This is a genomic window from Priestia sp. SB1, assembly GCF_038898415.1.
This window is the reverse complement of sequence record NZ_JBBJSS010000006.1, coordinates 166442-221883: the sequence shown is the minus strand read 5'-3', so window position 1 is coordinate 221883 and position 55442 is coordinate 166442. Positions and strand designations below refer to the sequence as shown.

General features: G+C 39.7%; 67 protein-coding genes (1 of these 67 cut by a window edge). 54 read left to right on the top strand and 13 right to left on the bottom strand.

Going from position 1 to position 55442, the window contains the following annotated elements; genetic code table 11:
• The first annotated feature begins 24 nt into the window (after positions 1 to 24).
• The 3 genes from WKH56_RS22910 to WKH56_RS22900 all read left to right on the top strand — a co-directional run bounded on the left by WKH56_RS22910 (position 25) and on the right by WKH56_RS22900 (position 2557).
• On the top strand, positions 25 to 1227 hold the full coding sequence (locus WKH56_RS22910; RefSeq protein WP_255901760.1) for an aminotransferase-like domain-containing protein: 1203 nt from the start codon (positions 25 to 27) through the stop codon (positions 1225 to 1227).
• Positions 1228 to 1232: 5 nt separating this feature from the next.
• A complete protein-coding gene (locus tag WKH56_RS22905; RefSeq protein ID WP_255901757.1) occupies positions 1233 to 1835 on the top strand; it encodes a dienelactone hydrolase family protein in 603 nt (200 codons plus the stop codon).
• 107 nt (positions 1836 to 1942) lie between these two features.
• A complete protein-coding gene (locus tag WKH56_RS22900) occupies positions 1943 to 2557 on the top strand; it encodes a GNAT family N-acetyltransferase (RefSeq protein WP_310883963.1) in 615 nt (204 codons plus the stop codon).
• A gap of 48 nt (positions 2558 to 2605) precedes the next feature.
• Here the strand turns inward: WKH56_RS22900 and WKH56_RS22895 are convergent, their stop codons facing one another.
• The 4 genes from WKH56_RS22895 to WKH56_RS22880 form a co-directional block, all read right to left on the bottom strand.
• Positions 2606 to 4552 carry an ABC transporter permease gene (locus WKH56_RS22895; RefSeq protein WP_168761037.1) on the bottom strand — a complete coding sequence of 649 codons (1947 nt, stop codon included), beginning with the start codon at positions 4550 to 4552 and terminating at the stop codon, positions 2606 to 2608.
• A complete protein-coding gene (locus WKH56_RS22890; RefSeq protein ID WP_048019567.1) occupies positions 4542 to 5303 on the bottom strand; it encodes an ABC transporter ATP-binding protein in 762 nt (253 codons plus the stop codon). Before WKH56_RS22890 ends, WKH56_RS22895 begins: the two co-directional genes overlap by 11 nt.
• A gap of 100 nt (positions 5304 to 5403) precedes the next feature.
• Positions 5404 to 6408, bottom strand: coding sequence for a sensor histidine kinase (locus WKH56_RS22885; protein WP_275210981.1), 1005 nt, complete (start codon positions 6406 to 6408; stop codon positions 5404 to 5406).
• Positions 6401 to 7093: a response regulator transcription factor gene (locus WKH56_RS22880; protein WP_033580356.1), complete on the bottom strand. Its 693-nt coding sequence runs from the start codon at positions 7091 to 7093 to the stop codon at positions 6401 to 6403. Before WKH56_RS22880 ends, WKH56_RS22885 begins: the two co-directional genes overlap by 8 nt.
• A 366-nt stretch (positions 7094 to 7459) precedes the next feature.
• Between WKH56_RS22880 and WKH56_RS22875 the strand changes: the two genes are divergently transcribed.
• Both WKH56_RS22875 and WKH56_RS22870 read left to right on the top strand, forming a co-directional pair.
• A complete protein-coding gene (locus WKH56_RS22875; protein ID WP_275210982.1) occupies positions 7460 to 8812 on the top strand; it encodes an LLM class flavin-dependent oxidoreductase in 1353 nt (450 codons plus the stop codon).
• Positions 8790 to 9974 carry an amidohydrolase gene (locus WKH56_RS22870; RefSeq protein ID WP_275210983.1) on the top strand — a complete coding sequence of 395 codons (1185 nt, stop codon included), beginning with the start codon at positions 8790 to 8792 and terminating at the stop codon, positions 9972 to 9974. Before WKH56_RS22875 ends, WKH56_RS22870 begins: the two co-directional genes overlap by 23 nt.
• Before the next feature lie 181 nt (positions 9975 to 10155).
• On the opposite strand, the gene WKH56_RS22865 is transcribed toward WKH56_RS22870, so the two are convergent.
• Positions 10156 to 10620 carry a hypothetical protein gene (locus WKH56_RS22865; protein ID WP_063247402.1) on the bottom strand — a complete coding sequence of 155 codons (465 nt, stop codon included), beginning with the start codon at positions 10618 to 10620 and terminating at the stop codon, positions 10156 to 10158.
• Between the two features lie 102 nt (positions 10621 to 10722).
• Here WKH56_RS22865 and WKH56_RS22860 point away from each other — a divergent pair, with 102 nt between their 5' ends.
• A complete protein-coding gene (locus tag WKH56_RS22860; protein ID WP_275210984.1) occupies positions 10723 to 11265 on the top strand; it encodes a GNAT family N-acetyltransferase in 543 nt (180 codons plus the stop codon).
• 103 nt (positions 11266 to 11368) lie between these two features.
• Here the strand turns inward: WKH56_RS22860 and WKH56_RS22855 are convergent, their stop codons facing one another.
• On the bottom strand, positions 11369 to 12799 hold the full coding sequence (locus WKH56_RS22855; RefSeq protein WP_243494889.1) for an MFS transporter: 1431 nt from the start codon (positions 12797 to 12799) through the stop codon (positions 11369 to 11371).
• A 492-nt stretch (positions 12800 to 13291) separates the two neighbouring features.
• On the opposite strand from WKH56_RS22855, the gene WKH56_RS22850 reads away from it, so the two are divergent.
• Complete coding sequence (locus WKH56_RS22850; RefSeq protein WP_275210985.1) at positions 13292 to 14890, top strand: FAD-dependent oxidoreductase; 1599 nt, start codon at positions 13292 to 13294, stop codon at positions 14888 to 14890.
• A complete protein-coding gene (locus tag WKH56_RS22845) occupies positions 14890 to 15219 on the top strand; it encodes a 4Fe-4S dicluster domain-containing protein (protein ID WP_217027305.1) in 330 nt (109 codons plus the stop codon). The genes WKH56_RS22850 and WKH56_RS22845 overlap by 1 nt, the downstream gene beginning before the upstream one ends.
• 29 nt (positions 15220 to 15248) lie before the next feature.
• Here the strand turns inward: WKH56_RS22845 and WKH56_RS22840 are convergent, their stop codons facing one another.
• On the bottom strand, positions 15249 to 16637 hold the full coding sequence (locus tag WKH56_RS22840) for an alpha/beta fold hydrolase (protein ID WP_275210986.1): 1389 nt from the start codon (positions 16635 to 16637) through the stop codon (positions 15249 to 15251).
• Positions 16638 to 16813: 176 nt separating this feature from the next.
• On the opposite strand from WKH56_RS22840, the gene ggt reads away from it, so the two are divergent.
• The 3 genes from ggt to WKH56_RS22825 all read left to right on the top strand — a co-directional run bounded on the left by ggt (position 16814) and on the right by WKH56_RS22825 (position 19786).
• Entirely contained in the window at positions 16814 to 18424 is a 1611-nt protein-coding gene (gene ggt / locus WKH56_RS22835; protein WP_243494887.1) for a gamma-glutamyltransferase, read from the top strand.
• A gap of 206 nt (positions 18425 to 18630) precedes the next feature.
• Positions 18631 to 19131: a CBO0543 family protein gene (locus WKH56_RS22830; RefSeq protein WP_243494886.1), complete on the top strand. Its 501-nt coding sequence runs from the start codon at positions 18631 to 18633 to the stop codon at positions 19129 to 19131.
• A 43-nt stretch (positions 19132 to 19174) separates the two neighbouring features.
• The gene (locus WKH56_RS22825) at positions 19175 to 19786 is read left to right on the top strand and encodes a CBO0543 family protein (RefSeq protein WP_034263929.1); all 612 of its coding nucleotides are present in this window, start codon (positions 19175 to 19177) and stop codon (positions 19784 to 19786) included.
• A 29-nt stretch (positions 19787 to 19815) separates the two neighbouring features.
• Here WKH56_RS22825 and WKH56_RS22820 read toward each other — a convergent pair whose 3' ends face one another.
• Positions 19816 to 20154, bottom strand: a complete 339-nt coding sequence (locus WKH56_RS22820; RefSeq protein ID WP_221832534.1) for a hypothetical protein — start codon at positions 20152 to 20154, stop codon at positions 19816 to 19818.
• A 225-nt stretch (positions 20155 to 20379) separates the two neighbouring features.
• Between WKH56_RS22820 and WKH56_RS22815 the strand changes: the two genes are divergently transcribed.
• The 5 genes from WKH56_RS22815 to WKH56_RS22795 all read left to right on the top strand — a co-directional run bounded on the left by WKH56_RS22815 (position 20380) and on the right by WKH56_RS22795 (position 23413).
• Complete coding sequence (locus WKH56_RS22815) at positions 20380 to 20562, top strand: hypothetical protein (RefSeq protein ID WP_033580308.1); 183 nt, start codon at positions 20380 to 20382, stop codon at positions 20560 to 20562.
• Positions 20563 to 20594: 32 nt separating this feature from the next.
• A complete protein-coding gene (locus WKH56_RS22810; RefSeq protein ID WP_063247395.1) occupies positions 20595 to 20795 on the top strand; it encodes a hypothetical protein in 201 nt (66 codons plus the stop codon).
• 90 nt (positions 20796 to 20885) lie between these two features.
• Positions 20886 to 21224 (top strand): zinc ribbon domain-containing protein YjdM, encoded by a 339-nt coding sequence (locus tag WKH56_RS22805; protein ID WP_029715023.1) that lies wholly within the window; start codon positions 20886 to 20888, stop codon positions 21222 to 21224.
• A gap of 200 nt (positions 21225 to 21424) precedes the next feature.
• A complete protein-coding gene (gene gltP, locus WKH56_RS22800) occupies positions 21425 to 22669 on the top strand; it encodes a glutamate-aspartate/proton symporter GltP (RefSeq protein ID WP_029715022.1) in 1245 nt (414 codons plus the stop codon).
• A 264-nt stretch (positions 22670 to 22933) separates the two neighbouring features.
• A complete protein-coding gene (locus WKH56_RS22795; protein ID WP_063247393.1) occupies positions 22934 to 23413 on the top strand; it encodes a DUF2798 domain-containing protein in 480 nt (159 codons plus the stop codon).
• A 27-nt stretch (positions 23414 to 23440) separates the two neighbouring features.
• Here WKH56_RS22795 and WKH56_RS22790 read toward each other — a convergent pair whose 3' ends face one another.
• The gene (locus WKH56_RS22790) at positions 23441 to 24307 is read right to left on the bottom strand and encodes a LysR family transcriptional regulator (protein WP_048019582.1); all 867 of its coding nucleotides are present in this window, start codon (positions 24305 to 24307) and stop codon (positions 23441 to 23443) included.
• A 109-nt stretch (positions 24308 to 24416) separates the two neighbouring features.
• Between WKH56_RS22790 and WKH56_RS22785 the strand changes: the two genes are divergently transcribed.
• The 16 genes from WKH56_RS22785 to gvpU all read left to right on the top strand — a co-directional run bounded on the left by WKH56_RS22785 (position 24417) and on the right by gvpU (position 33655).
• On the top strand, positions 24417 to 25637 hold the full coding sequence (locus WKH56_RS22785; RefSeq protein ID WP_048019583.1) for an MFS transporter: 1221 nt from the start codon (positions 24417 to 24419) through the stop codon (positions 25635 to 25637).
• Between the two features lie 108 nt (positions 25638 to 25745).
• Positions 25746 to 26231, top strand: coding sequence for a general stress protein (locus WKH56_RS22780; RefSeq protein WP_048019584.1), 486 nt, complete (start codon positions 25746 to 25748; stop codon positions 26229 to 26231).
• Between the two features lie 451 nt (positions 26232 to 26682).
• Entirely contained in the window at positions 26683 to 26943 is a 261-nt protein-coding gene (gene gvpA, locus WKH56_RS22775) for a gas vesicle structural protein GvpA (protein ID WP_013058000.1), read from the top strand.
• A 60-nt stretch (positions 26944 to 27003) separates the two neighbouring features.
• Entirely contained in the window at positions 27004 to 27489 is a 486-nt protein-coding gene (gene gvpT, locus WKH56_RS22770) for a GvpT/GvpP family gas vesicle accessory protein (protein ID WP_048019585.1), read from the top strand.
• A gap of 25 nt (positions 27490 to 27514) precedes the next feature.
• Entirely contained in the window at positions 27515 to 27988 is a 474-nt protein-coding gene (gene gvpQ, locus WKH56_RS22765; RefSeq protein WP_048019586.1) for a gas vesicle protein GvpQ, read from the top strand.
• A gap of 19 nt (positions 27989 to 28007) precedes the next feature.
• Positions 28008 to 28274: a gas vesicle structural protein GvpA gene (gvpA, locus tag WKH56_RS22760; RefSeq protein ID WP_013057997.1), complete on the top strand. Its 267-nt coding sequence runs from the start codon at positions 28008 to 28010 to the stop codon at positions 28272 to 28274.
• A 74-nt stretch (positions 28275 to 28348) separates the two neighbouring features.
• Positions 28349 to 28615 carry a gas vesicle protein GvpO gene (gvpO, locus tag WKH56_RS22755; RefSeq protein WP_033580317.1) on the top strand — a complete coding sequence of 89 codons (267 nt, stop codon included), beginning with the start codon at positions 28349 to 28351 and terminating at the stop codon, positions 28613 to 28615.
• A 28-nt stretch (positions 28616 to 28643) separates the two neighbouring features.
• On the top strand, positions 28644 to 29570 hold the full coding sequence (gvpN, locus tag WKH56_RS22750) for a gas vesicle protein GvpN (protein ID WP_310883962.1): 927 nt from the start codon (positions 28644 to 28646) through the stop codon (positions 29568 to 29570).
• Positions 29571 to 29584: 14 nt separating this feature from the next.
• Entirely contained in the window at positions 29585 to 30352 is a 768-nt protein-coding gene (locus tag WKH56_RS22745; protein WP_045294303.1) for a GvpL/GvpF family gas vesicle protein, read from the top strand.
• Between the two features lies 1 nt (position 30353).
• Positions 30354 to 30620 carry a gas vesicle protein GvpG gene (locus WKH56_RS22740; protein WP_013084016.1) on the top strand — a complete coding sequence of 89 codons (267 nt, stop codon included), beginning with the start codon at positions 30354 to 30356 and terminating at the stop codon, positions 30618 to 30620.
• Positions 30621 to 31430 carry a GvpL/GvpF family gas vesicle protein gene (locus WKH56_RS22735; RefSeq protein WP_063247392.1) on the top strand — a complete coding sequence of 270 codons (810 nt, stop codon included), beginning with the start codon at positions 30621 to 30623 and terminating at the stop codon, positions 31428 to 31430.
• A 17-nt stretch (positions 31431 to 31447) separates the two neighbouring features.
• Complete coding sequence (locus WKH56_RS22730) at positions 31448 to 31735, top strand: gas vesicle protein (RefSeq protein WP_310883961.1); 288 nt, start codon at positions 31448 to 31450, stop codon at positions 31733 to 31735.
• A complete protein-coding gene (locus WKH56_RS22725) occupies positions 31689 to 31973 on the top strand; it encodes a gas vesicle protein K (protein WP_028414529.1) in 285 nt (94 codons plus the stop codon). The genes WKH56_RS22730 and WKH56_RS22725 overlap by 47 nt, the downstream gene beginning before the upstream one ends.
• A 21-nt stretch (positions 31974 to 31994) precedes the next feature.
• A complete protein-coding gene (locus WKH56_RS22720; protein ID WP_028414528.1) occupies positions 31995 to 32297 on the top strand; it encodes a gas vesicle protein in 303 nt (100 codons plus the stop codon).
• 36 nt (positions 32298 to 32333) lie between these two features.
• On the top strand, positions 32334 to 33215 hold the full coding sequence (gvpT, locus tag WKH56_RS22715; protein ID WP_310883960.1) for a YtxH domain-containing protein: 882 nt from the start codon (positions 32334 to 32336) through the stop codon (positions 33213 to 33215).
• 23 nt (positions 33216 to 33238) lie between these two features.
• A complete protein-coding gene (gvpU, locus tag WKH56_RS22710; RefSeq protein WP_013057987.1) occupies positions 33239 to 33655 on the top strand; it encodes a gas vesicle accessory protein GvpU in 417 nt (138 codons plus the stop codon).
• 30 nt (positions 33656 to 33685) lie between these two features.
• Here gvpU and WKH56_RS22705 read toward each other — a convergent pair whose 3' ends face one another.
• A complete protein-coding gene (locus tag WKH56_RS22705; RefSeq protein ID WP_310883959.1) occupies positions 33686 to 34585 on the bottom strand; it encodes an AraC family transcriptional regulator in 900 nt (299 codons plus the stop codon).
• 108 nt (positions 34586 to 34693) lie between these two features.
• On the opposite strand from WKH56_RS22705, the gene WKH56_RS22700 reads away from it, so the two are divergent.
• On the top strand, positions 34694 to 35614 hold the full coding sequence (locus WKH56_RS22700) for a DMT family transporter (RefSeq protein ID WP_310883958.1): 921 nt from the start codon (positions 34694 to 34696) through the stop codon (positions 35612 to 35614).
• Between the two features lie 34 nt (positions 35615 to 35648).
• Here WKH56_RS22700 and WKH56_RS22695 read toward each other — a convergent pair whose 3' ends face one another.
• Positions 35649 to 35864, bottom strand: coding sequence for a hypothetical protein (locus tag WKH56_RS22695; protein WP_013057984.1), 216 nt, complete (start codon positions 35862 to 35864; stop codon positions 35649 to 35651).
• A 273-nt stretch (positions 35865 to 36137) separates the two neighbouring features.
• On the opposite strand from WKH56_RS22695, the gene WKH56_RS22690 reads away from it, so the two are divergent.
• The 3 genes from WKH56_RS22690 to WKH56_RS22680 all read left to right on the top strand — a co-directional run bounded on the left by WKH56_RS22690 (position 36138) and on the right by WKH56_RS22680 (position 38290).
• Positions 36138 to 37073, top strand: coding sequence for an aldo/keto reductase (locus WKH56_RS22690; RefSeq protein ID WP_063247389.1), 936 nt, complete (start codon positions 36138 to 36140; stop codon positions 37071 to 37073).
• A 366-nt stretch (positions 37074 to 37439) separates the two neighbouring features.
• A complete protein-coding gene (locus tag WKH56_RS22685) occupies positions 37440 to 37823 on the top strand; it encodes a MerR family transcriptional regulator (RefSeq protein ID WP_014459212.1) in 384 nt (127 codons plus the stop codon).
• Between the two features lie 20 nt (positions 37824 to 37843).
• Positions 37844 to 38290: a GNAT family N-acetyltransferase gene (locus tag WKH56_RS22680; RefSeq protein ID WP_310883957.1), complete on the top strand. Its 447-nt coding sequence runs from the start codon at positions 37844 to 37846 to the stop codon at positions 38288 to 38290.
• Positions 38291 to 38587: 297 nt separating this feature from the next.
• On the opposite strand, the gene yjcZ is transcribed toward WKH56_RS22680, so the two are convergent.
• Positions 38588 to 38737: a sporulation protein YjcZ gene (gene yjcZ / locus WKH56_RS22675; protein WP_014459214.1), complete on the bottom strand. Its 150-nt coding sequence runs from the start codon at positions 38735 to 38737 to the stop codon at positions 38588 to 38590.
• A gap of 520 nt (positions 38738 to 39257) precedes the next feature.
• Between yjcZ and WKH56_RS22670 the strand changes: the two genes are divergently transcribed.
• From WKH56_RS22670 to WKH56_RS22655, 4 genes are all read left to right on the top strand, one after another.
• The gene (locus WKH56_RS22670; RefSeq protein WP_080968612.1) at positions 39258 to 39566 is read left to right on the top strand and encodes a hypothetical protein; all 309 of its coding nucleotides are present in this window, start codon (positions 39258 to 39260) and stop codon (positions 39564 to 39566) included.
• A gap of 326 nt (positions 39567 to 39892) precedes the next feature.
• Positions 39893 to 41101 carry an NAD(P)/FAD-dependent oxidoreductase gene (locus tag WKH56_RS22665; RefSeq protein ID WP_048019593.1) on the top strand — a complete coding sequence of 403 codons (1209 nt, stop codon included), beginning with the start codon at positions 39893 to 39895 and terminating at the stop codon, positions 41099 to 41101.
• An 81-nt stretch (positions 41102 to 41182) separates the two neighbouring features.
• Positions 41183 to 41746, top strand: coding sequence for a GNAT family N-acetyltransferase (locus tag WKH56_RS22660; protein ID WP_048019594.1), 564 nt, complete (start codon positions 41183 to 41185; stop codon positions 41744 to 41746).
• An 88-nt stretch (positions 41747 to 41834) separates the two neighbouring features.
• A complete protein-coding gene (locus WKH56_RS22655; RefSeq protein ID WP_063247385.1) occupies positions 41835 to 42971 on the top strand; it encodes a sensor histidine kinase in 1137 nt (378 codons plus the stop codon).
• 57 nt (positions 42972 to 43028) lie between these two features.
• On the opposite strand, the gene WKH56_RS22650 is transcribed toward WKH56_RS22655, so the two are convergent.
• Positions 43029 to 43802, bottom strand: a complete 774-nt coding sequence (locus WKH56_RS22650; protein WP_168761028.1) for a DUF2628 domain-containing protein — start codon at positions 43800 to 43802, stop codon at positions 43029 to 43031.
• A gap of 190 nt (positions 43803 to 43992) precedes the next feature.
• Here WKH56_RS22650 and WKH56_RS22645 point away from each other — a divergent pair, with 190 nt between their 5' ends.
• The 14 genes from WKH56_RS22645 to tkt all read left to right on the top strand — a co-directional run.
• The gene (locus WKH56_RS22645) at positions 43993 to 44337 is read left to right on the top strand and encodes a YunG family protein (RefSeq protein ID WP_063247383.1); all 345 of its coding nucleotides are present in this window, start codon (positions 43993 to 43995) and stop codon (positions 44335 to 44337) included.
• Between the two features lie 14 nt (positions 44338 to 44351).
• Positions 44352 to 45230, top strand: coding sequence for a PhzF family phenazine biosynthesis protein (locus WKH56_RS22640; protein ID WP_063247382.1), 879 nt, complete (start codon positions 44352 to 44354; stop codon positions 45228 to 45230).
• A gap of 163 nt (positions 45231 to 45393) precedes the next feature.
• Positions 45394 to 46068 carry a response regulator transcription factor gene (locus WKH56_RS22635; RefSeq protein WP_048019598.1) on the top strand — a complete coding sequence of 225 codons (675 nt, stop codon included), beginning with the start codon at positions 45394 to 45396 and terminating at the stop codon, positions 46066 to 46068.
• The gene (locus WKH56_RS22630) at positions 46065 to 47447 is read left to right on the top strand and encodes a sensor histidine kinase (protein WP_310883956.1); all 1383 of its coding nucleotides are present in this window, start codon (positions 46065 to 46067) and stop codon (positions 47445 to 47447) included. The genes WKH56_RS22635 and WKH56_RS22630 overlap by 4 nt, the downstream gene beginning before the upstream one ends.
• Positions 47448 to 47519: 72 nt before the next feature.
• Entirely contained in the window at positions 47520 to 48605 is a 1086-nt protein-coding gene (locus WKH56_RS22625; protein ID WP_034265368.1) for an ABC transporter permease, read from the top strand.
• Positions 48605 to 49300 carry an ABC transporter ATP-binding protein gene (locus WKH56_RS22620; RefSeq protein ID WP_310883955.1) on the top strand — a complete coding sequence of 232 codons (696 nt, stop codon included), beginning with the start codon at positions 48605 to 48607 and terminating at the stop codon, positions 49298 to 49300. The genes WKH56_RS22625 and WKH56_RS22620 overlap by 1 nt, the downstream gene beginning before the upstream one ends.
• A gap of 126 nt (positions 49301 to 49426) precedes the next feature.
• A complete protein-coding gene (locus tag WKH56_RS22615; RefSeq protein WP_310883954.1) occupies positions 49427 to 49624 on the top strand; it encodes a hypothetical protein in 198 nt (65 codons plus the stop codon).
• A 37-nt stretch (positions 49625 to 49661) separates the two neighbouring features.
• Positions 49662 to 50114 carry a hypothetical protein gene (locus tag WKH56_RS22610; protein WP_205826987.1) on the top strand — a complete coding sequence of 151 codons (453 nt, stop codon included), beginning with the start codon at positions 49662 to 49664 and terminating at the stop codon, positions 50112 to 50114.
• An 11-nt stretch (positions 50115 to 50125) separates the two neighbouring features.
• A complete protein-coding gene (locus WKH56_RS22605; protein ID WP_048019601.1) occupies positions 50126 to 50686 on the top strand; it encodes a shikimate kinase in 561 nt (186 codons plus the stop codon).
• A 5-nt stretch (positions 50687 to 50691) separates the two neighbouring features.
• Complete coding sequence (locus WKH56_RS22600) at positions 50692 to 51081, top strand: VOC family protein (RefSeq protein WP_048019602.1); 390 nt, start codon at positions 50692 to 50694, stop codon at positions 51079 to 51081.
• Between the two features lie 104 nt (positions 51082 to 51185).
• A complete protein-coding gene (locus WKH56_RS22595; protein WP_048019603.1) occupies positions 51186 to 51785 on the top strand; it encodes a GNAT family N-acetyltransferase in 600 nt (199 codons plus the stop codon).
• A 168-nt stretch (positions 51786 to 51953) separates the two neighbouring features.
• Positions 51954 to 52313, top strand: coding sequence for a hypothetical protein (locus tag WKH56_RS22590; RefSeq protein WP_310883953.1), 360 nt, complete (start codon positions 51954 to 51956; stop codon positions 52311 to 52313).
• Positions 52314 to 52752: 439 nt separating this feature from the next.
• On the top strand, positions 52753 to 54255 hold the full coding sequence (gene zwf / locus WKH56_RS22585; RefSeq protein ID WP_048019604.1) for a glucose-6-phosphate dehydrogenase: 1503 nt from the start codon (positions 52753 to 52755) through the stop codon (positions 54253 to 54255).
• Between the two features lie 28 nt (positions 54256 to 54283).
• Positions 54284 to 55442, top strand: the 5' portion of a protein-coding gene (gene tkt, locus WKH56_RS22580; RefSeq protein WP_310883952.1) for a transketolase. Its footprint extends 836 nt past the window's final position; the window shows 1159 of its 1995 coding nt (coding positions 1–1159); the start codon lies at positions 54284 to 54286; its stop codon lies off the right edge, out of view.

The following is a 55442-nucleotide window of genomic DNA, read 5'->3' as shown; positions in this document are numbered from 1 at the left end:
AATCTAAAAAAGGAATGATCAACAATGAAAGATAAATTTGCCCAACGAGCTAGTCTTGTAAAATCCTCTGAAACGCGCGAAATTTTAAAAGTAACGGAACGACCAGAAGTGATTTCGTTTGCAGGAGGACTTCCAGCGCCGGAGCTATTTCCCGTTGAAGCAATGAACGATGCGTGCCGCGCCGTATTAAATGAAGACGGAGCCGCTTCGCTTCAATACAGTACAACTGAAGGGTATATTCCTTTACGAGAAGCCATTTCGACACGAATGAAGCATATCGGCATCGAGTCCGCTGTTTCAAACATTTTAATTACGTCCGGATCTCAGCAGGCAATCGATCTTACAGGAAGGCTGTTTCTTAATGATGGAGACGTGGTAATCTGTGAAAGTCCAACGTACCTAGCAGCCATTAACGTCTTCAAATCTTACAATGCAACGTTTGTAGAAGTAGATATGGACGAAGACGGAATGATTATGGAAGAGCTGGAGAAAAAACTTCAAGAAAATCCGCATGCGAAATTTATCTATACAATTCCAGATTTTCAAAACCCTACAGGACGCACCTTAACGCGAGAAAGACGTCAGCGAATGATCGAGCTTGCGAATGCATACGACGTGCTGATTGTAGAAGACAATCCGTACGGAGGCGTACGATTTGCAGGAGAAACCCTTCCGCCCGTTAAGCAGTTTGATACAGAAGGCAGAGTTATTTATATCAGCACATTCTCTAAAATTTTTGCACCAGGTCTTCGAATCGGCTGGGTGTGCGCAGATGAAGCTTTCATTGATAAGTACGTGGCATTTAAACAAGTGGCTGACTTGCATACGGACAGCCTTGCTCAGCGGATAACGGCTAAGTATATGGAGCTTTATGATATTGAAGAGCACATTCAAAAAATTAAAGCTGTGTACAAAGAGCGATGTACACAAATGTTATCTTGTATTGAAGAATTTTTCCCGGAGAATTTGTCTTACAGTAAGCCAGAAGGCGGATTGTTTATTTGGGTAGAGCTGCCCCAAGGAATCGATTCAGCACATATCTTTTCAGAATGTCTAAAAAATAACGTAGCCTGTGTTCCGGGAACACCATTCTTTCCAAATGGCACAAGAAACAACGCGCTGCGCTTGAATTATTCCAATATGTCTGCGGAGCAAATCGTAGAAGGCATGAAGCGCATGGGAGACGTATTGCACCGTGAACTGGCGAGAGAAACGACTGTTTTATAAAAGAAATGAAAAAATCAAATAAAGCCATTTTATTAATTCATGAAATATACGGTGTGAACGATCATATGAAGTTTGTAAAACAGGAATTGTCTAAGTTAGGGGCAGATATTATCTGCCCTAACTTACTATCTAAAGACGTTTCTTATAGTTATGAAGAAGAAGGAATGGCTTATCAGAACTTTGTTCAAAACATTGGGATTGACGAGGGTTCAAAACAAATTACTAACATGTTAATTCAGCTAAAACAAGAATATGAAGAAGTAGGGATCATGGGATTTAGTGTAGGAGCCACAATATCGTGGCTATGCAGTGAAAACAATTTGTGTGACTTTGTGATTGGCTGTTACGGATCGCGCATTAGAGACTATATAAATAGACGTCCTGTGTGTCCAACTCTTCTTATTTTTCCCGCTGAAGAGCAAACATTTGATGTAGACCGTTTAATAAACTCACTAGAGCAAAAAAGAGAGCCGCTTTTGGAAATCAAAAAGTTTTATGGATTTCATGGGTTTATGAATCCTTTTTCACAAACCTTTAATAAAGAATCAGCGGACGAAGCCTTCCAAACAGTAAGTGACTTTCTCGAAAAGCACTTAGCTGATCACTAGCTATACACGCTGAAAGTGATACCTTGCAATAAGCAGAAACTGACCCTTTTTCAGTACGTATACCTGTATTAACATTTTCTTTAAACGTATCAAAAAGGAGCGAGGTTATGCTAAAGTCAGTTGAACTTGTAGGAACAGCGGTAAAGCTAGTGCCGCTTGAAAAAATGCATGAGCAAGGACTCTATGAAGCTGCAAAACCGAAAGAAATTTGGGAGCATCTCCCGATAAAAGTTCATCGTCTAAGTGATATGAAACAGCTGATTGAAAGTGCTTTAACAGCAAAGCAGGAAGGAAGAGAGCTGCCTTTTGCTGTATTTGATATAGAGTCACATTCAATTGTAGGAAGCACAAGATTTTTAGATATATCACTTCCTAACAAAAGCGTCGAAATAGGGTGGACGTGGTATCATCCATCCGTGTGGCGAACTCGAGTCAACACGGAGTGTAAGTATTTATTATTAAAATACTGTTTTGAAGAGCTGAAGTTTCACCGCGTTCAGTTCAAAACGGATGTGCGAAACAAGCGGTCTAGAGCGGCTATTAAACGGTTAGGTGCTACGCAAGAAGGCATTAGCAGAAAACATATGCTTTTACCAGATGGATACGTACGAGATTCGGTTATCTTCAGTATAATTGACGACGAATGGCCGTTTGTCAAAAAGCGACTAGAAGGTTTTTTACATGCAGCCAGTCAGGGAAATAAAGAAAATGCCAGCAATTAATGGCATTTAAAGATAAAAAGCACAAGCTATAGCTTGTGCTTTTTATCTTTAAAGAGCTTCTTTAATAATTTTTTTATAGTAAAGAACCGATAATATACCAAAGATAGAGTACAGGGCCGTATAAACAACCATAACGATAATCATAGGTGTCCAAACCTCTGTTCCAAACCAGAACCAGCCGGATTGCACGGCAAAATAGCTGTGAAGCAAGCCTACGATTAACGGGATGCCGAAATTAAAGAGCTGTTTTATTTTTATTCCGTTTAGTAAGTCTTTTTCAGTAAATCCTAGCTTTCTAAGAATTGTATAGTTTGGCTTTTCATCTTCACTTTCGTCCATTTGCTTGAAGTAAAGAATGCACCCTGATGTGATTAAAAATGCCAGTCCTAGAAAAGCAACAATGAACATGATTAGACCCATAGTCTGCTTTTGGCTCCCCATCATATCCATACGGGAATCATTTAAGCTGTTATTGCTAAATTTCATCTCTCCGAAAAGCTCATTTGCTTTTTTTAAGTTATCTTCATTTGATATGTCTATTCCAGTGTAGATAGACGACTCTTTTTGAATAGAAGGGTCCGCATTCTGTTTAAGCTCATTAAATACAGCATCATCTACAATGGCAGTAGGCAAACCGCCCCCTGTAAAATAAATAGATAGAAGAAACTTTCGCTTTAATCCTACAAATTTTTGTGGAATTACTTTTTGCTTTCCTTTTAACTCAATTTGTCCCGAATCTTTAAATGCCATTGTTTTTTGAAGCATATTATTATACCCGGTAAACAAGGTTTCGTTTTGAGCTAGATTTAAGCCATTAACTGATTTTTCACTAATCATCGGAATCGTCATAGCAGATGAGTCGACCATTGGACTTTTTAGTTCATGTTCTAAGATGCTTTTTACGTTTGCTTTTACTTGGATGACGTCAATCTTTTTTTCTGTATATGCTATCTTCTTTTGATCCAGCGCGGCTTTAAACGAAGCAGCGTCTTTTGTATTATTGATCGAAAAATCGTTAGGTACATAGTCTCCAGCCGACTTTTCAGCAGAGTAATAGGAAATGTAGCTCAAACATAGAAAACCGATAGCAAGAGCCGATACGGTTGTAATCACCGTTAGTAATAATGCGTTTGATTTCATTCGAAACATAATGGAAGAAAGAGATAATACGTCGTTAATCGACAAATAGCCTTTTTTGCTTTTTCGCATAAGATTTAATAAAAAGCGAACGGACCCTTTATAAAACAAATAGGTTCCGATGATAACCGAAGCTAAAATGGATACCATTGCGATGGACAAAGCATTCATGCTTGTAAAAGATCCGTCAAACAATTTAGCAGAAATATAGTAGCCGGAAACAATAAAGATCATGCCAAGAATTCCAATAATAATTTCAAATATACTAATTTTTTTCGTTTTGCCTTCTGTCGACGAAGTAACTCGGAATAGGGCTAAAATGGTCTGTCTTTTAATAAAAAGATAGTTCATCGTCATGATTAACAAATAGATGACGCCGAACACAATCAGCGTTTGAATCAAGGCTTCTTCTGAAAAGTGAAGCTTGGCAATGCCTTTTGTATCGGTGATTTTAAATAAAATCATGATGATTACTTTTGAAAATGAAAATCCGATTAAAATGCCGACAATCAATGAGCTAAAGTACAGCATAAAATTTTCAGCCGTCAAGATACGAAAAATTCTTGTTTTGGTCATGCCAATTAGCTGAAATAAGCCAATTTCTTTACTGCGCCGTTTGATAAATATCGTGTTTGCATATAATAGAAAGATAGAAACAATGGCTACAAGTAAAACAGAAGCGGCCCGAACGGCTGCGCCTCCTTTAATGGAGCCTTTGGTTGCATCAAGAGCAGGATCGTACTGAAGCGTGACAAAAGCAAAATATAAAGCTGCGCTGAAAACCAGTGCAAAAACGTACAAATAATAGTTTTTTACATTCTTTTTGAAGTTGCGGAAGACGAGCTGATTAATATTCATCTTGCACTCCGCCTAGTACACCTTGAGTTTTCATAATATCTTCAAAGAAGTCTTTTCGCGTTTGATCCCCTTTATACAGCTGCGTATAAATTTGTCCGTCTTTTATAAAGATCACTTTACTGCAATAGCTGGCTGCCACTGGGTCATGCGTTACCATCACAATTGTTGCGCTTCTTTTGTCATTAAGCTCGGTCAGTTTGTTTAATAAATCGCTAGCTGCTTTTGAGTCAAGTGCACCGGTTGGTTCGTCAGCGAAAATCATGCTTGGTTCATGAATAAAGGCTCTTGCGGCAGAGGTACGCTGTTTTTGTCCGCCCGAAATTTCATTTGGATATTTATCTTTGAGCTCATAGATGCCAAGCTGTTTGGCTAGCGCGTCAAATTTTTTGTGAGCTACTGCTGAAGGAGTTTTGACAACAGAAAGCGGCAAGAGGATATTTTCTTTGACTGTCAGTGTATCCAGTAAGTTATAGTCTTGAAAAATAAAGCCTAAATGTGTTTTTCGAAAGTTTGCTAACTGCTTTTCTTTCATTCTGCTAATTTCATTTCCTTCAATTTTGATGGTTCCGCCGTTGATTTTATCAATCGAGGAAAGCACGTTCAGAAGCGTGGTTTTACCTGAGCCGGAAGCCCCCATAATTCCTACAAATTCTCCTTTCATAATCATAATATCTACACTTTTTAATACTTCTTGTTTATTAAATTTATTTCCGTAGCTTTTATGAATATTAGTTGCTTCTAATATGTTCATATGTACTCACTCCTTTAATCTGATACGTTTATTATAGAAAAAGGGCTTTAGCTTTTCCTTTGATTCACCGAACAAATAACGAAAGCATGTGACATTTTTGTCACATGCTTTTCATATCAACAAAATCATTTGATTTAGGAAAGGCAAGTGTAAACGTCGTGCCTTCGTTAAGAGCTGACTGCACGCCAATGTGAATAGAAAGAGCGTGCGCAGCTTTTTGAGCGAGATACAAACCCATACCTGTGGCACGGCTGTCTTCATGCTGAGTGGTTGATGTAAAACCTTTTTCAAAAATGCGCGGCATATCTTGAGGAGAAATGCCGCGTCCGCTGTCTTTTATCTCGACGTACACTTGACCAAGGTGCTTGTAGCTTCTAATCATTACGTCAGATGCTTCACTGTACTTGACTGCGTTTGTTAAGAGCTGTCTCATAATAAACGAAAGCCACTTTGCGTCACACAGTACACGTTCTGCCTGTATGTCCACATCAAACCCAATATTTTTTTGCATACACCAAGCTTGCAGCGTTTTGATCTCGGTGAAAATAAGGGACTCTAAATCCAGATGTTCAATATACATATCATTTTCGATAAAGAAAATGCGCTTTTGATGCAGCTGTTGATCAAGTAAAAAGTGAATACGGAGCCACTCGAACGTCAAGTTTGCTTTAACTTCTCGATTTTCTAAGCGTTCAATTATTAAATGCATTGCAGTTAACGGCGTTTTAATTTCGTGAATCCAAGCTAACATTTCATCTTTTTCCTGCGTCACGTGCAGCTGAGTTTGCACCGCATCTTTTTTCGCCTGTTCTAATTGTTGCATCAGATTTTGCTGAACAATCTTTTCAAAGGGGCGCAGCGGATGAGAAAGAGTAGAAGAATCAAAGAAATCCTCTTCATCTTTTAACCCTTGGTAAAATTTCGTTTCTTTCTGATAGCGGAAGACGCAAAAAATAAGAAAGATAATCGATGATAAAAACACGATATAGAGAATCGAAGACAGAGGAATGGATTCATCAATATACGCGATAAATAGCATAAAAAAATGTATGATAAAAAAGAAAAGGATCCAGCTTAGACGCTCGCGAATAAAGAGTTTAATCATAGCGTTCCTCTTCAATCGCTACGTAGCCTTGACCGACTTTTGTTTCAATAAAGCTTCCCAGTCCAATTTCATCTAACTTTTTTCGCAGGCGATTGACGTTTACCGTTAGGGTATTATCACTGATAAACCGTTTATCTTCCCACAAACTATTAATCAGCTCATCTCGGCTTACAATCGTATTCTTTTTATATATTAAGCATTTTAAAATAAAGATTTCATTTTTGGTTAACTCAATAGCTTTAGATTCCGTTGATACTTTATTTTTTTCGTAATCAATCGTTGCGCCTTGCCACGAAAGAAGACTTACTTGTTCAACGCTGTAATTATACACGCGGCGGAGAAGGGCTTGTATTTTTGCTACAAGCACATCAAAATGAAACGGCTTTTGCACAAAGTCGTCGGCTCCAAACTGCATAGACATGACCATATCAGAAGGATGATCTCGTGAAGATAGGAATATAATAGGGATTTTCGAGTGAGAGCGAATCATTCTGCACCAGTGGAATCCGTCATACTTCGGCAGCTGAATATCCATAATCACTAAATCAGGTTTTACCTCGCTAAACTCCTGCATAACGTTACTGAAATCACGGATGCCATAAACATCATATGACCATTGCTCCAACCGCTCTTTCAGTTCGTTAAACAGCGTTACATCATCTTCAATTAAAAGAAGTTTAAACAATAACACGTACCACGCTTTCTGTTTTTATACTCATTTTATAGTAATATTCTTTTATTTACCATATATGTTAGTAGATTCATAGGGGTTCTTTTTAAAATGTAAAGAATAACACTGGCTGAGCATAGTTTATAAACATACGCTGAACTCTAAGGAAAAAGAGAGCTGTTAGGAAAGAAATGCAGCTGTAGTTTTACAGAAATAAAAGGAAATATTTAAAAAGCTAATTTGACTTACCGGGATAGTAGGTATAACATGCAGATAAGTCGAATAAACAGCTATTTAAAAACAATCGACCAGACGACTGGAGATGCTTTGAACAATCAAAGCATCTCCTTTTTATTTGTCATAAAAAGGAGGAAGTATACGTTGAGTAAAAAAAGAAAGCTAAAGCTAGGAGCAAATATTAAAGGACTTGGAAATACGACGGATGGATGGAGACATCCGGACGTAGAGCCTGATGCGAGCATTAATATTGAGTTTTATAAGAAACAAGCGCGTATATTAGAAAAAGGACTTTTCAGCTTTGTCTTTATTGCGGATGGATTAGCCATATCTGAAAAGTCTATTCCTCACTTTTTAAATCGTTTTGAGCCAATTACGCTGCTGTCAGCTCTTGCTGCTTCTACGAGTCACATCGGACTAGTTGGAACGATTTCAACAAGTTTCAGTGAGCCTTTTACAATCGCTCGTCAGCTGATGTCTCTTGATCATATCAGCGGTGGCCGAGCAGGATGGAACTTAGTTACTTCTCCGCAAGAAGGGGCAGCGCGCAATCACAGCAGAGGATATCTTCCTGTTCACAGCGAGCGATACGAAATGGCAAAAGAGCATCTCGACGTAGTAAAAGGGCTGTGGGATTCGTGGGAAGACGATGCTTTTATCTATCAAAAAGAAACCGGTCAGTTTTTTGATCCGAAAAAAATGCATACGCTTGGGTTTAAAGGCAAACATTTTCAAGTTCAAGGGCCTTTAAATATTGCTCGTTCAAAGCAAGGACATCCGGTTGTGTTTCAAGCTGGCTCATCAGAAAGGGGAAGAGGTTTCGGAGCGGAAAATGCGGATGCGATTTACACAAATGCACATACACTAGAAGAGGCGCAGGCATTCTATCAAGATATGAAAAATAGAGCAAAAAATCACGGGAGAAATCCTGAAGAGCTTCTCATTTTTCCAAGTATTAATTTAATTATAGGAGATAGCGAGGAAGATGTAGAAAGAAGATATAGAGAGCTTGCCGCTTTAATTCCAATTGATCATGCCATTACATATTTAGCTCGTTTTTTTGATGATTATGACTTTCAGCAATTTGACCTAGACGCACCGTTTCCAGAGTTAGGGGATATCGGAGCCAATGCCTTTCAAAGCACCACGAATAAAATTAAACAAGCGGCGGCTGCTCGGAAATTAACGTTAAGAGAGGTCGCGCTTGAAACAATTTTGCCGCGTTCGCCGTTTTCAGGAACACCTGAGCACGTAGCGAATGAAATGCAAAAATGGTATGAGCAGGAAGCAGCGGATGGATTTGTGCTTCGCCCGTTTATGAGCGAGACGTTTCATCAGTTTGTGGAAAAAGTGGTGCCTATTTTACAAGAGCGTGGGCTTTACGACACTTCATATGAAAGCGATACGCTGCGCGGAAATTTAAATCTTTCCGTTCCAGCCAATCGATATAGTCAAACAAAGGGGGAATTTGTTTATGACAGTCAAATCAATCGGTGAATACAGCGTCACAGAAAGCTTGAAGAAGCAAGTAATTGAATGGAGAAGACACTTTCATCGCTATCCTGAATTATCGTTTCAAGAGCACCGAACGGCTCAGTTTGTTGAAGATACGCTTCGTTCGTTTGAAAGCTTTATCATTACGCGTCCTACACCAACAAGCGTGGTAGCTAGATTAATAGGGAAAGAAGAGGGAAAAGTAGTTGCGATTCGAGCGGATATGGACGCGCTGCCGATTGAAGAAGAAAATACGTTTTCATTTGCTTCGGTTCATAAAAGCGTGATGCATGCATGCGGACATGACGGTCACACGGCTATTTTGCTAGAAGTAGCTTCTGTGCTTTCTCAGTTAGGAAATGAATTTAAAGGAGAAATTCGCTTGATTTTTCAACACGCAGAAGAGCTGCTCCCAGGAGGAGCGCAGGAGCTTGTGAAAGAAGGCGTGATGGAAGGTGTGGATTACGTGATTGGCACACACTTGAATTCTGGCCTTCCGGTCGGAGAAATTGGCGTGCTTGCAGGTCCTATGATGGCTTCGCCTGACACGTTTAATATATCGATTAAAGGAAAAGGAGGACACGCCGCGGCGCCTCATGAAGCAGTTGACGCCATCGTTGTAGGAGCGCAAATTGTGACAAACCTTCAAACCATTGTTTCAAGAACGACGAATCCAATCGATAAATTAGTCGTATCGGTTACACAATTCCACGGAGGAACTACGCACAACGTACTTCCTGATAAAGTGCAGCTGAACGGTACCGTTCGAAGCTTTGACGCGGCTCTGCGAGAAAAAGTTCCGGCACAAATCGACCGGATTGTAAAAGGAATAACAGAAGCCTACGGTGCAGAGTACACCTTCACATATGAAAAAGGCTATCACCCTGTCATTAACTCTGAAGAAATTACGCGTTTAATTGAAGAAACAGCTATCGAAGAATATGGAAAAGAACGGGTTAAAACGCTGTCTCCTAAAATGGGAGGAGAAGATTTTTCAGCTTACCTGCAGGAAACGGAAGGGGCGTTTTTTAACATTGGAGCACGAAATGAAGAAGGAGGCATCGTATACCCTCATCATCATCCGAAGTTTACCGTAGATGAAGCCTCGCTTGAAGTCGGAGTAAAGATGTTTTTGCGCGTTACTGAAAAGCTGTTGGCTCGTTAAAAAAAGAACAAGAACCTATTTGGTTCTTGTTCTTTTTTATGTATCCTTACTTCGTATCTTTATAATTCGTCGCAAATCCTGCTGCAATTAAACCAATCAGACCCAGCACTCCTACAATAATCGTTATGACCACTATGCTCACCTCAATCGCTCTTAATAATACGCTTTCATTTGTTTAATTTTACCATGAGTCTTCGTATGAAAGAAGCTTTTCTTTTAAAGCCTCGAGCTTCTTAAATTTTCGATCATAGCTTTGCCGTTTTAACATGTCATTGGTTATTATCAGCGCATCTTCTTTACGCCCCGCATACAAGTAGGCTTCAATGACCTCGTCGAATCCCTCTGAGTAAGGAAACTTTTCGTATTTTGCGAGTTTAAATGATGCATCGTAGTGTTTCGTTGATTCTTCATATTGCTTTAGTTTTAAAAGCATACGCCCGTTCGCTAAATGTAAATCAGCTCGTTCTAAATCGGTAAGGGTATGGAGTTCAATTCCTTGGTTACGTATATCAAGCGCATCTCCATAGCGCTTTTTCTCTTCCAGCTCAAACGCTCTCTCGTAAAAATGATCAAACTTCGTTAGCGGTCTCCTTGATTTATAAAACTTGTAAATGCCGTATAGAATCAAAAGCAATAACCAAAGCAATTCCTTCAACTCTCTTTCAATTCTTTATGTATAATATTTATAATAAAGGGAATTAAAACTAATTGATAGATTGAATGAAAGAAATACATGTGGAGGTATAGGATGGTCATCAATCAACAGATTTACCATGTAAAAGGACTTCAGTACATCATTCGTTCAGCTCACATTCGCGATGCAAACGAACTGTCTCACCTAAGAGTTCAGCTAGATGGAGAAACGGAAAACTTAGATCGTGAATCAGGAGAAGGGTATATGGACGAATCCGACTTTGAAAAACTTATTCAACGTGACACAGAAAGTAAACGAAACTTATTTTTAGTAGCGGTTGTACATAATGAAATTGTCGGATTTTCAAGATGTGAAGGTAATCAGTTGAAGCGATTGGCTCATAAAGTAGAGTTTGGTGTATGCATCGCAAAAGAATATTGGGGATACGGAATTGGCAAAGGTTTTTTGCAGCAATCCATACTGTGGGCAGAGAGCGCGAGCATGAAGAAAATGACGCTGAATGTGTTAGAAACGAATAAAAAAGCCATTGATTTATATGAAAAGTTCGGATTTGAAGTAGAAGGAGTATTAAAAAATGACAAGGTGCTGTCAGACGGCAAGTTCTATAATACAGTAGTGATGGGGCGCTTTGCATAGCTTTTTACGAGGATTTTTTTATCGATCTTTAAAGAAAAAAACACCTTCAAGTACACTGTACTTGAAGGTGTTTTGCGTTTCGCCTGTTTTACTAGAATGATAGTTAGTGATAGACCTCACTTTTTTCACTAAAGCTTTTATTGATTTCAAATCCTTGTTCTTCTTCTTTTTCGACATCTGTGCCAATAGGCTCCCACTTAATAAGAAACGTCGCGATCAGACCAATAACGGGAACGATTGTAAGGACGAGAAATGTTGTATAAATTCCGCCAATCGAAAGGACAACCGGGAATAAGTAAAAACCTAAAATGCTGCCGATACGCGTTGTTCCTTGCCCCCATCCAGAGCCTAGCCCTCGCAGTTCAGTAGGGTAAGAAAGAGTGGCCATTGTCATCCCTTGCGCTCCTGGGCCAAAAGATTGACCAAAAATAAATAAAGCAATAAATAAAATGGGCAGCGCAATAAAATGAGCATCACCTGTTAGTCCCATCAGGACCAAGCTTAAAGAACAAATGATATAGCCTGTAATCGCAAGTTTTCTTATGCCAACTTGTTCAGTTAGCCGTGATTGTGTAAAGCCGCCAATAATCCCAAATAAATTAAAGAAAAGAGTACCGATAATTGCATAAATCATTCCTTTGCCAAAAATAAGCGTGGAGATGGTTGGAATATAGAAGCCAACTGCAAAATACTGCATACTTTGAGTAGCCGTAATGATGGAAGCTAGAAATGTCCGAGCCCGATACTTTCCTTGGAAAATAGCTTTGTAAGACAGTTTTTTTGAACGAGATACTGGTTCTTCTTTTGCGTTTTTAGCCACCGTGACTTGTATGTCATAGGTTTTTTCTAACACCTTGACAGCTTCTTTAAGCGGAAGATGATGAGCCGCCCACATTGGACTTTCATCCATGTAGCGGTAGCGCAAAATTAACACGATTAGTGCAGCAACAGCTCCAAATCCTACCGACCAGCGCCAAATGTCTTCGTGTTGCCCGAGCAGGTAAAAAGGAAGAACAACAAGTCCAGTAACAGTTGCGGCCACGTACCACAGGGGACACCACAAGTTCACGTATTGGCCTTTTTTCTTTAAATTACTAAACTCAGCAATAAAGCTGAGCGCTACCGGAACATCTAGTCCTACGCCTACGCCCATTAAAAACCGAAAGATAAATAACCAAACTAAATCAGTCGCTAAAGCAGCGCCAAGAGCAGAGAATACCATGAAAAATAAATCGATTAAAAACATTTTGTTGCGGCCGAATTTGTCCGTATAATATCCTCCTACAGTAGCTCCTAGCAAGGCGCCAAAGGCCATAATAGCTGTAAGGCTTCCAAGGCCGGCAGGAGAAAGGTTAAATTGTTCCTTTAATTGATCAGCTCCAATTCCGAGACTGGTAAAGTCGTAGGCATCGACAAAAATGCCCCCTAAAGCTACTAAAATGATTTTCCAGCTTTTAGAGGTAACTGGATTTGAATTAACAAAGTTGATAATGTCTTGACGGGATTGAATTACGTGTGGTTGAGCACTTGCCATACTTGACCTCCTTATCGTATTAAAACCCTTAACCAAAGAAACAAAAAAGACTCTCATCTATTAAAAAGAATGAGAGCCTCCAGTTGTCTGGTCGGTTTTTAAATCCTATATGTTTAGTGAGATTAATTTACCAAAAAATTCATAGAGTTGTCAATACGAGATACGAACGATTCAAATAAATTCTAAGAATAACATAATCATTGACAATCGTAGCATAAACTTTTAATATATAATTAAACAAAGTGAATTACTTGGTATTGATGATACTGTACGAAAAAGCGCCTACTAGGCAACTGGAGGCCAGACCATTGTGGTGAAACAAATGGACTGGTCTCCTTTTTATATTGAATGGGTGTTATGGAAGAGTTGGATTCTGGAACGGAATAGTTGGTATAGATTTAGCGATGAGCAAAATAGTCGAGTGGATAATAAGCAAGGTTTTTCTTAATAAGGTTTTTGAGAGCGCAAACATTTTAAGAGGGGGATGCGTATATGACTGCCGACTTTCATTTTCATACAGATGTATTAATTATTGGAGGAGGCCCTGCCGGTGCATGGGCAGCTCTGCAAGCAGTTAAAGAAGGTGCAAAAGCTGTACTTGTTGATAAAGGATATTGCGGAACGAGCGGAGCAACTGCGCCTTCGGGTACAGGAGTTTGGTATGTGAAACCTACTTCTGATGAACAGCTAGAAGCAATGAAAAGCAGAGAAGAGCTGGGGGGATATTTAGCTGAAAGAAGCTGGATGAAACGAGTGCTTGATTGTACGTTTGAACAAGTAAATGAATTAGCTCATTTTGGCTATCCGTTTCCTGTAGATGAAAAAGGAATTTCTCAGCGAACGACACTTCAAGGGCCTGAATATATGAGGCTAATGCGGCGTCAGCTTCAAAAAGCAGGCGTACAGATTTTAGATCATAGCCCGGCACTGGAGCTTCTTGCAGATGAATACGGTGTGGCAGGTGCTTGCGGAATCAATAATCAAACGAAAGAAACATGGAGAGTGGAGGCTGCTGCAGTTGTGATTGCAACGGGAGGCTGTGCATTTCTGAGCGGAGCACTCGGTACAAATGTTTTAACAGGAGACGGTTACTTATTAGCTACAGAAGCAGGTGCGTCGCTTTCCGGCATGGAGTTTTCAAATGCTTATTCGATTTCGCCAGCTTTTTCTCCGATCACAAAATCAGCATTTTATAAATGGGCTACATTTTATTATGAAGACGGTACAGTGATTGAAGGAGCCGGTTCTCATAAAGGACGTTCCATCATAGCCAGAACGTTAATGACCCAGCCTGTTTATGCAAGGCTGGATAAAGCGGATGAACGTATTCAAAAAGCAATGCGCTTATCACAGCCAAATTTCTTTTTATCGTTTAATCGTCTTCATATGAATCCCTTTACTCAAATGTTTCCAATCACCCTGCGTTTTGAAGGAACCGTTAGAGGAACAGGCGGTATTCACATTATAGACGAAACGTGTAGAACCGACATTCCAGGGTTATATGCAGCCGGAGATGCGGCAACACGCGAATTAATCTGCGGAGGATTTACCGGAGGAGGCAGCCATAATGCAGCATGGGCTATCTCTTCAGGCTGCTGGTCAGGAAAAGCAGCGGCAGCATTCGCTGTTAAGCAAGGGCGAAATACTGCAAGTCGGCATGCCAAAGGCTTATCAGAAGCGTCAGGGATCACAAAGTCAGTAGCTTCTTCTGATTCAGCTGATACGAAAGAAATGATAGCATCGGTTCAGCGCGAAGTCTTTCCATATGACCGGAACTGGTTTCGTTCAGAAGCAAGATTGCAAGATTCTCTGACGAGGTTAAATGCGGTGTGGAATGAGTTGAAGAACGGAGTGTATGATAAAGAAAGAAACATCGTGAGAAGTCGAGAGCTTGCGTCAATGACTGCAACGGCGCGATGGATGTATACAAGTGCATTAGAAAGAAAAGAAACGAGAGGGATGCACCGGCGTGACGATTTTCCATTTATGGATTCCAAACAGCACTACCGGATTCTAAGCGGAGGCGTGCAAGAAGTCTGGGCGAGACCCTTAGGAACAAAGTCTTCTAATCACGTAAAGGGGGTTATTTAATGATTGAGCTCCTTAGTGAAGACCGGTGTATTAACTGCAATCTTTGTGTATCCGTTTGTCCAACAAATGTCTTTGATCGCTCTCGCATGGGAGGAGCTCCTTCCATAGCTCGTCAATCCGATTGTCAAACTTGCTTTATGTGTGAACTGTATTGTCCGGTAGATGCTTTATACGTAACGCCTTTAGCTGATCAAACTGCAGAAGTAGATGAACAGGATGTAATTAATCAGCACCTGCTCGGAAGTTACCGAGAAGCTGTAGGCTGGGGAAAAGGAAGAAAATCCACCGCTTCTTCCGATCAATCGTATATCATCTTAAATAGGAAATAGAAAAAAAGAGCGGACAAAGCCGCTCTTTTTTACTTTTGCGTTTCCCGAACCCATTTGACAATATCATCAATGACATAAGAAGGAATATTGGCTGAAACAGCATACTCATCGGGCGTGCTTTTTTCACCGGATCCTTCTGTGAAAAAGTGGTTGAGCTTTGAATAAAGCTTAAAGGAGGTGTCGGAACGCTGAGATAAACTTTGCTTCCAACCTTCAAAATCTTCGGTCGTTACTTGATAATCACGCGCTCCTTGTAAAAGAAGCAGCGGCGTTTTCTGAGATTTTGCAATTTCTGCGGGGTGCCAGTGAGCTAAGTCATACCAAAAATAAGGCGTGCCAAGCAAAAATTCTTTTGGCGGCTGAGCTGGCGAAAAGCTTGGGTCTTGTAAAATGGCAAACTGCTGCTGGAAAAAAGAAAGCTGCTCTTTCGGAAGCTGATTCAGCGATACAAGATAGGCAAATTGTTCAAGCATTAACTCTGGAAGTGTGCGGCTCGGTGCAGCAAGTAAAACAGAGCCCCGCACGCTTTTATCAGGCGTTTGATTTAAAATTCGAGGCATCATCATGCCGCCTTGACTGTGTCCTAGTATAAAAATGTTGCGGCTGTCGATGCCTTTTTGTTTCGCCATTGCTTTGACTGCAAGTACGGCATCATCCGTTGTTTCATCGTCAACGCTTATCTTACTTTCACCGGACATTTTAGCTGTATGTTCGTATGTACGCTTGTTGTAGCGTAAAACGGCGATTCCTTGAGAAGCCAGTCCTGAAGCCAGATCTCGAAACGGCTTTAAGCTCATAAAGGTTTCATCTTGATCAGAAGGACCTGATCCGTGAACTAAAATGACAACGGGGACATTTTGATGCTTTGAACGTATTGGAAGAGTGAGCGTTGCTGGAAGTTCGTAAGGTGCTTTGCCGATTGAAAGCTGTTTTTCACTGTAGTTCTTAGGGGTGTCATAAGGCGGTGTGGAAAATGAAAATTGGCGCTCGTCCGGTACAATTCGCCAGTCATCAATTTGACGATTTTGACTAAATCGAACGGTTAAAGTAGCTGATGCGTGTTCAAATTTAATGGGAATGTCTATATTTCGATGAACGGTATTGACTTCGCCTTGTACAGCTGTACCAACCTTTTTTACAGCACCAAGCTGAGCGGTTAAAGATGACCACCACGTTTTTAGGTTGTCTTCACTCATTTTTGCCTGCAGGCTGCGGGAAAAGTAGCGCGTAGCTTCTTTTGTTTTTCCGTTCGATAGATTGGTTAGAAATGAATTAGCTCGTTTGACTTCAACTTTTGCTGAGTGATGAGCAGCATTCGCCGCTGCTTCAGCTTGAATGGTTGAAGTGGACATAGGAAGTACTTGAAGGCCGAGAGCTAAAGAAACAGCGAGTGGAAGGGCAGCTTTTACTTTTTTCATACATCATCCTCCTTGACGATTCTTTTACTCTATCAGTATACCAATTTTAGGTAAATGAAGTCATGTCATTCTGAGATAAAAAGAAAGGCGCTGGGCTATAAATATGGTAAAATAAAGAAGTTTAATTATTTAGAAAATTAAATAAAATTAAGAAGTGTAAAAGAGGAGGAGCTTTTATGAACTATGATCCGCATTATCATCCATATCCATCTTACCGAGTGCCCGTTTATGCAAAGAAAGGAATGATATCCACATCTCAGCCGCTTGCAGCGCAGGCAGGTCTTGATATCTTAAAAAAAGGAGGCAATGCTATTGATGCAGCGATCGCGACAGCGGCAAGTCTTACCGTATTAGAGCCGGCTTCTAATGGGATCGGAGGAGACGCGTTTGCGCTTGTTTGGACGAATAATCAGCTGTATGGACTAAACGCGAGCGGACCTTCTCCGCAGTCTATTTCCATTGATGCGCTGAAGGAAATAGGATACAAAGAAATTCCTAAGTACGGAATGATTCCCGTTACGGTTCCCGGTGCTCCGGCTGGTTGGGCTGCTTTATCAAAGCGATTTGGTAAACTACCTCTTTCTCAAGTGCTGGAGCCTGCTATTCAATATGCTAAGGAAGGATTTCCGTTAGCGCCTACACTCGCTAAACAATGGAAACAAGCGTACGATACGTTTAAACGAGTACATACAAGCGAAGAATTTGAATCGTGGTTTCAAACGTTTGCGCCGAATGGACGAGCACCAAAAGCAGGAGAGATGTGGTCATCTACTGATCATGCTCATACGCTTCAGCTCATTGGTGAGACAAATGCAGAAGCCTTTTATAAAGGTGAGCTTGCAGAACGTATGGATGCATTCAGCAAAAAATATGGCGGCTTTTTATCAAAAGAAGATTTGGCAGCTTACGAACCGGAGTGGGTAAATCCTATTTCCGCTCACTACCGTGGATATGATGTTTGGGAAATTCCTCCGAACGGACAAGGGCTTATTGCGTTACTGGCATTAAATATCGTAAAAGGCTTTGAGCTTCAAGAAAAAGACGCCGTCGATACGTATCATAAACAAATCGAAGCGATAAAGCTTGCGTTTGCGGACGGAGCAAAATACATTACCGAAGAAGCGAAAATGAACGTACCTGTCAGGGAACTGCTGTCTGATACATATGCAAGCTATCGCCGCAGCCTTATAGAAGAACATGCTCTGCAGCCTGAAGCAGGAGAACCTGTCGGAAGCGGAACAGTGTATTTAGCAACGGCTGATGAAGCAGGAAACATGGTTTCATTTATTCAAAGTAATTATATGGGCTTTGGTTCCGGAATCGTTGTTCCAGAAACGGGAATTGCTCTGCAAAACCGCGGTCACAATTTTTCAATGGACCCTAATCACGATAACTGTCTTGCTCCTAATAAAAAAACGTTTCATACCATTATTCCAGGCTTTCTCACTAAAAATAATGCGCCCGTAGGACCTTTTGGCGTGATGGGCGGGTTTATGCAGCCGCAGGGACATATGCAAGTTGTCATGAATACGATTGACTTTCACCTTCATCCTCAAGCCGCTTTAGATGCGCCAAGATGGCAGTGGAAAAAAGATAAAACCGTGCTCGTTGAGCCAACTTTCCCTTCGCATGTAGCACAAGCGCTTGAACGAAAAGGACATAAAATTGAAGTAGCCGTGGATTCGATGGCATTTGGGCGCGGACAGATTATTTGGAGAGACCCTGAAAGCGGCGTGCTATGCGGAGGAAGTGAATCACGAACGGATGGTTGTGTAGCTGGATGGTAAGAACAAAATAGATCAAGAAAGAAGCCCGTACTGATTAGAGTCGGGCTTTTTTCATGTCTCAACCATATGTATAAATCTCTTCAAAGAACTGAAAACTAAAACAAACATGTAAGTACGTAAAGAGAACGGGATTAGAACAACCGTCTTAAGCTGCCAATCGACACGAAGGTATACTAACAACACTTGGTGAAAGGAGCGAAAAGGTTATGAGAAATAAAAAATTTGAAGTGAATTTTTTACGTACAATGCTGATTATAGGGCTGGGAATGCTCCCTTTTCTATTTAGAAAACCACCGATCAAAGACTGGCTGCTGGCTTATGCATTTAATGCCTTAACAAATGGTATTATTGATAAATTTATTGTCTCTCACGGCCTTCTTCGATATCCAACTCGCTTACTGAAAAAACAGTTTAGAATTAATGTGTTGTTCGACTTTTTACTGTATCCTAGCATATCCGTTATGATTAATCAGGCTACGTATCACGATAAAGGGTTAAAGATTTTATATAAAATTGTACTTTTTACGATTCCCATGTTTTTTATTGAATTATGGGCTGAAAAACGAACGAAGCTCATCGAATGGAAAACAGGCTGGATGTGGTACCACACCTTTATTAGCGTAACGTTAAAATCCTACCTTAACCGGCTGCTGATTGGATGGATTCGGAAAATTGAAAAGAAGCAGAACGAAATGAAAATAAAATAAAATAACATTGGTTCTAAAAACGACGTTAGAGAGGTGAACAAAGGTGCATATTTCTGTCCTTCTATGGCTGATTTTTCAAAATATCCAGAAGAAAACGTGGAAAAAAATTCACGAGCTATATGCTGGGGTTTTATACGTGAGCTTTTTTAATATTCTTTATTACTTTTTATGTAACGATAAGTTGCTTTGGGATTTTAAATCTTCTCATCTTTCATTAAAAGTACTGCGTATTTTACACCTTATGTTTATTACACCTCTCATGATTTTGTCGTTCTTAGCTACTTATCCGTCTACACTTCTTAAACAGGTAAAATATATCGTAAAATGGGTATGTACAGCTTCATTTGTAGAATGGCTTGGTCTGAGGTGTAAGGGGATTACATTTAGACACGGCTGGCATTTGGGGTGGTCAGCACTTATTTATGTAATGATGCTTATCTTTTCGAGATGGTTTCAAAAAAAGCCTTTTGCGGTCTTGCTGCTATCGGTTTTTGCAACAGTCGTTCTCAGCATCATTTTTAAAGTTCCCATTAGCAAACGAATGCTAAAACATCCGCTGAAACGAATATTGACTCGGCCTTTAAAAGATCATGTGACTCAAGCTGTTGCGAATAAAGTAAGGCGAAAATGCCTGCTTCTCAAGCTGTTCTCGTAAGTGCCTGCTCTCTGTGAAGAGCAGGTTTTTTAGCTTACTGGAGGAATAACGTCCGTCAGCAACAGAATGAAAAAAATCAGGCCGACTCCCGTAAAGCTTAAAGAAGCAAGAAAATAAGCCGTCCAGCGCAAACGAAACGGATTATGTTCGACATTGGCTCCAGACATTAACCTCATGGAGTGAGTGTTATAGTGAGAATGAGCGCTGTTGCTTCCGCTGCTTGAAAACCAAAAAGTTAAAACTGAAAACAAAAGTCCGCTAAAAAACATAAGCTCAATAAAGCGGATAAACAAAAATGATGAGCACGCATAGGTTAATCCCCCTTCAATAAGCAGGGTAATAACAAACACAAGCTGAGTTCTCTTCAAACAATCCTCCCCTTTTTTCTCTGTGTCTACTTTTTATTATACAATAATTTACATGTATAAAAAGTTTCAAAAATGCTTTTATTATGATATAATGGTAATAAATGTATTGTTAAAAAGTGCTCGAAATCCGCATGCATCACGATTATAAGGTTTTTTGTAATGATGAGATTTACTATATACGCAGCGTTTAGTTTCAAGCGCGTAGAATGAAAGTGAGGAATAGCTATGGACCTAGGAGAGACTGTGATTGCCATACTAGCAGCGGGAGCACTGCTGGTATACGGTACGTTAGAGCTTTGGTTTGCACCTCATAATTCTTCTTTTTTTAAAGGTTGGAAGCAAAAACTAGCCGTCATTTTGCCGTTATACGCAGTTACATTCGGCATATGGTTCGCATTTTGTTCATAACAAAAAAGTCTTACAAAAAGGAGGAATGAAAAATGGAAATCAATTCATACCTCATTCGGTTTTCATGTATGCTGATGCTCATGTTTGGAGGATTATTTATTATACGGTATGTAAAAACAGGGGACTTTTATTTAGATCAGCTTCTTGTCTTTGGAGCGGGTTTTGTTCTGTTTATCAGTTCACTTGTTTGGAAAAGAAAACATCAGCAGAGAGAAAATAGAAAAGCTTGTTAAACGTATAAAAATGTGACAGTATAAAACAGATAAAAAACGTAATCTCGTGATCGTACCATTGGTTACGGGCTGCTGCTGGAGGAAAAGAAAATGAATGTACCTAATTGCCCAAGCTGTCAATCACAGTATACATATGAAGATGGAAACCTGTTCATCTGCCCGGAGTGTGCGCATGAATGGGGTCAAGATGAAAAAGCAGAAAGCACGGAAGAACAGCTTACTGTAAAAGATGCAAACGGTAATGCTTTAAAAGACGGAGATTCAGTTACTGTCATCAAAGACTTAAAAGTAAAAGGAAGCTCATCGGTTGTAAAAATCGGAACGAAAGTAAAAAGCATTCGTTTAGTAGAAGGCGATCATAACATTGACTGCAAAATTGATGGATTTGGAGCGATGAGCTTAAAATCTCAGTTTGTGAAAAAAGCATAACGATAAAAAAGTCAGGATGAAGAAGACTTTCATCCTGACTTTTTTCTATGTATCTTAACGGACAAAGTGAAATATATAGACCGTTTTGTCTATTTTAGAAGGAATTTAGCTAAATGTCCCGAATTTACTTAAAGTGTCTGAGAACTTGGATATTAATGGAATTGATGTCCGTTTCATGAAGACAAAGGGGAGGGAGAAATGTGAAAAAATTTTTAGCGTTTCAAATTTTAATTGCATTAGTAATTGGAGCTGTTATCGGGCACTTTTTTCCGGACTTCGGGATGGCTTTAAGACCGGTAGGAGACGGGTTTATCCGGCTCATTAAAATGATTGTAGTGCCGATTGTCTTTTCAACCATCGTCATAGGTGCTGCGGGAAGCGGCAGTATGAAACAGATGGGGAGTCTAGGGTTAAAGACGATTATTTGGTTTGAAATTATTACTACCATCGTATTAGGGATTGGTCTGCTGTTAGTGAATTTGCTAAAGCCCGGAGTAGGCCTCGATCTTTCTCATCTTGTTAAAAAAGATATCGGTGAATTGTCTCAGTATACCGACAAGGTCGTGGACTTTAAACAAATGATTTTAAACATCATTCCAACGAATATCGTAGATGTGATGGCAAAAAATGATTTGCTGGCCGTGATTTTCTTTGCTATTTTATTCGGTGTTGCCGCTTCAGGAGTTGGGAAAGCATCCGAACCTGCAATGAAATTTTTTGAATCAACCGCTAAAATTATGTTTAAATTAACGCAAATTGTGATGGTCACAGCGCCTCTTGGTGTACTAGCGCTAATGGCTGCATCTGTGGGGCAATACGGCATTGTCCTTCTGCTTCCGATGCTGAAGCTAATTGGAACCGTCTTTTTAGGCCTTTTTATTATTTTATTTGTTTTATTTCCGCTTGTTGGGTTTTTGTTCAAATTCAACTATTTTGAAGTCTTCAAAATGATTTGGGACTTGTTTCTTATTGCGTTTTCAACAACAAGTACAGAGACGGTGCTGCCACAGCTGATGGAGCGTATGGAAAAGTACGGATGTCCTAAACGAGTGGTGTCGTTTGTTATTCCGTCCGGCCTGTCGTTAAACTGTGATGGATCTACTTTGTATTTATCCGTTTCATGCGTCTTTTTAGCACAGGCTTTTAATATTGACATGCCCTTAACTCAGCAATTATTTATGATGCTTATACTCGTAATGACAAGTAAAGGAATTGCGGCTGTCCCGTCAGGTTCACTTGTTGTGCTTTTAGCTACAGCCAACGCAGTAGGTCTGCCGGCTGAAGGAGTCGCAATCATTGCAGGAGTGGACCGCATCATGGATATGGCCAGAACAGGAGTTAACGTTCCAGGCCACGCCATTGCCTGTATCGTCGTCTCGAAATGGGAAAAAGTATTTCGAACCCAAACGCCAATTCCGCCTGCATCCCACACGGAATCTCTATAAAACCAACCCCCGCTTTAGCTCATAGAGCGGGGGTTTTTTGTTAAGTCTCCAAACATTTATTAACGATGTAGACTAGAGTAATTTTCCATACTCAGCCCTCCTTAAAAAAAAGCACCAGCCGCTTAAGTCTAAAAAAAAGCCCTGTGACTGTTTTACGGTCACAGGGCTTTTTTTTAGATGAATGTTCACAAATTGTTCACTTACGAAGAAGGAAGATAAAAAGCTATACTAAGCCAAGTAAAAAACATGAAAAGGATGAGGAATATGCCCACAACTAAAAAAGAAAGTATGTATTTTGGAATGATGATGTGCGGAGGGATGGTGCTTGTGATGACGATGTATAACATGTTCATAAATGATGTCATCGGGCATATCACACTTGCAGAAGGTATTTTAAACTTGGTTATCACATTTGTAGTTGCCATGGCTGTCGAAACTTTCTTAGTAGGTCCCGTAGCAAAAAAAGTAGCATTTTCACTGCCGTTTGATAAGTCTAAACAGTTAAAAGTCGTGTTGATTTTATCATCATGCATGGTTATTGGAATGGTGCTTTCCATGTCTGTATATGGATTAATTACGATGTCACTTACGAAAGGTTTAGACGGAGAGCCGATTCTTTTAAGCTATGCATTTATCGTTATGAAAAACTTTATCGTAGCCTATCCGCTTCAGCTTCTCATTATGGGACCTTTAGTTCGCGGATTGTTTATGAAATTTGTGAAAAAGAATCCGGCAACGGCTTAAGTCAAAACCCTAAGAACGCCTATTTTCTTAGGGTTTTGTTGTGCAAAGCTGTTCAGTCAGAAGAGAAGAAAATTCACGTAAAGCCGCCGATACAAAGGCATCTTTTCGCGTAATAAAAAAAGTAGGAACCTTTCTATATGGCTGCGGCAGCGGAGTTAACGTTAATGAATTATAGTTAGATACAATGGATTTCATCATTATAGCTACGCCCATACCTGCTTTTACACAGCCAATAATGGCTTCAATCGTACCAAATTCTAATATGCGTTTTGGAAACACGCCTTCTTTTGTCATAAGCATTTCTAACGTATGTCGATATGCGCATCCGCTGCTGAATGCTAATAAATTCATATCGTTTAGGCTGTAAAGAGAAGGAAGAGGGTGGCGGCTCACAAGTACAAGCTCTTCATCTTGAACAAATAAAGAGTTTAGATCAGGATGTTCACAGCTGCCTGCAACAAATGCGCCTTCAAGTTTTCGTTCTAAAACCAGTTGAATAAGAACATCGGTTGTATGTGTTTCTAAGATGAAGTCTACATTAGGATAGGCAGTGCAATAAGTAGAAAGCAAAGGCGGCAGCCGAAGAGCCGCGGTGGATTCAGTTGCACCTATTTTTAAAGGTCCTATCGGCGTTTGCGAGCTGCTTTGCACAGCTGCCGTGGCTTCATTGGTTAAACGAAGAATTTGTTCAGCATAACGATGCAACAGCTCTCCGCTGGAAGTTAACGTTACCCCTTTACCGCTTCGTTGGAAGAGCTTTGTACCCAGCTCCGCTTCTAATTGCTGAATTCGCATCGTCACATTCGACTGCACGTAGCTTAAACTTTTGGCAGCTTTTGAAATGTTTTTTTCTTCTGCTACCGTTGTAAAAACAAGCAAATCTTTTATATCCATCAAATCTCCTCCTTCAGCTATCATTTTTATTGATGACTTTTATCTTTATTGCTTATTTTACATGATATCACCGCTACTCTACACTGAAAGTAAAGGTGGAGGAGAGAAAATGAGCAGACAAAAAGCTTCTTATAAGTGGATGATTTTATTTATTGCCACCCTTTCTCAGACGTGTGCAACGTTTGTCACGTACGGCGCGGGACCATTGGCAGCGCTTTGGCAAAGACTATATGATTTATCGCAGTTTCAAACAGGACTGCTCGTATCAGCTGTTCAAATTGGTCCGATTTTTTCCATGCTGTTCTTTGGAAACTGGATGGATCGATATGGAGAAAGGTGGCTTGTAGGAGGAGGATCTATTTTGCTGGGGATAAGCATGCTTTTTGCCTATAGCGTTGATCATTATTTGTATCTAACAGGCGTACTTCTCGCAGCAGGCGTGTGGTATGGAACAGCACAGCCAGGAGGAAGCAAAGCCGTGGTGAAGTGGTTTCCATCTCGTCATAGAGGGCTTGCCATGGGAATTCGGCAAACGGGAATTCCGATTGGAGGCGCTATTGCTTCCGCGGCATTACCGCTAGTGTTTTATCAATACGGGTGGCATGGGGCTGTTCTCATACAGGCTGCGGCAGCTATCGGGGGAGGTCTTCTTTTTTTAGTATTCTATCGAGAATACCCATCATCGCCAGAAAAAAAAGAAACATTTACGCTTCGTCAAAAAATTATGCGTATTTCTCAAGATAAAACGCTCTATCCCTTATTCTTTGTAGGTGTTTCAATGATTTCTCTTCAAATGATCATTGTGGCGCACTTTATAAGCTATTTAACGAAAGCCATAAAGATGGATTTTGCTTCAGCGGGCATGGTGCTGAGCGTCACACTGTTAGGGGGAATGATTGGGAGAATTGCTTTAGCCTGGCTAAGCGATCATGTGTATAACGGAAATCGAAGAACACCTTTGCAAGCGACGGTTTGGGTGACTGTAGGACTAATCATAGCTATTTCTTATATTGGATTTACTTTGCCTTTTTGGCTACTAACTATTTTTTGTTTTAGCCTCGGCTTTTTTGCAATTGGCTGGTTTAGTTTGTTTATCGTGTTAATAGCAGAAAAAGCCGATGATCGTTTTATTGGTTTAACGGTAAGCATTGCGTTAACGCTCAATCAATTTGCCATTGTGCTTGCACCGATTTGGTTTGGGCTCCTTGTGGATTGGCTCCGGAGCTACGCGTTGGCTTTTAGTACGGCTGCATGCATCATTGCTTGTGGAGGAATATGGTTAAAAAAAGAGCGAGTTCACTCATTTTTAAATAAAAACGTCACTAAATGAAAAGTGATGTAGGGCCATTTATTTAAGAATAGAGAAGACCTCTTACTCTCTAAAACGTTTCAAAGTCATGCTCCCGGGTACACACAACATTAATGAGGAGGAGATAGTATGGAAGCAAAAGCAAAGAATGTTGTGGGGGTATATGAAACGGAACAAGAAGCAATTCATGCTGTAGAGAATTTAAAAAAAGAAGGATACGCATCAGAAGAAATATCTATCATCGGTAAACATAAAAAGACCAAAAAAGTTCAGAAAGAAACGAATACAAAAGCAGAAGGGGCAGCAACTGGAGCGCTTACCGGAGGTACGTTAGGGAGCTTGACCGGAATATTAGCAGGTGCCGGAGCTCTTGCAATCCCGGGAATAGGCCCAATTGTAGCGGCTGGTCCGATTGTAGCTACATTAACAGGTGCAGCAGCTGGTGCGAGTGTAGGAGGTCTGTCTGGTATTTTAGTCGGTATGGGAATTCCAAAACAGCAGGCCGAGCACTATAATGAGTCAGTCAAAGAAGGCAGCCTGCTTGTTTTAGTAGACAAAGAAGACTCAGATCATGATGGAAACCCGAAAGCGCCTTTAACCGGAATGGTTTTATAGAACTTATTATGTATAGGAGAAAGCTGTCGCAGTGCGGCAGCTTTTTTTTATGCGCTGGTTTTATTTAAAAGAACTACATGCACAATAATATTCCATAATAGTTAAAAATATCAAAGTATTTGAGGGTAACCTGAAAGATAATATGCCTTAAATTATAATGTAATATTATTGTAACAATAATTTATTTATTGTTTTATTTTGGAATTTGAGTTTCGATAAAAGCTTTAACAACGGGATTTACGCGCAAAATACATCCATAAATTAACTGTAAACTATTATACGAAGTAGAATAATTTTCTAATTATTTTTCATGAATTAATTTTTAGCAAATTATTCATGTTTGAAAGAGGGCTAAAAAGTATATTTCAAAAGTATGTTTACTAAAAAAAGTTAAGCAGGTTGTTTAGTAGCATCATTCATTTAGTTAAATCTCGAAAGGAGCTGCTAAAAAATGAGTATTCAAAAAAGTACAGACAGTTCAAGTTTAGCAGAAGTGATTGATCGAATTCTAGACAAAGGAATTGTCATCGATGCTTTTGCTCGAGTATCACTCGTAGGAATTGAAATTTTAACAATTGAAGCACGAGTCGTTATTGCAAGTGTCGATACGTGGCTTCGCTACGCAGAAGCGGTCGGGTTATTAACCGACAAAGTAGAGGAAGAAGGGCTGCCTGGCCGAACAGAGGAGCGAGGAGCAGGGCTTAGTTTTTAAGTCTTTTAATCGTAAGAAAATTCATTAAATAAATAATAATAAGAGAAAAGAGGATGAAACATGTCAACAACTGATAAGAATGTACAAAGTGAAAAACAAGAAAATCAGCAGCAGGAAGAAAAAACGCAAAACTCTTTGAATCTTGCCATTTTAGGAGGCGTAGTAGGAGCGGGAATTGGACTTCTTTCAAGTCCGCAAACGAGTAAAAAAGTACTCAGTCGCTTAGGACAATCAGAAATTGTACGTGCGACAGGACAAGAGTTAAGAAGAAACGCACAGGATATTTTAACGCAGCAAGCGATGGGAGCGTTAAGACAGACGGCTACAGGCTATCTTGAAAAAGACAATTTAAGCAAGCTGCTGGCACCTAAAAAGAAAAAAGAAGAAACATCAAATGAACAGGGAGATTCGCAGGAAGAAGTCAGCGCAAGCGCAGAAATGGAAACGTCTCAGTATGAAGAGCTAAAAGAAGAAAATAAAAATATGAACGATCAGCTGCAGCGCATTGAAGAGATGCTAAACAAACTCATGGACGCGAAGAAGTAAGATATCCGTCCTGAAGGGGAATTTCATGGATAAAAAAGATGTGGAGAAAGCAGCCTTAAAAGCAGGAAAAAAAATAGTGGAGCACACGCCTGAACCTGTTAAGGAAAAAGTAGAAGAAAAGGTTAAAGAAAAAGTGAAAGAAAAGTTTGTCGAAAAAACCGAAGGGAAACTGCAGGAAAAAGCGGATGAAGCGTCAGAAAAACTGCAGGAAACGAAAGAAAAAAATGCCCAAAAGGTACACGGCAAAGGAGAAGACGCAAAAGAAAAGCTTCAAGACGTCTTATTATCAGTAAAAGATAAGCTTAGCGATGTGAAAGAAGCTGGAGAAGACTTTCAAGAAAAAGTTTCTTCTTCAGACGATAAAGATAAGTCAAAAAACAAGCGGAAAATAAAAGGCGTAAATCAGATTAAAAAAGCAACGGATATTAAAAGCTCTACTAAGATTAAAAGTTCCAATGATATTAAATCATCTACAGATTTAAAAACAATGGGATCATAAGCGAAAGGAGAAATGGGATATGTCTATTCAAAAAAGTACTAATAGTTCAAGTTTAGCAGAAGTAATTGACCGTATTTTAGATAAAGGAATTGTTATTGATGCGTTTGCAAGAGTGTCTGTTGTAGGAATTGAAATTTTAACAATTGAAGCACGAGTGGTTATTGCCAGTGTTGATACATGGTTACGCTATGCAGAGGCAGTGGGGCTTCTTCGTGACGACGTAGAAGAAAACGGCCTTCCTGAACGTTCAAATTCAAGTGAAGGGCAGCCGCGTTTTAGTATTTAATATGAAGTGGTATGGAACCTTCCTTTTTGAGGGTGGTTCCAGCTTTTAGATCTAACTATTGGAGGCTACTAAAGATGGAAATTAAAAAAATTATGCAAGCCGTGAACGACTTTTTTGCTGAAAACGTAGCTCCTCCTCATAAAATTACCTCGGTGGAAGTTACTGAAGATGAAGGCTGGAGAGTTATTGTTGAAGTCATTGAAGAACGAGAATATATGAAAAAGTACGCCAAAGATGAAATGCTTGGAACATACGAGTGCTTTTTAAATAAAGAAAAAGAAGTCATTTCATTCAAACGACTCGACGTCAGATATAGAAGCGCCATTGGCATTGAAGCATAAACGATAAGATGGCAGGAGGAACGTAAAAATGACCGTCTTAACAGACAAAAGGAAAAAAGGCAGTGGAGCTTTTATACAAGATGACGAGACAAAAGAGATTCTTTCAAGAGCGCTGAGCTATTTGAAATCCGGCTATTCCATTCATTTTACAGGTCCTGCCGGCGGAGGCAAAACCTCTTTAGCGCGAGCGCTTGCTAAAAAGAGAAAGCGTCCTGTGATGCTGATGCACGGGAATCACGAGCTCAACAATAAAGATTTAATTGGCGATTTTACGGGATACACGAGCAAAAAAGTAATCGACCAGTATGTTCGTTCTGTTTATAAAAAAGATGAACAAGTGAGTGAAAACTGGCAGGATGGCCGATTGCTTGAAGCTGTAAAAAATGGCTATACGCTGATTTACGACGAATTTACTCGGTCTAAGCCTGCAACGAATAATATCTTTCTATCAATATTGGAAGAAGGCGTGCTTCCGCTGTATGGAGTGAAAATGACCGATCCTTTTGTACGCGTGCATCCCGATTTCCGCGTCATCTTCACAAGCAACCCAGCTGAGTATGCTGGCGTATATGATACGCAAGATGCGCTTCTTGACAGGTTAATTACTATGTTTATTGATTATAAAGACATCGACAGAGAGACAGCGATTTTAACGGAGAAAACGGATGTAGAAGAAGACGAAGCGCGCACAATTGTAACGCTCGTAGCAAATGTGAGAAACCGCTCTGGAGACGAAAACAGCAGCGGGCTTAGCCTGCGGGCTTCGCTTATGATCGCTACCCTTGCTACGCAGCAAGACATTGCTATCGATGGAGATGATGAAGATTTTCAAACGTTATGTATGGATATTCTGCATCATCCGCTTACCAAATGTTTAGATGAGAAAAATGCAAAAAGCAAAGCCGAAAAAATCATTTTAGAAGAGTGTAAGAATATAGACACTGAAGAAAAGTAAAGGAGCTTGAAAACATGAGTGAAACAAACGAAACGGGCATTTATATTTTTAGCGCCATTCAAACGGATAAAGACGAAGATTTTGGATCGGTAGAAGTAGAAGGAACAAAAGCTGAAACGTTTTTGATTCGCTACAAAGACGCGGCGATGGTAGCAGCTGAAGTGCCGATGAAAATTTATCATCCTAATCGCCAAAATCTATTAATGCATCAACACGCAGTAGCAGCGATTATGGACAAAAATGATACGGTTATTCCAATCAGCTTTGGGAATGTATTCAAATCAAAAGAAGACGTAAAAGTTCTTTTAGAAAACCTTTATCCGCAGTTTGAAAAGCTGTTTCCAGCGATCAAAGGAAAAATTGAAGTTGGTTTAAAAGTAATTGGAAAAAAAGAATGGCTCGAGAAAAAAGTAAACGAAAATCCTGAACTTGAAAAAGTATCAGCATCCGTAAAAGGAAAATCAGAAGCAGCCGGTTATTATGAGCGTATTCAGCTTGGAGGAATGGCTCAAAAGATGTTTACTTCCCTGCAAAAAGAAGTCAAGACAGATGTGTTCTCTCCGCTTGAAGAAGCAGCGGAAGCAGCAAAAGCAAATGAGCCAACGGGCGAAACAATGCTTTTAAACGCTTCTTTCTTAATTAACCGAGAAGATGAAGCGACGTTTGATGAAAAAGTGAATGAAGCGCATGAAAACTGGAAAGACAAAGCCGATTTTCATTACAGCGGTCCTTGGCCTGCTTATAATTTTGTGAACATTCGCCTAAAAGTAGAAGAGAAATAACGTGCTTCACAAATTAGTAACCGCACCTATTAACCTTGTAGTGAAAATCGGCGAAAAAGTACAGGAAGAAGCTGATAAACAGCTATATGACCTTCCGACGATTCAGCAAAAACTCATTCAGCTTCAAATGATGTTTGAGCTTGGTGAAATTCCGGAAGAAGCGTTTCAAGAAAAAGAAGATGAATTGTTAATGAGGTACGAAATCGCGAAACGCAGAGAAATTGAACAATGGGAAGAACTTACAAAAAAAAGAAATGAGGAATCCTAGATGGGAGAATTACTGTATTTATACGGTTTAATTCCAACAAAAGAAGCAGCAGCCAGAGAGCCGTTTCCATCTTATAAAGGGTTTGACGGAGAACATTCACTGTACCTAATAACGATTGATCAGGTGACGGCTGTCGTTTCTAAGCTGGATGCTGACGCCTATTCAGAAGAAGTGATTAAAGAAAAAATGGAGCAGGATATGAGCTGGCTGCAGGAAAAAGCATTTCATCATCACGAAACGGTAGCCGCTTTGTACGAAGAATTTACGATCATTCCATTAAAATTTTGCACCATTTATAAAAGTAAAGAAAGTCTGCAGGCAGCTATTGAGCTTAACAAAGAAAAGCTAGAGAATTCACTGACGCTGCTTCAAGGAAATGAAGAGTGGAACGTGAAGATTTACTGTGATGATACAGAGCTTAAAAAAGGAATCAGCGAGACGAATGAAAGCGTGAAAGCAAAAAAAGAAGAAATTAGTGAATTGTCACCAGGAAGACAGTTTTTTGAAAAGAAAAAAATAGATCAGCTGATTGAAAGAGAATTAGAGCTTCACAAAAACAAAGTGTGTGAAGAGATACATGACAAGCTAAAAGAACTGTCGCTTTATGACTCTGTTAAAAAGAATTGGAGCAAGGACGTAACGGGCGCGGCTGAACAAATGGCGTGGAACAGCGTGTTTCTTCTCCCGTCTCTCCAGATCACTAAGTTTGTAAACGAAATAGAAGAGCTTCAGCAAAAGCTTGAAAATAAAGGCTGGAAATTTGAAGTGACGGGACCATGGCCGCCCTATCATTTCTCGAGCTTTGCGTAAAGTGAGGAATTAACATTATGTCTCTTAAACAATCCATGGAGAATAAAGATATTGCTCTTATTGATATTTTAGATGTCATTTTAGATAAAGGAGTCGCCATTAAAGGAGACTTAATCATTTCCATAGCCGGCGTCGATTTAGTGTATTTGGATTTGCGGGTACTAATTTCTTCGGTTGAAACGTTGGTGCAAGCAAAAGAAGGAAATCGCAAACCCATCACTTCTGAACAATTTGATAAACAAAAGGAGGATTTACTGGATGCAACCGGTCAGCCAAGCAAATGGACGAATCCACTTGGATCCTGATAAAGCTGAACAAGGCTTAGCGCAGCTTGTGATGACAGTTATTGAACTATTGAGGCAAATCGTTGAACGTCATGCCATGAGGCGGGTGGAGGGTGGAACGTTGACGGACGAACAAATTGAAAACTTAGGAATTGCACTAATGAACTTAGAAGAAAAAATGGACGAGTTGAAAGAGGTGTTCGGTCTGGACGCAGAAGATTTAAATATTGATCTTGGACCGCTAGGCAGCCTGCTTTAAGCGGTCAGTGGGAGGAACAGTATGGCAGTCGAACATAATATGCAGTCAAGTACGATTGTAGATGTGCTCGAAAAGATTTTGGATAAAGGAGTCGTCATAGCGGGGGACATCACCGTAGGAATTGCAGATGTCGAGCTATTAACGATAAAGATCCGCTTGATTGTGGCTTCGGTTGATAAAGCAAAAGAAATCGGCATGGACTGGTGGGAAAATGATCCCTATCTCAGTTCAAAAGGAGCCAATAGTAAAGCGCTCGAAGAAGAAAATAAAATGCTGCATGAGCGGTTAAAAACGCTTGAAGAAAAAATAGAAACAGAACGTTAAAAACTGTACGCTACTTAAAAAATGGAGGGATTTACAATGGCAACTGAAACAAAATTAGATAACACACAGGCAGAAAACAAGGAAAACAAAAATACGGAAAACGGTTCAAAAGAAAAGAACGATTCAAAAGCAAGCAAAACAACAAGCAGCGGGCCAATCAAACGAGCGGTAGCAGGAGGTATCATCGGTGCAACGATTGGATATGTATCGACTCCTGAAAATCGAAAAAGTCTCCTTGACCGCATTGATACAGACGAATTAAAAAGCAAAGCATCTGATTTAGGAACAAAGGTAAAAGAAAAATCAAAAAGCAGCGTGGCCAGCCTGAAAACATCTGCGGGAAGCTTGTTTAAAAAAGATAAAGATAAATCAAAAGATGATGAAGAAAACGTAAATTCTTCTAGTAGCGAAACAGAAGACGATAACGTTCAAGAGTACGATGAGTTAAAAGAAGAAAATCAAACGCTTCAAGACCGTTTATCACAGCTTGAAGAAAAAATGAACATGCTTGTTGAGCTTAGCCTCAATAAAAATCAAGACGAAGAAGCGGAAGATACAGATTCCGACGAAGAAGAGAACGATGAGAACGAGGAAAACGAGCAGGACGATGAAAACGAAGAAGAAACATCTAAGCCTCGTAAAAAGAACAAAAAAGAAGAGGAGCAAGAAGAGGAAGAAGAAAGTGAAAGTGACGAAGACAGCGAGGAAGAAGAGGAAGATTCTCGTTCAAACAAAAAAAATAAAAAAGTAAAAACAGAAGAAGAAGACGAAGAAGAGGAAAGTGAAGAAGAAAAAAAGGAAGCGAAACCAAAAAAGTCAACAGCTAAAAAATCAAAAAATACAAAAGCAAAGAAAAACACGGATGAAGAAGATGATGACGCAACATCTCTTTCTAGTGAAGACGATACAACAGCCTAAGACGTAAAGGAGGAAAGAAATACATGAGTACAGGCCCTTCTTTTTCAACTAAAGACAATACGCTTGAATACTTTGTGAAAGCTTCTAATAAACACGGCTTTTCACTTGATATTTCATTAAATGTAAACGGCGCTGTGATTTCCGGTACCATGATTTCAGCAAAAGAATACTTTGATTACTTAAGCGAAACGTTTGAAGAAGGCAGTGAAGTGGCTCAGGCGCTAAGCGAACAATTCTCTTTAGCAAGCGAAGCGAGCGAATCAAACGGAGAAGCAGAAGCCCATTTTATTCATTTGAAAAATACAAAGATCTACTGTGGAGACAGTAAGTCTACTCCTTCAAAAGGAAAGATCTTTTGGAGAGGAAAAATAGCAGAAGTAGACGGATTCTTCTTAGGGAAGATTTCTGATGCAAAATCAACGAGTAAAAAGAGTTCATAAAAAACGGCGGGGTGAGTGCCCCGCCGTTTTTTAGTGATGTGATGAGATATGCAGCTTCTTTTTTCGATACATGAGCGGAGTCATCTTCATTTCTTTTCGAAACTGATTAATAAAATAGCTTGTACTATTAAATCCTACTTGATAGGCGACGTCCGTCACATTTGCTTCTGCTTGCTGCAGCATAACTAAGCTTTGCTGAATTCGATAGTTTAATACATAGGTCAAAGGCGATCTTTTTAACATTTTCTTGAAATATCGACAGCATTCAGAACGGCTTAATTGTCCCGCTTTGGCAATATCATCAAGCGTAATCTTTTCAGCAAAGTGCAAATGAATCCAATTCAGCATTTGCTTCATCCGCTGATTTTTGATCATTTCTTTTTCGTTGTATTTTAGCTGCAGCCCGTTAAGAATTACATTTTTCCAAAGTATGCTGAGTTCAGAGGCAATCTCTATTTCATAGTGGAGCGGCTGCTTATGGATCCATGTGTATATCTTATGTATAGAATCTAACACGTTATTCCCCCACGCTTGCTTTGGACTGATGAATAAATGTGATAGATTCGTTGCATGAATGTAGGGATAAACGTAATTTGTAAAAAGCTCTTGCGGCACAAGAAAATGAGGAGAAACATTTAAGCAAATGTACACGCAGCCAGATTTGTGTATGTCTTCAGCCATATGAAGACATTCGCTGTTAATAAACAGTCCGTAGCCTTGTTTTACAGTCACTGTTTTTTCATTTATTTGAAAAGACGCATTACCTTTTATAACCAATACAAATTGAAGCTCATCATGCCAGTGAAGAGGGATGTAGCCGTTTATGTGATCACTGATTGTTATTTGATAACATGCCACTGGCAGCTCAACAGTGCGATGGGTCGTTAGCTCTTTTAAGTTTTCATCAATTTTAAAATGCGCTGCTGGCATACATGGCCACCTCAATATATTTATATTTTTTAATGCAATATGCGTATTTTCTGCCCCGTTTTTCATTTATTATAACACTATTCTTATAATAAAAGTGAGGGATGAAAGATGAACGATCTCAGCAGAAAAAAAGGGTTCTTTTTTGTAACAACGGGAGCTATATGTTGGGGGATGGGAGGAACGGTTGCTCAAAAGCTTTTTCAAGAATTTGAAATCAATGTAGACTGGCTTGTTTCAGTACGGCTGCTCACTGCGGGTTTTTTGCTGCTAATGATTTCATGTATAAAAAGGAATCATTCTCACGTACTTGGAGTATGGAAGAACCGAAAGTCAGCTTTTCAGCTCGTCGTTTTTGCCATAGCTGGTATGCTCGCCGTTCAGTATACGTATATGGCTTCTATTAAGCATGGAAATGCAGCAGTAGCTACGCTGCTACAGTATTTATCACCGGTGATGATTATCATTTATTTGCTTTTGCGCAAGCAGTCTATATTTACGCGACAAGACGTCATCACTGTTCTGCTGGCACTGGGGGGCTGCTTTTTTTTATTAACAAACGGCTCTATTTCTCAGCTGTCTGTTCCTGTATCTGCCGTTGTTTGGGGAGTGCTGTCAGGCGTAGCAGCTGCTTTTTATACGCTGTATGCAGTTCCGCTGATCAAAAAGTACAGTTCGCTTGTCATCGTTGGCTGGTCAATGGTAATTGGGGGAAGCGTAATGAGCTTTATTCATCCTCCTTGGGAAGCGTCAAGCTTATCACCAATAACCTGGGGATATATTTTATTTGTCATTATTTTTGGCACGATGCTTGCTTTTTGGTTTTATGTAGAAAGTCTGCAAAGTCTTTCACCTAAAGAAACGAGTTTGCTTGGAAGTTTAGAACCTTTAGCCGCTGTTATCACAACCGTTGTTTGGCTGAAAGAGCCTTTTGGTTTTTATCAATGGATGGGCACAGCTTGTATTATTGGATTAGTTCTATTACTCACACGAACGAAACAAGTATCTTCTGAGACGACACTTTCAGCATAAATGGGGGCTTGCTAAAAGAAGAAGCAAACCAATGTCACTTTGCCGCCGAATCTGTAGAAACTCGTTTAACTTTTAAAATCTTTACATATTGAATAAACACTCTTTCTTTTGTAGAGACATTTAATTTAGCAAGTCTTGATGCGTCATCTCGGTTTTTAGCAGATTCTATCACAAAAGTTCCTTTGATTTTGGCTTCATCTTTTAGAACGGAATACTGTATTTCAAATCGTTTTGCTTTCGTTTTCTGCATAGTGATTGATAAGCTCCTTTGCCTGATAGATTAATGTGTTGGTATGAAATAAGCTTCGATAAAAAGGAAGAAAAGAACGTAACATATACTACTAAATGAAATGCAAAGCGGCAGTGATTTTTATCACACCACAACCTAGTATTTCATCTTTTTACCAAAAAAGATAGGGTGTTTTATCGTCGCTGCTTATAAAATCTTTTATTCTTTCTGCTTGACCTAGAGTTAACTCTATGGTTTATCTTGTAGTAGTATCATTTCAAGGAGGGGCTTTATATGAAGTATCATACAATTGCTAATACTGACTTACACGTATCAAATTTAATTATGGGAAATATGCGTTTAACAGAGCTTTCTTTACCGGAAGCAGAGAAGCTAATCCGCACAGCGATGGAAGAAGAAATTAACTTTTTTGATCATGCTGATATTTACGGTCCTGATTATGTAGGACAATGCGAAGAATATTTTGCAAACGCTATACAAATGAACCCAAGTCTTCGTGAAAAAATGGTGATTCAAAGCAAATGCGGCATTAACGCAGCGGAAAATTACTATGACTTTTCAAAGAAGCATATCATAGACTCTGTTAACGGCAGCTTAGAGCGTTTAAAAACAGATTACTTAGATCTTTTATTACTGCATCGTCCAGATCCACTAATGGACCCTGAAGAAGTAGCAGAAGCATTTAATGAACTTCAAAGCAGCGGAAAGGTACGTCACTTTGGTGTGTCGAACCACAACCCAGCGCAAATTCAGCTGCTTGAAAAATACATCAACCAAAAACTTGTCGTAAACCAAGTGCAGTTCAGCATCGCACATACGCCAATCATAGACTCTGGTATTTCGTTAAATATGGGTATCGACCAAGCTGTGAACCGTGACAGCAGCGTGCTTGAATATTGCCGTTTAAATGATATCACGCTTCAAGCATGGTCACCATTCCAAAACGGATTTTTTGAAGGACCTTTCTTAGGTGATAAAGAGAAATTTGGAAAGCTAAACGAAGTGATTGATCGCATCGCAAATAAATATAGCGTGACAAACACAGCGATTGCCGTTGCGTGGATTACAACGCATCCTGCAAACATCCAAGTAGTGCTTGGTACGACAAATATTCAACGTATGAAAGATGCAAGTAAAGGTTCAGAAATCAAGTTAACGCGCCAAGAGTGGTACGATATTTATAAAGCCGCTGGCAACATGGTACCTTAAGCGCTGCAGTTCTTAAAATAAAGCAGGTAACTCCGTTCGGATATGGAACGGAGTTACCTGCGTTTTACGATAAGTAACTACTGGTTAAGCTAGAAAAAGATTTAGCAGAAGCTCAATTATTTTTGTGACGCCAAGACCTAACAAAAAGGCAATAAAACCACCAATTACAATGGTAAGCATCATGTGAGCAGTATTCATCGTATTCATCCTTTCTGATTTGAATGTATGTTGCTGCTTGTACAAAAAGTCTGCAGCATAAAGTGCGCAATGAAGAAGACTATAAAAGAATAAATCCTCGAGATAACTAGAGGTCAAGACAAACTCATCATGTTTTTCTGAGAAGTTTAAGGTATAGGAGGAAGCAGTATGACGTATACCATTTCACAAGTGGCAAAAAAATTGAACGTGACAATTTATACCATTCGCTATTATGATAAAGAAGGGCTTTTTCCATTTTTAGATCGTACAGCGTCAGGGAATCGTATTTTTAAAGAACAAGATATTGAATGGATTGATTTAATTTGCTGTTTAAAAAGCACGGGTATGCAAATCAAGGACATTCGGACGCTTATTGAAAACTGTACGCTTGAGAATGCCGTGCTTGATAAAAGTCTTCAAATGCTGATGGATCATAAAAAAGCAGTGCTAAAAGAAATTGAAGAAATTCATCACAAGCTTGAGACGATTGATTATAAAATCAAGCACCTGCCGGAAATGTACGAGCGAATTGTTAATAAGCCTTCAAACTAAACAAAAAAGGAAGCGTAAAAATGATCGAAAAAGTAGTACCTTTCACTGCAGAGAATATGCAGCAGTGCATTGACTTGTATCTAGATGTATTTACAAAAAAGCCTTGGGGTGAACCATGGACGGAAAAATCAGCTGAAGAAAGGCTGACTGATTTACTGAACACGCCTAAATTTATCGGCTATTTATTTTATGACAAAGGAAATTTAATTGGCATGATTGCAGGTCACGCGAAAAAATCATACAGCGGTATGACCTTTTACGTGGCCGAGCTTTGCGTCAGCGCAAGCGTGCAGGGAAAAGGATACGGTTCAGCTATCTTAAGCCGGTTTGAGAACGAACTTCAAAGACACGATATCGACAGCTTGTATCTCTTGACGGCGACTGGAGGAGCTGCACAGGCTTTTTATGAAAGAAACGGCTATACTGTAAATAATCAGCGGGTCGTCTTGAAAAAATCGTTTGTATAATTTTGTACATAAAGCGGGAAGAGAGCTGCAGAGTGGCTCTCTTTTTAATTAATCTTTTTATCTATTAATATGTAGAAGAAAGGGAAGTATGAACAAGGAAAATAAGGTAATGAAAAGGCGTAAACAAGGAACGGTAAATTAAAAAGCATGTTGTTTTTTCTCAGTGGTGAGTCTCATTATGAGCACACTTAAAAACAGTGCCCATTATGTGGACACTGCTTTTTCATAATAAAGTGGAAAGCTAGCTTTTGGTAAAAAATTAGTGAAAATGAAGCTGTTCATCATTATTTCTAATGATTAGCAACCGCCAAATCCTCCCCAGCAAGCACAGCCGATGATGATTAATAAAATGAATAATACGATGATCAAAGCAAAGCCACTGCCAAATCCGCAGCCGCCACCGCCGTAACCGTAACCGCCATAACCACAGCCACCATAGAAGCCCATATAGTTCACCTCCAAGTTCTGAGTACATTTTTAACATATGCCTGAAATGCAAAAGTGCTCCAAAAATATCCAACGATTTCAATGAAAATAAAAAAAGATAAGAAAATAAGATGGACACGGTACTTTTTTTCACTTTCTGCATAGGATGAATCATCCCAAGATCTCATATATGAGCCCCCATGTTATAACGAAGCAGGCTAATACCACTTCCTCCTTAGCCTGCGTACATAATAATGAAGGAGAAGCCGAAGAATTTTTTCTTCGGCTTTTTGTTTTTTACGATGAAATAAACACGTTAGTACGTTCCTTATACCATTCTAAGTCAGGGTCCGCTTCTTTTTGTATGTATTAGGTACTAAAGAGAAATCAAGCTCATTTTCATATAAACCTAGTCATTTGCTTTTTTTCGTAATTCTTTTCCCTTATTTTCAGCATAACCGAGATATTTGCCCAAGACAGCGAATAGGTAAATGCATATTCTTGGATGAAAGCAAAAAACAAAAAAACGGAGGTTTCTCTCATGAATTCAGAAATGCATTTTTTACCTACTATGTATTCTCAAGATCATCATCAACTTCAACACGCAGATGAAAGGTTTATTGGCAGACCGTTTGGCTTTGGCAGACCGTTTGGTTTCGGACGCCCGTTTGGCTATGGTTTTGGCAGACCATTTGGCTATGGTTTTGGAGGTCCATTTTTAGGAGGATTAGCAGGAGGGCTAGTAGCAGGTTCACTGTTATCACCATATGGCTATGGCGGTTACGGCTACGGTGGTTATCCTTACGGTGGCTATGGCGGTTACGGTTATGGCTTCGGCGGCTGCTGTTAAACGTAAATAAAAGAAGAATCCTAAAAGAAGTATTTTTCACCTCATTCTTTTCTATAAAGAAATCTGTTTTGGAGCGTAAGGCTTTATGTCCATCCACAGTTAATCAGAGCGTGCATCCCACTTAATGTAAAAAACCATCTGGTGATTTTCCAGGTGGTTTTTGCGTGGAGTTTTTTATGTAGGAAAGAAGTTATATATTTACGCACTTACTGGAGGTCTATGTCTAAAGCAGAAGATTACGACATGATGTTTATCAATACCTTTCCTGCTGCATGCAAAAATTAGCTGATATTGGGCATAATAGAGAGAGGAAAGGAGGCGTTTGCATGGATTTATTATCTGGGAAACCTTATTGGCAGACAACAGTAGCGAAGCCGCCTGTATACCCGTCTCTAGAGGAAGATATTGAGTGCGATGTTCTCATTATCGGAGGAGGAAGTTCAGGTGCACAGTGTGCTTACTATTTATGTGAGCAGGGGCTTGATGTTGTGGTTGTTGATAAACGTAAAGCAGGGCATGGAAGTACAATTGTAAATACCTCTCTTATTCAATATTTAGGAGATAAATTGTTTTACGAATTAGTCAACACGTTTGGAGAAGAAAGAACAGTCCGTCATTATAAGTTGTGCGAACAGGCCATTACAGATATTGAGGAAGCAGCTAAAAAGCTTCCGATTAATGCACAATTTATAAGAAGAGACAGCTTGTATTACGCAAGTTATGAAGAAGATATCCCGAAGATAAATAAAGACTATTTTTATATGCAAAAGCATGGATTTGAAGCTGAAATCTTATCAGAAGAACAAATTGAAAAAGACTATGGATTTAAAAAACGAATGGCAATGCTTATTAAAAATGATGCAGAGCTGAACCCTTACAGTTTTACACTTGGTCTGTTGGAGTATGGAAAACAGCATGGGATTCGGGTGTTTGAAGAAACGGAAATTGTCGGTCAAAAGTTAGAAAAAGATGAAGCGGTGTTTTTTACCAAAAATAAATCACAAATCAAAGCTAAATATGTCATTATGGCAGGAGGCTATGAAAATCAAGAATTTAAGAGAGAGAAAAAAGCTGTACTCACAAGTTCCTATGCTATCGTTACGAATCCTGTAAAAGATTTTACAGGATGGAAAAACCGAAATTTAATTTGGGAAACCGCTCGACCGTATATTTACATGAGAACCACTTCCGATAACCGAGTCATTATAGGAGGTCTTGATGAAAACACGATTGTGCCGCAAGAACGTGATGCCAAACTCATTCATAAAAGAGACAAACTTTTAAAAGAGTTCAATAAGCTTTTTCCTCATATTCAAGTCGAGGCTGATTATTACATAAGCGCTTATTACGGAGGCACTCATGACGGCCTTCCCCTTATCGGAATATATGAAGAAATGCCTAACTGTTACTTTCTAAGCGGATATGGGGATAACGGAACGGTGTATAATATGGTGCTAGCTAAAATCATAGCAGAACATATTACAACGAAGAAAAGCAGTGATTTAGAACTTTACATTCAAACAAGAAAAGTTTAATATGTGAGAAAATGGAAGGTTTTTAAAAAAGCCTTCTTTTTTTACATACATACATTTCTTGAAGTAGAGGAGAGACATAGTATGATAGATGGTCACGCTATTTATTTACGCCCGTTAACTGTCAGCGATGCGCAGAACAGCTTTCGGCTGCAAAATGACAATCGCGGCTTTTTTGAACAGTTTTCTATGATTCGAGAGGATTCTTTTTATACGTTAGAGAGCCAAGTAGAACAAATTAAGCGTCATGAAGAGAACAGAAAAAACGATCAAGAATACTATTTTGGTCTTTTTCAAAAAGAGAATAATAAATTAATTGGCACCATTAGTCTTTTTCAAGTGATGCGGGGATCTTTACAAAGCGCAATTATCGGCTATTTTTTAGATCACCATCATAATGGGAAAGGGTACGCAACAGAAGCCGTAAAAGCACTTGTTGACTATGCGTTTGAAGAGCTGCATCTTCACCGCATTGAAGCCGGCGTCATGCCACGTAATGTGCCTTCTCAGCGCGTACTCGAAAAAGCAGGATTTCATAGAGAAGGAATCGCTAGAAAAAATGTAAATATTAATGGCATATGGGAAGACCATCAAGTCCTGGCTATCCTTAACCCTAATGATGAAATAGAAGAAATAACGAGTTCTTAAAATTTTGATATACGTTTTTACATTTAAAATTTATAATGAGAATAAGAGAATAGAACAGTCTATATTTAAATAGTAGGTGACTAAGGTAATGGAAGAGAGGAACATCAATGAAAAAGCCGTTTGGGATGTATTGCAGATGGCTAGCGAAGTAGTCGGAAGCAGGACGCTGTTTGTAGGGATTTTCGACGAACAATTTTCAGTTATGAAAGCCTTTAATAAAGAAGGGGGAAGCCTTGTAGAGGATGGACTGATGCTGCCGCTAGAGCTTGCGGTATGCAACTTAGTCACGTGTGATGAACCCCTTGTTATTCCCAATACAAAACGCGATGTTAGAACGTCTAATTTAGCCATCATTGATGGTGCCCGGGTAGGTTCTTATTTAGGAACACCTATTGTGCTAGAAGACGGGAGAATGTTTGGTACCTTATGTGCGGTCGATCCGGATCCTTATCAGTTTAGCGAAAGTGAAATTCAAGGGTTAAACCGTCTGGCTGGTATTTTGTCTCATATTATTTATAAAAATCAAGCGGCTGTTTTGCCGAAAATTGAAGAGAAAATTCTGCAGCTTGATAAGCTGGCACTCGTAGGACAGCTAGCAGCAGGGTTAGCGCATGAGATTCGAAACCCGATGCAGTCGGTGCGCGGCTTTATTCAATTTTTATTTAATGAAAATGAACAGGCAGAACCTTTTCAAAAAATTGTTCTTGATGAACTGGATCGTATGAATGAACTCATTAACAACTTCTTGCTTGTCACGCAGCCAACAGCGCCTAAAAAAGAAATCGTATCGATTGTAGAAGTTATTCATGATACCGTTGCTTTCTTGAAAAGTGAAGCTGCGCTGTATAATGTCGAAATGAACGTAAGAATAGAAGGAGCCATTCCGCTTGTATCAATCGATCCTGCTCAAATGAGACAAGTGTTTATGAATCTTTTGAAAAACGCTATTGAAGCAATGGAGAAAAAGAAACGCGGGGAAGTAAATCTTATTATCAAAGAATGGGAAGGTTGGGCTCTTATTGACATTCAAGATACCGGCTCTGGGATTCCGCTATCTATTATTAATAAAGTAGGAAATCCATTTTTCTCAACAAAAGATGGAACAGGCATGGGGTTAGGGCTTTCTATTTGTAAAACGATCATCAATGAGCATAACGGTAAGCTTGCAATTGAAAGTGATGAGAATGGGACAGTAGTGACGGTTAAGCTGCCTTTGACGCTTTAAGATAAAACAAAAAAGAAAGGAGAGCAAGCACTCATCCTTTCTTTTTTGCTGACCTTTTTAATATGCTGAACTGTCTTCAATCCAGTATTCATAGTCTTCCGCATCTTTTTTATTTAACTTTTTGCCGTTGATGTAAATTTTGTCCCACTCGTAAATTTGTTTATCCAAATAAACGTTAAACACAATGCGCACATGCTCTTTTTCTGTATAATCGTAGCCGGTAAATTGTACAACGTGATGACGGCCTTCTTGCTTGATGTAGCTCCATTTTGGATGGTCAGTATACGTTTCAAGCGTGGGTGCTTCATCGCCGTAGCGAACTACATCTTTAATATTCGTTTTTGTTGGTAAATATGATAATCCCGCTCCGACTCCAAACGTAATCACAAGCGCTAAGATACTTAAACCAATAGCAATTCCGATATGAGTGCCGCCTTTTATTTGCAAATAAGCTTCTTTCCGCTGCTCTGGCTGAGCTTCGGCTCGAGCTAACACGTTTTTAACGTGCTTATAATACCAGCGGTTGGCACATAGCCCTGTAATAAGTGAAGCACCGCCGAACACAATTGCATCGGACCACTCTGGTATGTCTACAAAGCACAAAAGGGAAAACCAAACTACTTCAATAAGCGTTAAAATAAAAAAGTGCTTATACATTTTTCGGTATGCAAACCAAGCGCTTGTTAGAAAAAAGGCTGCCCAGTTCCACGTGTTGCTTTTAGCTGGATTGGCTGTTTTTCCCCATTTTAAATCATAATAAGACGTATTTGTTCGAACTACTTTATGCTCTTCTTCAAAAGACAGGAGTTCATTTACTGCTTGTTCTTCCATTTAAAACACCTTTCATTGGTTATAATCTATCATCTAAAATGACTCTATTATTATACATTATTTCTAGTATTTTTCTATTCTTCCTTAAATTATTTTTAAAGTAAGAATATTTGCGCTGTGTATTTTTTAATGGGAACTTTCATAAAAAAGAAGAATATGGTAGATTTGAAGAAAAAGGAGCTGCCCCAACGTGAATCGTTTAAAGAAAGCCCTGCATCAATCGTGGTCAATTCATTCAAGCACGAAGTGGACGGCTGACAATCCTGCCAAAGGACAGTGCGGAGTGACCGCGCTTGTCGTTCAAGATATCAAAGGAGGAGATATTTTAAAAACTCCGTGTAAAGAAGGCTGGCATTTCTATAATCAGCTCAACGAACGGCGCTATGATTTTACACAAGAACAATTTCGTGAGCCTCTCCATTACGCAGATATTTTATCCAGTCGGGAAGAAGCGTTTATGGATACGAATGAGGAGCAATATGAGGCTTTAAAGAAAAAAGTAATGACCCATTTTGTACATAAAAATTTGCGTTAGAAAGGAACACAGGAATGAAAACTATTCAGTATTCCATTGTTGATGTATTTGCACAGAGAAAATATACGGGAAATCAGCTCGCCGTTTTTAAAGACGCCGGAAGACTTTCAGACAAAGAGATGCAGCAAATGGCTAAAGAAATTAATTTCTCTGAAACGACGTTTATTACGTCGGCTTCTGTAAAAGGAGAATATGATGTACGGATTTTTACGCCTACTGAAGAAGTGCCATTTGCAGGCCATCCGACGCTCGGTACCGCTTATGTTATTCGAGAAGAACTAGAAGAAAAAGATACAGAGGAGCTTACTCTTCATTATAAAGCAGGTCCTACGCCTGTTACATACGATGAACAAAAAGATGTACTGTGGATGACACAAGGTCAGCCGACGTTTGGGAAAGTGTTAGATAAAAAGCAGGTGGCGGACGTGTTAAACCTTGATGAAACTTATATCGATATGCGTTTTCCCGTTCAAGAAGTATCCACGGGTCTGCCGGTCATTCTTGTCCCTTTAACATCATTAGAAGCTGCTAAAGAGATAAATGTAGACAAAGAAAAATATTTCAAGCTGATAGAAAACACGGAAGCAAAAGCAATTATGGTCTTTTCGCCGGAAACCTATCACCAAGATCATCACGTAAATGTGCGAGATTTTGCTGATTATTACGGCGTTCCAGAAGATGCGGCAACCGGCAGCGCCAACGGCTGTTTAGCAGCATATTTAGTTAAATACGGTTATTTTAATCAGCAAGCTATTGACATATGTGTAGAACAAGGATACGAAATAGGAAGACCTTCACTGCTGTATGTAAAAGCTAGTTATGATGGAGAGGCTTTTCACATTAAAGTAGGCGGAAAAGTAGAGATGATTGCGCGCGGTGAATGGATTTTGTAACAAGCTGTTCATCTGCTGTTCACAATAAGTCCTTATTCTAATAAAAACGCAATAGGACCACGGCGTTTGGTTACACTAGTAAACAGATAGATACTGAAAGAACAAATGATGGCGGCCAAAAGGCCGCCATTTTAAATGGTTCATAAAAGGAGTGGCAGAAAAAATGATTCACATTTTACTGGCGGATGACGATGAGCATATGCGGCAGCTGGTTCGCCACTATTTGCAGCTTGAAGGTTATATGGTGCATGAAGCAAAAGACGGGGAAGAAGCTTCGGGTCTGCTTGCTAAGCAGCACATTCATTTAGCGGTTGTCGATATTATGATGCCTCATAAAGACGGATATCAAGTTTGCGAAGAAATACGCAGCTATTATGATTTTCCGATTATTTTATTAACAGCAAAAGACCAGCTCGAAGACAAAGAAAAAGGCTTTTTAGCAGGAACGGATGACTATGTTACAAAGCCGTTTGAACCAAAAGAATTGATTTTCCGAATCAAAGCACTGCTTCGCCGGTACGAAGTGGTAAATGAAAAAATGATCGTGCTGAACAACACCTCTATCGACCGAAAAAGCTATGAAGTGCACTGCAGCGGGCGACTGTTCATTCTTCCAATGAAAGAATTTGAATTATTAGCTCAGCTTGCGAGCTATCCAGGAAGAATTTTCACAAGAGAAGAATTAATTCATCTGATATGGGGAGCGGATTTTAACGGAGATAACCGCACAATCGATGTACACGTAAAAAGGCTGCGCGAAAGGTTTGGACATACCGATGATTTTGTCATTACGACGGTTCGAGGCGTCGGCTATAAGCTTGAGGTGACGGCAAAATGAAGACGCTCTATTTGCGGATTGTCCTGACAACCATTGCTGTGATGGTATTTAGCAGTCTCCTCGCGTTTATTGTGGCGAACGTTTATTATCAGTACAGCTTAAAACCTTATAACGATCAAAAGCTTACGCGTATGGCAAAAGACATTGCGAGCTTTTACGAAAGCAATAGAGGCGTAGATCAACAGTCTTATTTACAGCATATTAGTAAACTTGGCTATCAAATATATGTAGTGGACAGCACTGGACATGAGACGTTTTACGGACGAGAGTTTAGAAACCAGCACTTAGAAAAGAGTGCTGTCAAACAAGTGTTAGAAGGCAAAATGTATCACGGAATTGCAAACTTTCCTTCACAGGTGTTTGTGACGGGGTTTTTTGATAATGTGTTAGCTAATACCATCGGCGTGCCGTTAAAAGGAGAGGGTAACAAGCAGCAAGCGCTGTTTATTCGCCCTGATATTCAGCTGCAGTTCGGGGAAATGCGCATTTTTTTCTCGGTCATTTTACTGCTGATGATTGTATTAAGTATTTTGTTTGTACTTATTAGCACGCGTTATTTAGTAAAACCAATCGTCAAGCTAACGGAAGCAACAAAGCAAGTGGCGAAAGGAAAATACAACGTTGAGCTGTACGTAAAGCGCCGAGACGAAATCGGCGCGCTTGCTTCACATTTTTCCGAAATGGCTAAAAGTTTAGAGCAGCTTGAAGAGATGCGCCAGGAATTTGTATCGAACGTGTCACATGAAATTCAGTCTCCGCTGGCGTCCATTCAAGGGTTTTCGAAAACGCTCCGTTCTGCTGACCTTTCAGATGAACAAAGAAATGAGTATCTGTCTATTATTGAAGAAGAAAGCCGGCGCATGTCGTCCCTCAGCAAACAGCTGCTTACGCTTGCTTCACTTGATAAAGAAAATGAGCATATCGAAAAAAGCATGTTTGACGTTGCAACTCAAATCAAGCAAGTGCTGTTTATGACGGAGTGGAGCTGGCGTGAAAAAGAATTAGCCATTGAAATGGATCTTCCTTCAACGATGATTTCAGGCGATCAAAAACTGCTTCATCAAGTGTGGACAAATTTGATTACTAACAGCGTAAAGTTCACGGAAGAAGGAGGAACGCTGTCTCTTCGCGTTGGTATGGAAGATACGTATTGCCACGTGGAGTTTCAAGATACGGGAATCGGCATGTCAAAAGAAAGCCTACCGCATATTTTTAATCGTTTTTATAAAGAAGACAAAGCAAGAAGCCGGACGGAAGGAAGCAGCGGTCTTGGTTTAGCGATTGTGAAGCAAATCGTCGACATGCACGGAGGTTCCATTCACGTTGAAAGCGAAAAAGGAAAAGGCAGCACTTTTCACGTCTATCTTCCGAAAATGTAATGAGCCGTTCATCTTCCATTCATTTTCTGTTTTTATACTTTAAATAGAATGAAAAAAGGAGATGAAAGAAAGATGTTTTTGGCTTTACGTGAATTAAAACATGCGAAGCTGCGCTACTTACTCATTGGCGTGATTATGGTGTTAATTGTATGGCTTGTACTTTTTGTATCGGGCTTAGCAAAGGGGCTTTCCTCTGACAATGCTTCAGCTGTTCAAGAAATGAAAGGAAATTACGTTGTACTTCAAAAAGAAGCGGATCAGCGCCTGACGCGCTCTGTTTTATCCATAAACAAAACAGAAGATATTCAACAACTAAGTGGAAAGAAAAAAGCTGAGCCGCTTGGTGTGATGATGACAGCCGTTATAAATGATGGAAAAGCGAAAAAAATAGACGCCTCGTTTTTTGCCATAAGCACAAGCGGCTTTTTAGCTCCGAACGTAACAGAAGGGAAGATGATTACGGACGATGCGAAACATGAAGCCGTGGCGGACTCTTCGCTAAAAGAAGAAGGAGTAAAGCTAGGTGATACGATAAAAGATACGGCTTCAGGAAAAAGCTTTAGAATTGTTGGTTTTACAAAAAATCAGTCGTTTAGTCACGCGCCTGTTATTCATATTAATCTTAAAGAGTGGAAAACAATTGAAAACACAGGTGCGTTTAATGCAGTGGTGTTAAACATGAACGATAAAAAAGCACATGCTCTTCAAAAAAAGGAGTCTGACATTGACGTGATTAGTAAAGATGAAGCGTTAAAAGGAATTCCAGGTTATCAAGAAGAACAAGGCTCGCTTTTAATGATGGTCGCATTTTTGTTTATCATTGGCGCTTTTGTGCTAGCCGTTTTCTTCTACGTGATGACGCTTCAAAAAATGAATCAGTTTGGCGTGTTAAAAGCGATAGGAGCAAAAACAAGCTATTTAGCGCGAACGATTTTATCTCAAGTGGTTGTCTTAACTTTATGCAGTCTTGCTATTAGTATTGGATTGACGTACGGAGTAGCAGCCGTATTGCCGGATTCGATGCCGTTTCACTTAGACGTATCGCTAATCGCAGGGTGTTCAGCGCTGTTTGTAGCTGTTTCTGTACTGAGTTCATTATTATCGCTGTATCGCGTAGCAAAAGTAGATGCGGTTGAAGCGATTGGGAGGGCTGTTTAATGAGTGAAGAAAAATTAGTTTTAGAGAGTGTTAGCAAGTCGTTTGGAGACGGAGAAAACGCTGTAGATGTGTTAAATGATCTATCGCTGCGTGTAAAAGCGGGAGAGCTTGTGGCGATTGTCGGTCCTTCTGGTTCTGGGAAAAGTACCTTTTTATCCATTGCTGGCGCGCTGCTTTCACCGTCTAGTGGACGCGTGATTATTGACGGAGACGAGATTAATAACATGTCTTCAGCGCAAATGAACAGCATTCGTCTTAAAAAAATTGGCTTTATCTTTCAATCAGCTAATTTAATCCCGTATTTAACGGTTCGCGATCAGCTGCTTCTTGTCACGGAACTAGAAGGAAACCGAAACAAAGAAGCAAAAAAAAGAGCGGATGATTTGCTTGAAAAGCTCGGGCTTGCCCATCGAAAACATCACTATCCTGAAAGTCTATCCGGCGGAGAGCGCCAGCGGGTAGCGATTGCAAGAGCGTGGATGAATAACCCTGAAATTATCTTCGCAGACGAGCCGACGGCAAGCTTGGATTCAGAGCGAGGAAGAGCGGTCGTTCAAATGCTTGCAGATGAAGTGAAGCTAAGGGGAAAAGCGGCTGTAATGGTTACCCATGACCAAAGAATGTTGGATTTATGTGACCGCGTTGTGTGGATGGAAGATGGGAAATTAGTGGAATCAAATAACGTGCAAGTTTAAAAAAGAGGCTGGGACAAAAGTATGTTAGACGAAGTGAAAAACGAACTATTCATCAACATGTTTGATGAGCGGTTCGTTTTTTTGTGATAGTGCCTATCGTTTTATCTGTTTTGTTCCTTCTAGCAGTTGATTGGAGGGAAAGACGAAGACTCCTGCGGGAAAAGCGGAACAGATGAGACCCCACAGGAGCGTGAGCGACGAGGAGGCTCAGCGGCCGCCCGCGGAAAGCGAAGTCTTGCACGGAAATCAACGGCGGTGTCTCAAGCAGTTCAGCTCATAAGACAATGCTATTTAGGAAAGAAGAAAATAAGACACAGGAAATGAAAAAGCCATGAAGAAATAATAAAAAGGTGATGAAATAATGAGAACATGGAAGACAGCCGCGTTTGGACTTGTCATGGCAAGCTTTTCCGGGTGTTCAAGCAGTGGAGTTCTTGAAGAATCTCCGCCAAAAGCGTATCTTGAAGCAAGCAACCATCTTTATGACACAAAAGTTGGCACTTACTGCTGGAAAAACACGTGTGTGGATAAAGCAGGTCCTTTGGAATTATTAAAAAACGAAAAGCCTATTAAAGTAAAAGCAAATGAATCGCTATCGCTTGTTATCGAGTATAAACGGCAGCCCAACGAAAAGCATATGGCACAAATACAAAACAACCATGAAATGGAAATACCACTGAAGAAAAATAAGCTGAAAGCACCTTCTGAAGCAGGCACGTACTACTACTCATATTCAGTATGGTGGATGGATGAAAGTCAAAAAAATGTATCTAATGGAGATGCATCGTACGCGTTTGTATTGGAAGTGAAATAAGGAGAGAGCCTATGCAACCCCCTATTATTCTCATTGGACCTATATGCGCGGGTAAAACGACGGTTGGTGAAAAAGTAGCGCAAAAACTAAGTATTCCTCAGTGCTCAATGGACGAAGTACGATTTTCTTACTACGAGGAAATAGGTTTCAGCAAAGAAACACAGCAGGACATTCGAGAAAAACAAGGGTTTCAGGGTATGTACGCCTATTGGAAGCCGTTTGAAGCCTATGCCGTTAAAAGAATACTAGAAGATTACAGGCATGCGGTCATTGATTTTGGCGCCGGTCACTCGGTCTACGAAGACATGGGACTGTTTCAGCAAGTAGAAAAGATATTAAAACCTTATCAGTCTCTATTTTTATTGCTTCCCAGTGCTGATAAAGAAGAGTCCATACAACTATTACATCAAAGACTGCAGCAAATAACCGATGATGAAGATGTTTTTAAGCTTAACAAACATTTTGTAACGCATCCGTCAAATGAGCTGCTGGCAAAGCAAACAATTTACACAAAGGAAAAGTCGGCAGATACAGTAGCAAAAGAAATTATTTCATCTATATCGAAGGAGTGAAAGCAATGATTAAAAAAATCGGTCAAATTATGGTGTATGTAAACGATCAAGATCAAGCGGTAAAGTTTTGGACAGAAAAGATGGGATTTCAGGTTATGTCCGAACAAAATAATGAACAAGGCATGAAGTGGATTGAGCTAGCGCCGGCAGCGGGTGCTGAAACAACCATTATCCTTCATAACAAACAGCTAATAGCAAAAATGCAGCCAGAATTAAACGTCGGAACTCCTTCGCTTCTGTTTTTTACAGAAAATGTGGATGTATTATACAGCGATTTAACGGCTAAAGGCGTAACGGTGGGAGAAATGGTATCGATGCCTTCAGGAAAAGTCTTTAATTTTTCAGACAGTGAAGGTAACTATTTTGCAGTTATGGAAAACGTGGATCATAAATAAAGGGAAAAGAAAAAGCACCGGGAGCATTCACTCTCGGTGTTTTACATGTGGGGCAGGGTGAGTTACTCTGCGTCGTTATTATAAATCAAGGAGTGATGCCTCTCATGATAAAACTAATAGGAGAAAAAGTGTTGCTAAGAGAAGCGACACAGGAAGATGTTAATGAACTTTATTACTGGAAATACGAAGAAAAAAACCAAGAAGCAAAAAAGTGGAACGCTCCTTATATAACAGAAGAAAAGCTTACGAAAGAAGAATATATGAACTCATGGGAAAAAGAGTATGAACTTTTCGCGTCAGTTCCTCGAATACTTGCGGTTATCATTGATGATAAAGCGGTGGGAACCGTGAGCTGCTATTGGGTGGACAAGCATACAAACTGGCTGGAAACCGGAATTGTCATTTACGACCCAGACTATTGGAGTGGGGGATACGGAACGGAAGCTTACCGCATGTGGATTGATTTTTTATTTGAATCTACACATTTACATAGACTCGGTATGTCCACATGGTCAGGCAATATCAGAATGATCCAAACAGCGGCAAAAATAGGTATGAAAGAAGAAGCGAGAGTCAGAGAAGCACGTATTGTAAACGGAAACTATTTTGACAGCATTAAAATGGGCATTCTGCGAAGAGAATGGGAAAGTCATCGTAGTAAGAGCTGTAATAGAAAAGAATACAGAGGTGAACGAAAGCATTGATTAATATAGTCTCATTATTTAAGGCTTCTTCCTTTATAAATGGAAGAAGCTTTTCTTATATCAATCATGTCATCTGTAAGACCTAGCGTGTATAAAATTAGAAGAAGGAACGTTTATATAGATCTGCTCAAAACAGTTACTGTGTTAAAAACATCAGGGGGGAAATGCATGCGGGTAAACTTTAAAGAATCTGCAAAAAGAAGCGTGAAAAAGGAGAGAACGCTGCAATTTACGCTAAATGTAATCGGAATATTTATGTTTATAGGGGTTTTAATCAGATGGTGGACTGTTCCGTTCGCTATTAGTAACAACCTCGGAATTTATTATAATCCAGATTTTCAAATGAAGCCCAGTGAGTGCAAGGAATTTCTTGCATTCGTTTTATGCGCAGCAGGCGTGTATTTTAGTTTAGTAAACATCTACTTTTTAGGCAAAACAGGTAAAAAATTAGTCTATACCGTTCTTGTTTTACTGGCTGTTTTTAGTCTCTATATGATGGTTATACTTCTTGCTGTAGCTACGCATTAAAGACGTGCGTGCAGCTTAAAAGAAAGAGGTCAAACTTTCTTTCTCCCTTAAATGGTTTTACGATTTTTCTATGTAAAAAACAGATAAGTCTTCAAACGTCTTCATTAGCTGAGCTTCCATATTACTTCCACCTTTTGATATTTTCACTGACACATATGTAGACATTATGTGCGTTTTTGCTTTCATACAATTCTATCAAATCCATTAAAACAGTTTTATTTTTTAAATTCAACTAAAAAGTATTTTCATTATTTTTCCATAAATTATCTAAGATAAGCGGCTATAAGGTTTAAAGAACAAAAGAAAATTGAAATGATTTTTTATGAGTTTTATATCTTGACGAAAAAATATTTCAGGAATAAGATAGGTTACATAAAGTAACGAATGAAAGAAAAGTTACTTTTTAAAGATTATATTTTTCCTAACAGGAGGAAGAGATATGGAAGCGATGACTTTTGTTTTATTCGGTTCAACAGGTGATTTAGCGAAACGCAAAATTTATCCTGCACTCTATAATTTATTTGTAGACGGGAAAATCCCTAAATCAATTTCTGTTGTAGGACTAGGCAGAAGGGAGATGTCCGACGCTGACTTTCAGGAAAAAGTAAAAGAGTCTATTCATACTTTTTCACGTCGCGTCGAAAAAGATTCATCTCTTATGCAGCATTTTCTTTCAGCTTTTCGCTACAGCCCATTGGATGCAACGAATGCTGAAGATTATAAAAAGTTGTTAAATCTAGTAGAAGCACGCGAAGAGGAACGAAACATTCCAAGCAACCGAATGTTTTATCTATCCGTTGCACCAGAATTTTTTGGTACGATTGCCGAGCATATTAAAGACAGTGGCTTAGGTGCTACAAAAGGTTGGAAACGGTTAATTATTGAAAAACCGTTTGGTCATGATCTACAGTCAGCTCGTCAATTAAACGAAAACTTAAGCAAAGCGTTTAAAGAAGAAGAGATTTACCGCATTGACCACTATCTTGGCAAGTCGATGGTACAAAATTTAGAAGCGCTGGAATTCGCTAATCCTATTCTTCAATCATTATGGAATAACGAACATATTGCGAATATACAAATTACAGCAAGTGAAACGGTCGGCGTAGAGGAAAGAGCAAGCTATTATGACCATTCAGGAGCCATTCGAGATATGGTTCAAAATCATATGCTGCAAATGCTGATGATGACGGCTATGCACTTACCGGCCCGCATTAGCGCTGATGATATTCGAAACGAAAAAATAAATGTGTTAAAAGCGCTTCGTCCGCTTGTAAAAGAAGATATGGATCTAGACGTTGTTCGCGGTCAATATGAGGCTGGAAAAATAAACGGGGCTTCAGTGCCGAGCTACATAAATGAGCCCGGTGTATCACCATCTTCTCAGACGGACACGTTTTTAGCAGCCAGACTATATATCGATAATTCGCTTTGGAAAGGCGTTCCTTTCTACATTCGTACAGGGAAAAGAATGGCGGAAAAAGCGACGCGAATTGTTATTGAATTCAAAGACTCGCTAAAAGAGTTGTACTTAGACAAAGGAGAAACAACATCTCCAAATCTGTTGATCATTGAAATTAACCCGCACGAAAATATTACGCTGCAGTTAAACAGCAAAAATCCATTTAATCATGGTCATATTGAGCCTGTACAAATTAATTTTTCAGGTCAGCAAGAAGGAGCGCCGGAAGCATATGAACGCCTTATTGCAGATGCATGCGCCGGAGATTCTACATTTTTTGCTCATTGGAAAGAAGTAGAGCTAGCTTGGGAATGGGTTCAGCCGCTTCTTGAAGCATTTCAGGAAAATACAGTGCCGCTTCACAAATATGCTGCTGGTTCACACGGCCCTGACGCATCAAATGAGCTTTTAGAAAAAGACGGTTTTAAATGGTGGTTGGATGAAGAAACAGCAAGTCAATCACGAGAAGTACAGCCAGTTTAATACAAACAAATTGAAAGAAGGATGACACATGAGTACCAACATAGATACACTCGCAGTTAATACGATTCGCACCCTGTCAATTGACGCGGTGAACGCAGCTAATTCAGGACACCCTGGACTTCCGATGGGAGCGGCTCCGATGACCTATGCGCTGTGGGCGAATCACTTACAGCATAATCCGGCAAATTCAAGCTGGTTTAACCGAGATCGTTTTATCTTATCAGCCGGTCATGGCTCAAGCTTACTGTATAGCATGCTGCATTTAAGCGGATACAATGTATCAGTAGAGGATTTAAAAAGCTTCCGCAAGCTAAATAGTAAAACACCGGGTCATCCTGAATTTGGCCATACGGATGGCGTAGAAGCAACAACAGGTCCTTTAGGTCAAGGAATTGCAAATGCAGTCGGAATGGCAATGGCAGAAGCCCACTTAGCAGCAAAATTTAATAAACCAAATTTCTCTGTTATTGATCACTATACGTATACGTTAGTAGGCGATGGTGACTTAATGGAAGGCATTTCTTATGAAGCGATGTCAATGGCTGGCCATATGAAGCTTGGTAAACTTATTGCTTTATATGACTCCAACGATATTTCGTTAGACGGGGAATTAAATCTTTCATTTAGCGAAAATATCCAAAAAAGAGCGGAATCTGCAAACTGGCAGTATTTACGTGTAGAAGATGGAAATGACGTGGATGAAATCACAAGCGCCATCGAAAAAGCGAAACAGAACACGGAACAGCCAACGCTCATTGAAGTGAGAACAATTATTGGCTACGGAAGTCCAAAAGTAGCGGGAACAAATAAAGCACACGGCAATCCCCTTGGAGAAGAAGAAGCAAAAGCAACAAAACAAGCCTACGGCTGGAAAACGGAAGAAAACTTCTATGTTCCAGAAGAAGTAAAAGCTCATTTTGAAAAGCTTGAAGAAAAAGGGATGAAAGCAGAAGCAGAGTGGAACGAACTGTTTGCTTCTTACCAAAAAGAATACCCTATGCTGGCTGATGAATTAGAGCGTGCCATTACGGGCGAAGCGTTAATTGAAGTGAATGATATTTTAACATTCTCATCAGAAAAAGCGATGTCGACTCGTGTTGCAAGCGGGGAAGCGATTAATTATTTCACTAAATCTGTGCCATCTATTTTTGGAGGCAGTGCTGATTTATCGCATTCCACGATGACGG

What these genes read in the sequence shown, in the direction of transcription:
- gvpA (WP_013058000.1), top strand. Translation starts at nt 26,683, where the DNA reads ATGAGTATTCAAAAAAGTACAGACAGTTCAAGTTTAGCAGAAGTGATT.
- WKH56_RS22890 (WP_048019567.1), bottom strand. Translation starts at nt 5,303, where the DNA reads ATGAACATATTAGAAGCAACTAATATTCATAAAAGCTACGGAAATAAA.
- WKH56_RS22590 (WP_310883953.1), top strand. Translation starts at nt 51,954, where the DNA reads ATGCGGGTAAACTTTAAAGAATCTGCAAAAAGAAGCGTGAAAAAGGAG.
- WKH56_RS22855 (WP_243494889.1), bottom strand. Translation starts at nt 12,799, where the DNA reads ATGGCAAGTGCTCAACCACACGTAATTCAATCCCGTCAAGACATTATC.
- WKH56_RS22860 (WP_275210984.1), top strand. Translation starts at nt 10,723, where the DNA reads ATGGTCATCAATCAACAGATTTACCATGTAAAAGGACTTCAGTACATC.
- WKH56_RS22810 (WP_063247395.1), top strand. Translation starts at nt 20,595, where the DNA reads ATGGAAATCAATTCATACCTCATTCGGTTTTCATGTATGCTGATGCTC.
- WKH56_RS22905 (WP_255901757.1), top strand. Translation starts at nt 1,233, where the DNA reads ATGAAAAAATCAAATAAAGCCATTTTATTAATTCATGAAATATACGGT.
- WKH56_RS22690 (WP_063247389.1), top strand. Translation starts at nt 36,138, where the DNA reads ATGAAGTATCATACAATTGCTAATACTGACTTACACGTATCAAATTTA.
- WKH56_RS22655 (WP_063247385.1), top strand. Translation starts at nt 41,835, where the DNA reads ATGGAAGAGAGGAACATCAATGAAAAAGCCGTTTGGGATGTATTGCAG.
- gvpT (WP_310883960.1), top strand. Translation starts at nt 32,334, where the DNA reads ATGGCAACTGAAACAAAATTAGATAACACACAGGCAGAAAACAAGGAA.
- WKH56_RS22900 (WP_310883963.1), top strand. Translation starts at nt 1,943, where the DNA reads ATGCTAAAGTCAGTTGAACTTGTAGGAACAGCGGTAAAGCTAGTGCCG.
- WKH56_RS22910 (WP_255901760.1), top strand. Translation starts at nt 25, where the DNA reads ATGAAAGATAAATTTGCCCAACGAGCTAGTCTTGTAAAATCCTCTGAA.
- WKH56_RS22630 (WP_310883956.1), top strand. Translation starts at nt 46,065, where the DNA reads ATGAAGACGCTCTATTTGCGGATTGTCCTGACAACCATTGCTGTGATG.
- WKH56_RS22850 (WP_275210985.1), top strand. Translation starts at nt 13,292, where the DNA reads ATGACTGCCGACTTTCATTTTCATACAGATGTATTAATTATTGGAGGA.
- WKH56_RS22640 (WP_063247382.1), top strand. Translation starts at nt 44,352, where the DNA reads ATGAAAACTATTCAGTATTCCATTGTTGATGTATTTGCACAGAGAAAA.
- WKH56_RS22685 (WP_014459212.1), top strand. Translation starts at nt 37,440, where the DNA reads ATGACGTATACCATTTCACAAGTGGCAAAAAAATTGAACGTGACAATT.
- gvpO (WP_033580317.1), top strand. Translation starts at nt 28,349, where the DNA reads ATGGAAATTAAAAAAATTATGCAAGCCGTGAACGACTTTTTTGCTGAA.
- WKH56_RS22795 (WP_063247393.1), top strand. Translation starts at nt 22,934, where the DNA reads ATGCCCACAACTAAAAAAGAAAGTATGTATTTTGGAATGATGATGTGC.
- gvpA (WP_013057997.1), top strand. Translation starts at nt 28,008, where the DNA reads ATGTCTATTCAAAAAAGTACTAATAGTTCAAGTTTAGCAGAAGTAATT.
- yjcZ (WP_014459214.1), bottom strand. Translation starts at nt 38,737, where the DNA reads ATGGGCTTCTATGGTGGCTGTGGTTATGGCGGTTACGGTTACGGCGGT.
- ggt (WP_243494887.1), top strand. Translation starts at nt 16,814, where the DNA reads ATGAACTATGATCCGCATTATCATCCATATCCATCTTACCGAGTGCCC.
- WKH56_RS22805 (WP_029715023.1), top strand. Translation starts at nt 20,886, where the DNA reads ATGAATGTACCTAATTGCCCAAGCTGTCAATCACAGTATACATATGAA.
- WKH56_RS22745 (WP_045294303.1), top strand. Translation starts at nt 29,585, where the DNA reads ATGAGTGAAACAAACGAAACGGGCATTTATATTTTTAGCGCCATTCAA.
- WKH56_RS22705 (WP_310883959.1), bottom strand. Translation starts at nt 34,585, where the DNA reads ATGCCAGCAGCGCATTTTAAAATTGATGAAAACTTAAAAGAGCTAACG.
- gvpQ (WP_048019586.1), top strand. Translation starts at nt 27,515, where the DNA reads ATGGATAAAAAAGATGTGGAGAAAGCAGCCTTAAAAGCAGGAAAAAAA.
- WKH56_RS22695 (WP_013057984.1), bottom strand. Translation starts at nt 35,864, where the DNA reads ATGCAGAAAACGAAAGCAAAACGATTTGAAATACAGTATTCCGTTCTA.
- WKH56_RS22620 (WP_310883955.1), top strand. Translation starts at nt 48,605, where the DNA reads ATGAGTGAAGAAAAATTAGTTTTAGAGAGTGTTAGCAAGTCGTTTGGA.
- WKH56_RS22840 (WP_275210986.1), bottom strand. Translation starts at nt 16,637, where the DNA reads ATGAAAAAAGTAAAAGCTGCCCTTCCACTCGCTGTTTCTTTAGCTCTC.
- WKH56_RS22600 (WP_048019602.1), top strand. Translation starts at nt 50,692, where the DNA reads ATGATTAAAAAAATCGGTCAAATTATGGTGTATGTAAACGATCAAGAT.
- WKH56_RS22720 (WP_028414528.1), top strand. Translation starts at nt 31,995, where the DNA reads ATGGCAGTCGAACATAATATGCAGTCAAGTACGATTGTAGATGTGCTC.
- WKH56_RS22650 (WP_168761028.1), bottom strand. Translation starts at nt 43,802, where the DNA reads ATGGAAGAACAAGCAGTAAATGAACTCCTGTCTTTTGAAGAAGAGCAT.
- zwf (WP_048019604.1), top strand. Translation starts at nt 52,753, where the DNA reads ATGGAAGCGATGACTTTTGTTTTATTCGGTTCAACAGGTGATTTAGCG.
- WKH56_RS22605 (WP_048019601.1), top strand. Translation starts at nt 50,126, where the DNA reads ATGCAACCCCCTATTATTCTCATTGGACCTATATGCGCGGGTAAAACG.
- gvpN (WP_310883962.1), top strand. Translation starts at nt 28,644, where the DNA reads ATGACCGTCTTAACAGACAAAAGGAAAAAAGGCAGTGGAGCTTTTATA.
- WKH56_RS22725 (WP_028414529.1), top strand. Translation starts at nt 31,689, where the DNA reads ATGCAACCGGTCAGCCAAGCAAATGGACGAATCCACTTGGATCCTGAT.
- WKH56_RS22730 (WP_310883961.1), top strand. Translation starts at nt 31,448, where the DNA reads ATGTCTCTTAAACAATCCATGGAGAATAAAGATATTGCTCTTATTGAT.
- WKH56_RS22680 (WP_310883957.1), top strand. Translation starts at nt 37,844, where the DNA reads ATGATCGAAAAAGTAGTACCTTTCACTGCAGAGAATATGCAGCAGTGC.
- WKH56_RS22845 (WP_217027305.1), top strand. Translation starts at nt 14,890, where the DNA reads ATGATTGAGCTCCTTAGTGAAGACCGGTGTATTAACTGCAATCTTTGT.
- WKH56_RS22670 (WP_080968612.1), top strand. Translation starts at nt 39,258, where the DNA reads ATGAATTCAGAAATGCATTTTTTACCTACTATGTATTCTCAAGATCAT.
- gvpT (WP_048019585.1), top strand. Translation starts at nt 27,004, where the DNA reads ATGTCAACAACTGATAAGAATGTACAAAGTGAAAAACAAGAAAATCAG.
- WKH56_RS22635 (WP_048019598.1), top strand. Translation starts at nt 45,394, where the DNA reads ATGATTCACATTTTACTGGCGGATGACGATGAGCATATGCGGCAGCTG.
- WKH56_RS22870 (WP_275210983.1), top strand. Translation starts at nt 8,790, where the DNA reads ATGACAGTCAAATCAATCGGTGAATACAGCGTCACAGAAAGCTTGAAG.
- WKH56_RS22595 (WP_048019603.1), top strand. Translation starts at nt 51,186, where the DNA reads ATGATAAAACTAATAGGAGAAAAAGTGTTGCTAAGAGAAGCGACACAG.
- WKH56_RS22660 (WP_048019594.1), top strand. Translation starts at nt 41,183, where the DNA reads ATGATAGATGGTCACGCTATTTATTTACGCCCGTTAACTGTCAGCGAT.
- WKH56_RS22665 (WP_048019593.1), top strand. Translation starts at nt 39,893, where the DNA reads ATGGATTTATTATCTGGGAAACCTTATTGGCAGACAACAGTAGCGAAG.
- gvpU (WP_013057987.1), top strand. Translation starts at nt 33,239, where the DNA reads ATGAGTACAGGCCCTTCTTTTTCAACTAAAGACAATACGCTTGAATAC.
- WKH56_RS22895 (WP_168761037.1), bottom strand. Translation starts at nt 4,552, where the DNA reads ATGAATATTAATCAGCTCGTCTTCCGCAACTTCAAAAAGAATGTAAAA.
- WKH56_RS22610 (WP_205826987.1), top strand. Translation starts at nt 49,662, where the DNA reads ATGAGAACATGGAAGACAGCCGCGTTTGGACTTGTCATGGCAAGCTTT.
- WKH56_RS22830 (WP_243494886.1), top strand. Translation starts at nt 18,631, where the DNA reads ATGAGAAATAAAAAATTTGAAGTGAATTTTTTACGTACAATGCTGATT.
- WKH56_RS22790 (WP_048019582.1), bottom strand. Translation starts at nt 24,307, where the DNA reads ATGGATATAAAAGATTTGCTTGTTTTTACAACGGTAGCAGAAGAAAAA.
- WKH56_RS22885 (WP_275210981.1), bottom strand. Translation starts at nt 6,408, where the DNA reads ATGATTAAACTCTTTATTCGCGAGCGTCTAAGCTGGATCCTTTTCTTT.
- WKH56_RS22625 (WP_034265368.1), top strand. Translation starts at nt 47,520, where the DNA reads ATGTTTTTGGCTTTACGTGAATTAAAACATGCGAAGCTGCGCTACTTA.
- WKH56_RS22780 (WP_048019584.1), top strand. Translation starts at nt 25,746, where the DNA reads ATGGAAGCAAAAGCAAAGAATGTTGTGGGGGTATATGAAACGGAACAA.
- WKH56_RS22735 (WP_063247392.1), top strand. Translation starts at nt 30,621, where the DNA reads ATGGGAGAATTACTGTATTTATACGGTTTAATTCCAACAAAAGAAGCA.
- WKH56_RS22815 (WP_033580308.1), top strand. Translation starts at nt 20,380, where the DNA reads ATGGACCTAGGAGAGACTGTGATTGCCATACTAGCAGCGGGAGCACTG.
- WKH56_RS22700 (WP_310883958.1), top strand. Translation starts at nt 34,694, where the DNA reads ATGAACGATCTCAGCAGAAAAAAAGGGTTCTTTTTTGTAACAACGGGA.
- WKH56_RS22785 (WP_048019583.1), top strand. Translation starts at nt 24,417, where the DNA reads ATGAGCAGACAAAAAGCTTCTTATAAGTGGATGATTTTATTTATTGCC.